Below are 55,815 nucleotides of genomic sequence, written 5' to 3' on the forward strand. Positions count from 1 at the left end.
GGTTTCACCGTCGATGCTGATCCACAACTCGGCCTTGCCGACATCGACCCCGATCCGATGCGTTGCCATCATCACACCTCCCGAGCTAGCTTGGAGTTGTCTGTCGGGGCCTCACCGAACGCTGGCTTGCCATCTATCGTCGGTCCCGTGCCGATCGATTCCTTATCGGCGTTTAAGGTGAGGGGTGGGACGAACTCTCCTACCGTCTGTGCCACAGGCCAGATGCCGGCCTCGTCCCTCCACCCCGACAGACCCTTTCTAGGCCTGCCGGGGTTAAACATACAAGCCTGCTTGCAGGCGAAGGGCCCCCGCCAAAGAGCTTCGATCCTGACCAGGCTCGGTAGAATCGCGCGGACACCCGCCTACTGGTTGTCGGGGTGGGTCGGGTCGAGGGCGGCCAGCAAGGCCTCGTGCTCCAGTCGCGCATCCTCGATCTCGTCGAGCACGCCATCCACGTCGGGGGTCTCTTCGCTGTGCACAAAGTGCCCGGTCAGGGGTGTTTCCGGCGTCAGGTCACCGTTGGCGAACAGGTCCCACATCTCGTGGGCGTACTGCGTCTCCAGCAGCGTGGGGTCCGCGCGGCCGAAGGTTGTGCGCATGTTGTTCACGTCCCGCTGCAGCATGCGGAATGCGCTGTTGTTGCCGGCGGCGTTGACGGCCTGGGGGAGGTCGATGATGACGGGTCCGTGCGCGTCCACCAGCACGTTGTACTCGGACAGGTCGCCATGGATCAGGCCGGCGCACAGCATGCGCTGGATCTGGCGGATCATGAATGCGAACCACTCGCGTGCTGTCTCGGGGTCCAGCTCGACTTCGTGCAGCTGGGGCGCGGTGTTGCCGTCGGCGTCCAGCACCAGTTCCATCAACAGGACGCGGTCGAATACGCCGTAGGGGACGGGCACTCGAACGCCCGCGTCGGCAAGGCGGTAGAGCGCCTCGACTTCCGCGTTCTTCCACTGCGTCTCCTCGACCTCGCGGCCGTGACGCCCACGTCGGGCCATGGCCCGCGCATCGCGGCTGCCGCGGACCTTGCGGCCTTCCTGATACTCGGCCAGTTTGTGGAAGCCGCGATGCTTGGCTTCCTTGTACGCCTTGGCACAGCGTGTCGCGCCCCCGCTGCGGACGAGGTAGATGTTCGCCTCCTTGCCGCTTTGCAGCTGCCCGAGGACGGTATCAATGACGCCGTCTTCGATCAGCGGCTGGAGGATCTTGGGGATTTTCATAAGCGCGTACGGGGTTGGCGAAACGAAAGACGCCGACCTGGGGGAACCCCGGAGGCCGGCGTCGTGCGTTCCAAAACGGTTGGGTCAGGGCAGAAAGATCTTGGGTTTGCGCTTCTCCGCCTTGGCGGTGCGTTTCTCCATCAGTGTCTTTTCGGCCTTCTTCTTGCTGTCGCGCTTACGATCCATGGTCTTCATGGGGTGGGTCCTCTGGGGCGCCGGACGGATCATCCGGCTGATTGCGTGCCCGTTTCTGCTGGCGTTTTTCTTCCTGCTTGGCGGCTTTTTTCAGCTCGCGCTGGCGCTTTTCGTATTGGTAGTTCGGTTTGGCCATAGGGCAGCAGGGTCTCCATTGGGGTGTCGCCAGCGAGGCGGGGTCACGAAGCGTTGTCTCTCCACAATAGCACCGAAACATCGCCGTGGGGGCGAGCGCCCGAAGAAGGGCAAGGAGGTGCCTGGCGTTTTCGTCCCCGTGCGGTTCAGGCGGGCGGGTGCAAGCCGGCTTGCAGGGCGCGGGCCAGGGCCTGGCCTTCGCGGATGGCCCGCTCCGGTGTGGAGTGGTGTGGTTTGAGGGTCGCGATCACGCGGTGTTCGAGCTCGGTCTCGGTCAGGATTGTGTTCGGGTCGATATAGCCGTTGTCGGTGAGCCATTCGGACAGCCGTTCGCGGGCACTGCTCTGGAAGCGCTTGACCGTACCGTTCTCCAGTTCCCGCAGGAGCTGTTCGCCGTTGCCGTTCAGCTGCTTCGCCAGGTCGGAGACGGCGTCGATGAAGGTCGCACTGACCGCCTCGGAGGCCTCCAGGGCCTCGCGGTCTACCGGACGGCCGCGACCCTGGCGCCAGGCGCGAGTCCAGGCGCGGGCGGCCTCACTACGGGCCTGCAGCGTCTGGCATTCCGGGGGTTCCAGCAGGGAGTCGGCGGGGCCTTGTAGCAGGGATTCCAGCGCGCCCAGGCGATCCACCCCCAGCTCCAGCAGACGCTGCAACAGTTCCAGACGGTCCCGCAGCAGGTGAAACAGATGGATACCGGCGGGATCCTGCCAGGGGTCGATCAGGGGAATGCCCCCAATCCGCTGCGCGTAGTCCTCGGGCGCGTCGCTGCCGGGGGCGGGTACCGCTTCGGGTTCCGGAAGGCCCAGCTGCTCGTGGCTACCCAGCGCTTGCTGTCCCCAGCGGCGTGCGGCCAGGTCGATGATCTCGACGCTGGACTCCTGTGCCTGCCAGTAACGCGCGTCTTCGGGCTGGGCGGTCAGGTAGAAGACCTGGCGGCCGGCCTCGTGGGCCAGTGCCTGCAGGCTTTCGGCCACTGCCCGGAAGCGGTCCGGGTCCGCCGTGCCCAGCGCCTCGTCGAGGATGAGCGGGAGCGCGCTGCGCCCGCGTTCGGCCTCCAGCGCAAAGGCGATGCGTACGGCGAGCAGAAGCTGCATCCGCGTCCCGCTGGAGAGTTCGCTGAGCGAGCGGGTGGCCCCGCTGGCGGTCTCGCGGGCGCTGAACCGGGCCGAGGCATGGGGCGAGAACTGAAGTTCGTAGTGATGCCGTGTGAAGCGCCGGAACCACTCGCGGGCCTGGCGCAGGGCGGCGGGCTGCACCGCCTGTTCGTGTTCCATCTCGACCTGGTCCAGCAGGAAGTTTCCGGCCGTGGCGAACAGGGCCTGGTCGAGTCGCTGGGTCAGGGCGTCGCGGGCGAGTTCGCGGCGGGCGCGGGCGGTTTCCAGCTGGCGTTCATGGCCGGCGCGGTCGATGGCCGCTTCGATGCGGGCGATCTCCTCGCTCAGCCGGTCGCGTTCCGCCGCCTGGTCACGCAGGGTCTGAAGCTGCGATTCCAGGGGTTCCGCGGCATCGGCCTCGACCGCCTCCAGCAAGTCCGGGCGGTCCTCGAGGTGGCGGCGGCGTTCGCGTTCGCGTTCGCGCACATTACCCAGTTGCTCGCTTAGCTCCTGCCAGTCGGGCCACAGGCGCAGCCTCTCGCGCAGGGTCGATTCATCGCCATTCTCCAGGCCGGTCGCCGCGTACAGGGCGGCGATCTGCTCCCGCGTTCGGTTCGCGTCGGCTTGCAGGCGTTCGAGTTCGCGCTGGGCGGCCTTTTCCTCCCGCTGCGCGGTGTCCCGGGTCTGCAGCCGGGCGGCGAGACGGTCCAGGTGCTGGGCCAGGGTATCCGCCGAAGGCTCGGAGTCCGGAGGGGCCACGGCATACTGAGCGAGAAAGGCCATGACGGGTGCCCGGGTCGCCTCCAGCTCGGCTGTCAGGCGTTCCTGCTCTGCCCGGGCCGTGTTCACGGCCTGGCGCGCCCGGTCATGGTTCGCGGTCAGGTGGATCCAGCGCTGCAGCGAGGCATCCATACAGCCGGGGTCGAAGCCGACCTGCCGGGCAATGTCCTTCAGGCGCCCCTCTTCCCGGTCGCGGGCGGCGCGCCGTTCTTGCAGTTCCCGTTCGAGTCGAGCGCGGCGCTCCGCCGTTCGCCGCGCGCCCTCCGCAGTTTCCAGTTCGCGCTCCAGGTGGGTCAGGCGCTCGCGGACCGCGTCGGCCTCCCATTCCGTGGGTAGCGCCAGACCGGTATCGCGGAAGCGTGCCTTCGCAGCCTCGCGGGGTATGCTGTCGGTCGCCGGGCGAGCGGCGATGTAGGTGCCCCAGGCGACCGGGAGCGCGAGTACGGCGAAGGCGGGGTGCACCAGCACCGCCGCGGTGCCGATGGCGCCGACCGCCGCGAGCAGGGCGATCCCGGCGGCGAACCGGCGCAGGCCGGTCCAGGGGGTGGGGCGCGGGGACATCAGCCAGTGCAGCAGCTCGTCGCGGCCGCGGCGCAGTGTGTCGGGGGTGGGCAGGGCGTCCTCTGTCGGAGGCAGGGAGGCGAGTTCGTCTTCCCGTTGCGCGATGCCGGCCTGCAGCCCACGCAGGGTCTCCAGGGACTGTTCCACCGAGTGGAGCGTGGCGGGGTCCAGGTCCGGAGCCGCCTCTGGCGTGCCCCCCAGTTCTTCGGTTGCCTGGCGCCGTGTCGCCTGGGCCGCGTGCAGCTCTTTTTTCGTCTGCTCCAGCCCCCTCTCCAGCTCCAGCAGCCTGCGGACCACGGGGCGTTGATCGTCCACGCAATCCGCATCCAGCTCGGGATCCGCCAGTCCGGCTTCCTCGCGGCGCTGGCGGGCGTCCTCCAGGCGTTCACGGGCCTGTTGTTGTTCGTGTTCCAGGCGCCGCAACTCGTCCTGGAGTGGGGCGAGGCGTTGCAGTTCGTCGCCGCGGAGCCTGTCCAGGCCGGCAGGCAAGGACGCCATCCGGGTCTCCAGCTCCCGGTGTTCGCGTCGGGCCCCCAGCAGGTCCAGGGCGCGTTCGTACTGATCGGCCTCGTGGGCAGCGCGCTGGGTCTGCTGGCGTTGCGCCTTCAGGTCGGTCAGGCGCTGTTCGTCGTGCTGCAGGCCGCGCTGCTGCTGACGGCGTTCGCGCAGTTCCTGTTCCGCGGCCGTCAGCGCCTGGGACTCGCTACGGGCGTGGGTCGTCTTCAGGGCCAACGCGGGATCGTCGCGCAGGGCGGGCAGGTCGTAGCCACCGGCCAGTTCGCGGGCCAGGCGCAGGCCGATCTCCTGCTCGGTGCCGTGGTCGGCGTTCAGCAGATCCTCGATGCGCAGGGTGTAGCAGTCGATGAAGCGATGATCCGGCAGTGGGGGCGATTCGACGCGTTCGCCATTGCGGGACCAGGACAAGTCGGTCCCCAGCCGATGGGCCTGTAACGGGCCCTGGGCATCGACGAAGGTCGCCTCGATGTGGACTCCGGTCTGGCGCAGTTCCTGGGTATACAGGGCGGCCCGCAAGGCGCGCACCAGGCTCGATTTTCCGGACGCGTTGGGCCCGATGGCCACGTTTACGCCCGGCCCCAGGGCATCCAGGCGGAACCCCGGATGGATGCCCGGCAGACGGACGATATCCAGTGAGTCCAGTCTCATGCGGCCCTCACGCTTCGCTCTCGCGCTGGAGCAGCAGCCGGTCAAGGGCGTGCAGGGCGGCCGCTTCCAGGTGGCGGGCGATCGCCTCGTCATCCGGGCCCTCCGGGGCGAGGGCGCGATAACGCGGGTCATGAATCACCTGGGCGAGCGGACCCCGGGCCTTCTCCAGGAGTTCGCGGCGGGCCGCGTTGTCCGGGCCTTGCAGCAACTGGAGCTTGCGAGCCAGCAATGCGGCGGGATCGCTGCCCGCGGCGAGTTCCGCCAGGTCCAGGGCGGGCAGGGCCTCCAGGCGCCAGTCATGGACGAAATACAAACGGCCGCCGAGGTCCTGCGGGGTGGCGCGCGGGTCGTCGGCGTACAGGCTGCGCTCCAGCGCATGGCGTTGATCGCTGCGTCCGGTCAAGCGCAGGCGGCAGCCGACGGCCGCAGGCCTGTGGCTCCAGGTCTCCAGCTCGGCATGGAGGGCTCCCAGTGCCTCGGTCACCCGGCGGTGGATATCGGCCGCTTGCTGCAGGCCATCCACGGCGATCTCGAGGGTATGCCAGGACAGCGGTGCCAATGGAATCTGTTCGATCGCGAGGTCGCCGCCCGGGGTGATTTCGAGACACCAGGGGCCATGGCGGCCGGGCTCGCCCGGATCCATGCCGCTCAGGGAGCCCAGATATCCCATCGGTCGGGGCGCGGCGAGCGGATCGGGGCGGTGGATGTGGCCCAGTAGCCAGGCCTCGACCGGGGCGGCCTCCAGGTCGCTGCTGCGCACGGGGGCGTGCGGGCTGCGGGACTGGTCACGATCGCAGTGCAGCAGCCCGACGGTGGGGCAGTCTGTGGGGGCGGGAAAATCGCCTTCCAGCGGACTGGTGGTTACGCGCGCTTCGGGGAACGACCAGCCCGCAATCCGTACACGCTGATCATCATGGCCGCGCAGCTCGCGGGTGTCCCACTGCCCGCCGGCCCCCAGCAGCTCGAAGGCCGGCAGGGATTCGGCCAGCCGCGGCAGGACCTGGACGTCATGGTTGCCGGCGACGCCGAGTACCCGGATGCCCGCCTGGGTCAGGCGCTCGACACCCGCCCTCAGGTCGCGGTAAGCCTCGTAGAAGTCGTCCTCCTGTTCGACCACGTCGCCGGCCAGCAGCACTGCGTCGATGCCTTGTTCCACGGCATAGTCGACGCTGCGGCGCCACGCAGCGGCCGGGCCGAGGTTTGCGATGCCGAGCGCCTCGTCCACCGCGGGCGGGATGCGCGACGGCTGTCGGCCCAGATGGATGTCGCCCACGCACAGGAGCTTCATGGACGCGGGGAGGCGGTCGGGATCATGGGCGCAGTTTGGAAGAATCGCGGACCAAAGCCAATCCCGGAGCATGGGATGGGCCCCTTCATCGGTTCTGCCCGCGTGGGAGCCTGCTGGCAGGCGAAGCCCCTGCCAGAGTCGGACGCGGGCAGGGGCTTCGCCTGCAAGCAGGCTCCCACGGGTGTGGTGGCGCGCAGGGTCAGGTGTCGATGCCGAGTTGCCGGGGCAGCTGGCCGAGGCGGCCGAGGGTCAGGCAGGGGCGGGGATGACCGTGTTCCCAGGGGAGGGATTGCGGGTTGAACCAGGCGGCGCGGAAGCCGGCCTGCAGCGCGCCCAGGACGTCCGCCGTGCTGTCGTCTCCGACGTGCAGGATGGCGTCGGGCTCCATCCCCGCATGCTTGCGGGCCTGATCGAAGATATGCGGATCGGGCTTGGCCGCACCCGCTTCGCCGGCGGCGACGGCGAAGCCGAAGTACTGCCCGAGGGGCGTGCGAAAGACATCCGCGTTACCGTTACTGATCGCGCCCAGGCGGAAGTGGCGTGCCAGGGTTGCCAGCACATTCTGGGCCTCGGGATAGGGCGTGACCTCGTTGCGCGCCTCCCAGAACACCTGGAAGCCTTCACCCGACAGACGCTCCGGGCAGCAGCCACAGGTTTCGGCCAGTTCGCGCAGCCAGCGCTTGCGCAGGCGGGTCAGGTCGTGGCGCTCGTGGTCGGGGGCCGCGCGCATGAAGGCCGTGCGCGCCTGGATCAGGGCATCGGGACCGAAGCGCTCGCACACCTCGGGCGCCTGCTCGCGAAGCCAGGCATAGAAGCGCGCCTCGGCGTGATGGATGACCGGCATCACCGGCCACAGCGTGTCGTCGAGGTCGAAGGTCAGACAGCGGATACGGCCGGGTTCGAACGCTCGAGGTCGAACAGGCTCGCGACGGGGTGCGTGGTTCATCCGTACAAGGGTAGCGTGGAACTGCGACGGCGCGACCATTCGGATAACACCTTTGGGGGTACTCACGGCGTTCGGCCGTCGGAGTGGACTGCTACGCTGGGAAGGAAGCGACGAGGAGGTCTTCGACATGCAAACAACCAACGATTCCGGTGTCTGGCCGCGTTACAGCCGGGGCCAGCGGGTGGTGCACTGGCTGGTGGCGGTATTGGTGCTGGGCGCGTTGAGTCTCGGCGGGACGATTGGCTGGTTCGGTTTCGAGGGGTTGCAGGCGCGCTTCGGCGAGGATGCGACCAACACCATTTACACCTGGCACAAGAGCTTCGGGGTGCTGATTCTGGCACTGATGCTGGTGCGCATCGGGCTGCGGCTGCGTCATGGCAAGCCGCCCTACGCGGTGGCACTCGCCCGTTGGCAGCGGATTGGCTCGGAGGTGGTGCACGGGCTGCTCTATGTCCTGCTGATCGTGATGCCGGTGATCGGGTGGTGGGCGACCGCGGCCGGGGGCTATCCGGTCCAGCTGGGGCCGTTGATCCTGCCGGGCTTGTTCCCGGAAAACGAAGCCCTTTCGGAGATCCTGTTCGGCTGGCACCAGGCCCTGGGGATGGCCATCCTGGTCTTGGCGCTCGGCCATATTGCGGTGGCGCTGTTCCACTGGCGCGTGCGTCGGGATGGCGTGATGCAGCGAATGACCTTCGGTTCGGCTCGGCGCTGATTCCGGGGCGCCGATGCTGCGATTGCTGCTGACCTTTGTTGCGCTGAATGCGGTGCTGCTGGGTCTGGAACTCCCGCGCTACGCGGGGCTTGCACCGTACTGGTTGGCCTGGGAGGCCGTGCTGCTGGTGGGCCTGTTCGCGCTTCTGCCGTCGGGCCGGCTGGCGCGGGGGTTGGCGTGGCTGGCGGGCGGGCTCCTGCTTGCGCTGGTGGTGTTGGCGTTGTTCGATGCCCTGACCCGGGCCAGTCTGAACCGGCCGCTCAACCTGATCCAGGACTGGATACTGCTGGATGCGGTGTACCAGTTGGTGACCGGGAATCTCGGCTGGGTGGCCACCGTGTTGCTGGGCATCGTCCTGATCGCCGGGCTGGTCGTGGTGATCTGGGGAGCGGCTCGGGGGCTGTATGCGCTGGGCAGCCGTGCCGCAGGCGCGCGGCGGGTGCCGCTGCCCCTTGCCGTTGGGCTGCTGCCCCTTGCCGTTGGGCTGCTGGCGCTTGGCCTGGTGGGTACGGCCGCCGGCATGCGCGACGTGGCGCCCGCCGGAACGGTCGCGCCGGCGGCTGGGATGGTGCAGCAGCAGATCGCGGCGGGGCAGGCCGCCATCGCGGAGAACCGGGCCTTTCGTGCGCGGCTGCAGCAAAGCCGTGAGCAGGCCGGGGCACAACCGCTGCCGGGACTTGCCGGGGTCGATGTGATTCTGGGCCTGGTGGAGTCCTATGGCGTATCCGCCGTTTTCGACGAGCGCTATGCGCCCGTGATCGTGCCGGGACTCGAGTCGATCGGCGACGATCTCGACGCCGCGGGCCTGCACGTGGTGACCGGCGTGCTGGAGGCGCCGATCGCCGGCGGGCAATCCTGGCTGGCGCAGGCCTCGCTGCTGTCGGGCCTGCAGGTGCGCTACGCCGGGCACTACGACGCGTTGCAGGCCGAGCCCCGCGATACCCTGGTGCAGGATTTCCAGACGACCGGCCACCGCACGGCCATGCTCGCGCCGGCGATCCAGCTTGACTGGCCGGAGGGCCGGTGGTTCGGCTGGGATCGGATCGTCGACAAGCACGACTTCGACTACGCCGGGCCGCCATTCTTCTGGGTAACGATGCCGGACCAGTACACCTGGTCGTTCTTCGAGCGCGAGGTGCGCGCGACGTCGGAAGACGCGGTGTTCGCGATGCTGGCGCTGGTCAGTTCGCATGCGCCCTGGACGCCGATCCTGCCGGTGCTGGAGGACTGGGATGCGATCGGGGATGGCGCGATCTTTGACCAGTGGGCCGACCAGGGGCCCGCGCCGGAGACGCTGTGGCGGGACTTTGGTCGCGTGCGCGAGTACTACGCGGAGTCGGTGCGCTACTCGCTGGAGGTGACCGGGGCCTACGCCGCCCGGTTTGCCGATGAGGAAACGCTGTTTTTCATGCTGGGCGATCACCCGGCGGCCGCGCTGATTACCGGTCAGGACGCCAGCTGGGCGGTACCGGTCCATGTGATCTCGGGCGATCCGGAATTACTGGAACCGTTCCGGGCGCGCGGCTTCGTGCCGGGGATGCTGCCGCCTTCGGAGCGGGCGGAGCATGGCTTTGATGCCCTGCGTGGCTGGCTGCGCGATGCATTTGGCGGGGCGCCCGGAAAGGACTGATCGAGTGGTGACTGTCGCGGTTTCTCGAGCCGAATGGCCGGGCCCGGTTAATCGTCTGGTGTTTACGGTGGCTTCTGTCCGGCCGCCTGCCAGGCGCTCTCTCGAGAGCGGCGCTGAATTCGCTGCGCCTTCGGCTCCGCTCAGACATCCAGCGCCCCGTGTCTATTTAGAATCGTCTCGCGAAAAGCCTCTCCACTCGGCGCGACGACAACGGGGAGGCAGGTCCAAACAACGGCTATCCCGGCGCTATGGCCAATGGATGATGGCTAGGTGTTCATACATCTTCGGCACGCTCGGCCTTTGGCCATGGCGTGCCGCACCCGCGAAGCGGGTGCCGGGGGGCGTAGGATGTGATGAGCGCAGCGAATCGCATCAGGGTTTCGCGCGGCGTGGGAAACGGTGCGTTTCGCTACGCTCAACCGCACCCTACGGGGTGCGGGCTGGTTGCTGGTGTCTGGATACCGCCTGTTTTGACCTTCTTCTCCCGTATGGAGCCCCTCGCGGAGGGCGTGATGGGCCGGGAGAAGGCGCTGGATGTCTGAGCGAAGCGCAGCGTAGCGAGTTCAGCGCCGCCGGCCCAGCGCGTCCGGAGCGAGGTTCCCGGGCGAAATCCGGGCGCCCTTCTTTGGGTGCTTTCTTGGGCAAGCAAGAAAGTACCTCGCGGTGCGCTCGCGAGAGAGCGCGTGGCAGGCGGCCGGACGAAGGCACGTAAACACCTAGCGCCGAACCATGGCCAGCCAGCAACCGGCAGGCGTCGGACCCGAGCCACCGTAAACACCAGCGACGAACCGGGGCCAGCCCGGGCCTGATGGCAGTAAGCAGGGGCCGGGTGCCGGTGGGGTTAGAAGTTTTCGGTGGAGGTGAACAGGCCGACGCGGAGGTCGTGGGCCTCGTAGATCGGGCGGCCGTCGACCTTGACGATGCCGTCGCCGATGCCGAGGACCAGCTTGCGCGAGATCACCCGTTTCATGTCGATGTGGTAGGTGACCTTCTTCGCGGTGGGCAGGACCTGGCCGGTGAACTTGACCTCGCCCACGCCCAGGGCGCGGCCGCGTCCCGGGTTGCCGAGCCAGGCCAGGTAGAAGCCGACCAGCTGCCACATCGCGTCGAGGCCGAGGCAGCCGGGCATGACCGGGTCACCCGGGAAGTGGCAGGCGAAGAACCAGAGGTCGGGGTTGATATCCAGTTCGGCGATCATCTCGCCCTTGCCGTACTGGCCGCCGTCGCTGTTGATCTCCAGGACGCGGTCCATCATCAGCATGTTGGGGACCGGCAACTGGGCGTTGCCGGGGCCGAACATGTCGCCGTAGCCGCAGGCCAGGAGTTCGTCGCGATCGTACTGATTCTTCTGCATGGGAGCGCCGCTCGGGGAAAAGGCCGGTATTGGACCGAAACCCGCGCGCAAAAGCAATTGCGGCGGACGTGGTGGCGCTGACGGGCCGGTCGTCAGGCGTCGGATGGATACCGTAGCAGGTCCGCGAGGGTGAAGAAGCGATCGCCGCGCAGGTAGCCGGCCTGGATATCGGCGGTCAGGGCCGTCGGGCGCCCCTTGCTGTCGCGTTCGGCGACCCAGGGCGCGGGCACGGTATCCAGGATGTGCGTGCAGGCCAGGCGCCCGTCATCCAGATGGCTGGCATGGACCGCGCCGGTGCGGCGGTCGCGGAAGGCCGGGAGCCAGCCGGCGGTGAACCCGGCATCCAGCCAGGCGGGGTTCTCGGTGCGGGCCGGGGCGGGTGCCGGCAGGAGGTCGAGGCTGAGCATCGCGAAGTCTCCGGGGATTTAATCCGGATATCGGCGCGGGCACCGCAAACTTGAGTACGGATCCTTCCGTGCGCCGGCAGGCGTGGAGGCGTTGCGACATAATCGGAGCGCGAAGGCGGAGGTCCGAGTTGCGCTGGAGGGTGCGGGCACCGACCATGCCGTAAAACAATAAGCAAGGGGTCGTCGTGGCGGTCACTGTAATGCTGTGGGTAGTGGGGGTTGTTGTCGCGATTATCGTGCTCGATCTGGCGCGGCGACCTCTGCGGCGATTGCTGGTGGGCCTGACTGGAGGGATTACGCGCCTGGTCTGTGCCCTGCGGCGCCAGGTGCTGCATCTGCGCGATGCGGCTCAGCGCTGGCACCAGGCGCATCTGGCGAGGCTGGAGGCGGAGCGCGTCCATGTCGCGGTGCATGCTCTGGAGCGACGTTACGCTCGGCTGGTGGGCCATGATCTGGCCGAGATCCCGGATCTGCGCCAGCAGGTCCACGAGACGCTGCGCCAGCTGGAAGACGCCTACGCCCGCGACGAGGGGCGCTTGTCCGCCGAGCCGGGCTGGGTCAGCCGGCTGGAGGCGCTGGTGAGCACGCCAGTCGGCGATAGCCCGCAGGGGCAGCGTCTGGGGCAGGACATGCAGGAGACGGTGCTGCGCATCGCTCGCCTGGGTATGGAGGAGCACCGCCAGGTGGCCCGTGGCCTGTTGTCGGCACGCCGCCGCATGGAGGCCCCGTTGCACGAGCTGACCGGGCGCCTGGAGCAAGTGCACCGCCGACTGGCGGACTTGCAGCGCCAGGGGGAGCGTCTCGACAACGGCCTGACTCGTTGCGAGAGCCGCGACCATCCGGCGCACCGACAGTGGCCGGCGTATGCTCAGGCGGGCAGCCAGTGGCTGCTGGGCGTTGCCGGACTGGCGCTGACGGGTGTCGCAGTGATCGTGTACCAGCGCCTGTTCGACCCGGCCCTGGGCTTGCAATTTCCGGCTTCCATGGAGGCCGGCGGAGTGGCCTTCCCGGATCTGGTGGTTGTGATCCTGTTGGGGGCGGCTGCGGTCTGTGGCTGGCTGCTGGCCGAGGCGCGCGGTGTCTCGCGGCTCCTGCCACAATCCCTGATGGACGGCAGCGAGGGCGTGCGCCGCGCCTTGGTGGCGGTGGCTGCGGTGGCACTGGCCGCGCTGGCGCTGGTCTCCGGATTCGGCGGTTTCCACCTGGAGTGGGTGGCTTACCGCCAGGAAATGGTCGATACCCTGCTGGCGGGGGGCGAGGCGCCACCGGTGACGCTGGATCTGTTCGAACAGTCGGTGGGGGCGATCCTGGGCCTGGTGATACCGCTGATCGTTGCGCTGGCACCGGTCTGGCTGGTGGGCGTCCTGCAGGCGACCCGAGTGATGCTGGGTGGACTTCTGAGCTTGCTGCTCGCCGTGCTGGCCGGGATCCTGTATCTGCTGGCGGTGATGGCGGCGCAGATCCGCCGACTGGTGCCGATGGCCTTTGACCTGCTCACGTTTCCGTCGCGGATCGTGCGCGAGCAGTTCTTGTAAGGCTTGCGGCAATTGTTATGTGAACTCGATCAACCCCTGGCGTGGCCTGGCACGCGCCGCGCCGATACCGCTGTAGAATGCGGCGCCGTTGATCCCTGACGAATCAAGAGATGGCAGAAGACATGACGACGAATGGGTGGCCGATGCGCGCGGTGGTGCTGGTTCTGGGTGGGTTGCTGATGGTGGCCTGGAGCGGCGCAGCCGCTCAGGAGACCCGGTACATCAGCGAGGAGCTGGAGGTTGGGGTGCGCGGCGGCCCGTCGAACCAGAACCGGATCGTCAGCTCGGTACGTGCCGGACAGCCCGTGGCCGTGATGGAGCAGTCGGGTGACGGGTGGAGCCGGGTGCGCCTGCCCAGCGGCAACGAGGCCTGGATCCTGACCCGCTACCTGCAGGACGAGCCGCATTCGCGTGAACGGTTGGAGGAGGTCGAGGCGGAACTGGCCGAGATCCGTTCCGGCGCGGATAGTCAGGAGGGCCGGATTGCGGAACTGCTGGACCGGCGCAATGCGTTGACCGCGGAACGTGACGAACTGGAGGCGCAGCTCGCGGACATGGAATCGGAGCTGGAAGAGCTGCGCGATATCGCCTCGCGGCCGCAGGAAATCCAGCGCGAGAATCGCCGTCTGGAAGAGAACCTGATCGAAGCCCGCGACTCCGGCGACGAGTATCGCCGTCAGGTCGAGGTGATGCAGGCGGACAGTCAGCGCAAGTGGTTCATGACCGGGGCGCTGGTCACGGTGGGCTCGGTGATCCTCGGGATCATCCTGACGCGCATCCCCTCGCGCCGCCGTCGCAGCGAATGGAGCTGATACCGGGGTTTTGATCGGCGCTTTCCTGAGACCGGTTCTTTTGGTTTGGCAGGGCCGGTGTCAGCGTGTCTTTCCGGGCTTGCGCGAGGAGCATCACGTTTCTTGCGCGACCCCGGCCGAGTCGGTAGGCTTCCGCGACCGATTTGACCCTGGGGTGCCTTGAGCGGCTCCACGAGTCAGGATTGGAAGGACCCCTCACATGCGCGGTCGCGGCCGCGTGCCTTGGCCCGGAACTGAAAGGACTGAGCTGACCGGATGCTGTACGCAATTCTGTCAACGTTCCTGGTGGCGGCGTTTGCGCCCACGATCCACCGCCTGACCGGCCGCGGAAGCGGCTGGGTGCTGGGCCTGTTGCCGGCCGGGCTGTTCGTCTATTTCCTGAGCTTCCTGCCGGCGGTTTCCAGCGGCGAATCCATCGTGCTGGCCTGGCCTTGGCTGCCGGGGCTGGATATCCAGCTCTCGTTCCTGGTGGACGGCCTGTCGCTGCTGTTCGCGCTGCTGATCTCGGGCATCGGCTTCTTCATCGTCACCTACGCCGGGCGCTATCTCGAGAAGGATCGCGACCTCGGGCGCTTCTACGTGATCCTGCTGGCCTTCATGGGCTCCATGCTCGGGCTGGTTCTGGCGGATAACCTGATCGCGATGTTCGTGTTCTGGGAGCTGACCAGCATCACGTCCTACCTGCTGATCGGCTACAACCACGAGAACGCGGATGCCCGCAAGTACGCGCTGCAGGGGCTGTTCGTAACCGTCGGCGGCGGCCTGGCAATGCTCGCCGGCATCATCATGCTGGCGATGGCCGGCGGCTCCTACGAGATCTCCGAGATCCTCTCCAACGGCGACGTGGTGCGCGAGCATGCGCTGTATCTGCCGCTGTTGTTCCTGATCCTGCTCGGGGCCTTCACGAAGTCGGCGCAGGTTCCGTTCCACTTCTGGCTACCGCGCGCGATGGCGGCGCCGACGCCAGTCTCCGCCTACCTGCACTCGGCCACCATGGTGAAGGCCGGCATCTACCTGCTGGCGCGCCTGAATCCCTCGCTGGGTGGCACGGATGTCTGGTTCACCACGCTGGTGTTGGTCGGCTCGGTGACCATGTTCACGGGTGTGTTCCTGGCCTACCGCTCCACGGGCGTGAAAAAGGTGCTGGCGTATTCCACGGTGATGGCGCTGGGCACCCTCACCATGTTGATCGGTATCGGCACCGAGACCGCGCTGATGGCGGCGATGGCCTTCCTGCTGGCACATTCCCTGTACAAGGGCGCGCTGTTCATGGTCGCGGGCATCCTGGATCACGAGGCCGGGGCCAAGGACTTCCTGCAGACCGGCGGGCTGCGCAGCGCACTGCCAGTGACGGCGGCATTCACGATCCTCGCGGCGTTGTCGCTGGGGGGCGTGATCCCGCTGTTCGGCTTCGTCGCCAAGGAGCTGATGCTGGAGTCGGTGCTTGGGGCTCCGGGGCTGGTCGGCATCCTGACCCTGCTGGCGGTGCTGACCGCGATCCTCGGGGTGGCGGTCGCCGCGATCGTCGGGATCCGGCCGTGGTTCGGGCCGAAGGTGGAAACACCCAAGACCCCGCAGCACGACGCCCCGGTGGCGATGCTGGCCGGTCCCGCGGTGCTCGCCAGCCTGGGCCTGATCTTTGGCCTGGGGCCGGGCCTGGCCGACGAGGGCCTGATCAACGCGGCCGCGGCCAGCGTGCAGGGCGCGCCGGTCGACGGCTATCTGTCACTGTGGCACGGCCTGAACTGGCCGCTGGCGATCTCCGCCTTCAGCCTGTTGGCCGGTGGGATTCTCTACTGGCGCTGGGAACAGGCCCGCCGCGCGCTGGCCTGGGTCGATCGCGCCGCCGAATACGGCCCGGAGAAGGGCTATTTCAAGATGATGGACGGCCTGGTGTGGCTGTCCGAGTGGCAGACCCGGGTGCTGCAGAACGGCTATCTGCGCTACTACGTGATCGTGATCGTCGTGGTGACCGCGGCTCTGGTCGGGGTCACCGCCCAGCTGTTCGAGGTCGGGGTCGGGTCGCTGAACTTCGAGGGCCTCCAGATCCACGAGATCGCCATCCTGGCGGTCCTGGTGGCCTCGGCGCTGTTCGCGGTTCTGACCCACTCGCGGCTGGGTGCGGTGGCCGCCCTGGGCTCGCTGGGCTTCACCGTGGCGCTGGTCTACGTGCTCTACAGTGCGGCGGACGTCGGCATCACCCAGGTGCTGGTCGAAACCCTGACCGTGATCCTGCTGGTGCTGGTGCTGTTCCGGCTGCCGGGTTTCCTGAACCTGTCGTCCACCGCGCTGCGCCTGCGTGACGCCGGGATCGCGCTGGTGATGGGCGGCATGATCACGCTGCTGATCCTGAGCACCGTGGATGCGCGGTTGTTCGACTCCATCTCGCAGTACTTCATCGACGAGTCGGTGCCGTCCGGTTACGGCCGCAACATCGTTAACGTGGTGCTGGTCGACTTCCGTGCACTGGATACCCTGGGCGAAATCTTCGTGCTGGCGCTGGCGGCGATCGGGGTGTACGCGATGCTTCGTTTCCGCGCGGAGGACCGCCGATGAACATGCATTCCCTGATTCTGCGCACCACGGGACATTTCCTGCTGCCGCTGCTGTTGCTGTTTTCCGTGTTCCTGCTGTTGCGCGGGCACGACGAGCCGGGCGGCGGTTTCATTGGTGGGCTGGTCGCGGCCGCCGCGATCCTGCTGTACCTGTTTTCGATGGATACCGAGTCGGCACGCAAGGTGCTGCGGGTGGACCCGCGTGATCTGCTGGGTGCCGGCATGGTGCTGGCGGTGATCAGCGCCATTCCCGGCGTATTTCGCGGGCAGGCCTTCTTTACCGCCCAGTGGTGGGAGTTCACTGCGCCGATCTTCGGCGAGATAAAGCTCTCGACCGTGCTGATCTTCGATATCGGGGTGTACCTGGTGGTCATTGGTTCGGTGCTGACCATCATGCTCAACCTCGCGGAGGCGGAGGACTAATGGAAGTCGTCATGGCCTTCGTGGTCGGCGGTCTCTATGCCGCGGCCATCTACATGATGCTGCGCCGCTCGATCGTGAAGCTGGTGATCGGGCTGGTGCTGCTGTCGAATGCCGCCAACCTGCTGATCTTTACTGTCGCCGGCATGACGTCGGGCGCGCCGCCACTGATCTCGCCCGGGGACACGGTGCCCGAGGGGGTTGCCGCCGACCCCCTGGCGCAGGCAGTGGTGCTGACTGCGATCGTGATCGGTTTCGGGGTGCTGGCGTTTGCCGTGGTGCTGATCCACCGCGCCTACGAGGTGGTGCAGGCCGATGATATGGACCAGATGAAGGACACCGATCGATGATGATGTCCGTGGCCCTCCCGATCATCGTGCCGCTGCTGGTCGGTGCGCTGTCGGTGATGCTGTGGCGTTCGCACTTCGCCCAGCGCGCCCTCGGCGTGCTTGGTACCGGATTGATGCTGGCCGTGAGCATCTGGCTGCTGGCGGATACCTGGGAACACGGGCACGTGGTGATGGAGATGGGCACCTGGCCCGCCCCGTTCGGCATCGTGCTGGTCTCCGACATGCTGGCGGCGATCATGGTCTTGCTGACCGGCATCATCGGCTTCGCCACGGCGATCTATTCCCTGTCCGGCATTGGCAAGATGTCGGAGAAGTTCGGTTACTACCCGCTGCTGCACTTGCTGCTGGCAGGGGTGAACGGCGCGTTCCTCACCGGCGACATCTTCAACCTCTACGTGTGGTTCGAGGTGATGCTGGTCGCCTCGTTCGCGCTGCTGATCCTGGGTGGCGAACGCGCGCAGATGGAAGGGGCGATCAAGTACGTCACCCTGAACCTGCTGTCGTCGATGATCTTCCTCACGGCGATCGGCCTGACCTACGGGCTGACCGGCACCCTGAACATGGCGGATATCGCCGACAAGCTGTCCACCGTCGAGGACACTGGTCTGGTGACCGTGATCGCGATGCTGTACCTGGTCGCGTTCGGGGTGAAGGCGGCGGCGTTCCCGTTCTTCTTCTGGTTGCCGGCGTCGTACCACACGCCGAAGGTGGCGGTCTCCGCGCTGTTCGCGGCGTTGCTGACCAAGGTCGGGGTGTACGCGCTGTACCGCGTGTTCACGCTGATCTTCAATCAGGAAGTCGATTACACCCACGAGATCCTGCTGTGGGTCGCGGCGGCGACCATGCTGACCGGCGTGCTCGGGGCGGCCGCGCATTACGAATTCCGGCGCATCCTGTCGTTCCACATCATCAGCCAGATCGGCTACATGATCATGGGTCTGGCGCTGTTCACGCCGCTGGCCCTGGTGGGCGGGGTGTTCTACATCATGCATCACATCATCGTGAAGGCGAATCTGTTCCTGATCAGCGGGATCACGTTCGTGATGAAGGGCACCCACGAGCTGAAGCTGATGGGCGGGATCTACCGCACGCATCCGATGCTGGGTGTGCTGTTCCTGATCCCGGCCTTGTCGCTGGCAGGGCTGCCGCCGCTGTCCGGTTTCTTTGCCAAGTTCATCATCATCCGTGCGGGTATCGAGGCCGAGGCTTACTGGGTGGTGGCGGTCGCGCTGGTGGTCGGGTTGCTGACGCTGTACTCGATGATCAAGATCTGGGCCGAGGTGTTCTGGAAGGCGCAGCCCGAAGGGGTCGAGGGCCAGACGCACGATGTCACCTCCGGCCCGATGATCTGGATGTGGATCCCGGTGATCATGCTGGCCCTGATGACCGTGGCCATCGGTCTCTACGGCGAGCCCATCTATCAGATGGCGGCCATGTCCGCCGAGCAGTTGCTGGATCCGTCGCGGTACATCGAGGCGGTACTTGGGGAGGCCCGCCAATGATCGCGCTGACCTGGAACATCGCGCTGGCCCTGATCTGGGTCTTCCTGACCGGGACGTTTACCACCGGTAATCTGTTGGTCGGGTTCTTCCTTGGCTACGTGCTGCTGGCATTTGCCCTGCGCGACAAGCCGGGGTTTTCCAGCTACGCGCGGCGGGTGCCGAAATTCATCGGGTTTATCGGCTTCTTCCTGTGGGAACTGTTCCTGTCGAACCTGAAGGTGGCCTACGATGTGATGACCCCGACCCACCACATGGTGCCGGGTGTGATTGCCTTCCCGCTGGATGCGAAGACCGATGGCGAGATCACCATCGTCGCCAATCTGATCTCGTTGACGCCGGGGACGCTAAGCCTGGACGTCTCCACCGACAAGAAGGTGCTGTATATCCACGTGATGTACCTGGAGGACCGGGATGCGGTGATCCGCTCGATCAAGTACCTGGAACACCGCGCCCTGGAGGTCCTGCGCTAGGCGCGGGGAGGTCCGATGTTCGATATCGCTATTATTGCTTCCAACGCATTGCTGAGCCTGGCCCTGGTGCTGGCGTTCTGGCGGCTGTACCTGGGGCCGACGCTACCGGATCGCGTGGTGGCACTGGAGCTGATTGCGTCGCTGACCATCGGCTTCATTGCGGTCTACGTGATCTCCAGTGGCCGCACCCCGTTCATCGACGTAGCCATGGTGCTGGCGCTGACCGCGTTCCTTGCCGCAGTGGGCTTTGCCCGTTACCTGGAAAAAGGGGGGCACCGGGACGATGACTGAGTTCTTTACGGGGTTGTTCCTGGTCGTCGGGGCCGCGTTCATGGTGGTCGCGGCACTGGGTCTGGTGCGCATGCCCGACCTGCCGATGCGCCTGCATGCCACCACCAAGGCCGGTGTGCTGGGGGCGGGCCTGATGATGGTCGGCGTGGCCGTCTACTTTGGTGATGGCGGGGTCACCACCCGCGCGGTGGCGGTGATCGGCTTCCTGCTGCTCACCGCACCGGTGGCTGCGCACGCGATCGGGCGGGCCGGCTACTTTGTCGGGGTGCCGCTGTGGGAGCACAGCAAGACCGACGAGCTGAAGGGCCGCTACGACGAGGAGAATCACACCCTGGCCTCGCCGCCGGAGATGCAGGACGCGAAGCAGGACGACGACGCCCCGCGTTCTTGACCCCGCCGGCGCCCGCGATCGGACGGCCGATCATCCGGGTAGGGGAGACATGACGGTACGCCAGACACGAAAAAGCCGGGGCGCAAGGCCCCGGCGATGGGTGCAGTCGTTGGAGTGACGATCGTTCCGGAATGACGGCCCTCAGGCCGCGTGGGTCTCCTTCGCCTCGCGGGCGGCCCTGGCCTGCTCCGGATCGTAGGCTGCGCCGGACCAGAGCATCTCGTAGGCGATCTCCTCGTTTCCGTTCTCGCACAGCTCCAGTACCTGCTGGAAAAGGGGCTGGAAGGTCTCGCTCTGGTGCGACGCCTCGTGTTCGTCGAAGCTCTTCCAGAAGGTGATGATCAGGGCCTCCTTGTCCTTCATCGGGCTCTCGACCGCCTGGCCGATGGTGGAGCCCTCATTGGAGACGGCACCGGAGTTCAGCGCGACAAAGCCGCCGACGAAGCCGGTATCCGAGTGATAGGTCTTTACGTTCTCGCAGAGGACTGCGACACGCTCCTGCAGGTCGTCGATGGTGTATTCCGACTTGAGGATCACGCGGTTGATGGTGACTACACCGTCGGCCGGGAAGTTATTGATCAGTTGGCTCATGACGTTCTCCTGTTGCAGGGGAAGTGTGCCCGAAGGCACGGGATGCTCGGTTAGTTAGTAAGCAACTTCTAATCGAAGTTCCCGACTAATCTACTCAGGAATTCGCGCGACCCCCAAATCACCCAAAAACTGGAGGGCCCGATCCGGCGGGCCCTAGGCGGCGGGAGGATTCCTTCGTTGCCAGATGCGGGTCATCACCGGTCTTGCGTCCGATGCCTGGGTCATTTATCGTTCATTCCAATGAATATTGGAATGAACGCCGTGTCCGGACGTGAACTCAAGGATTTGCTGTACGAACAAGTGGCCCGCATCGCCCGGGCCGCGGCCAGCCCGAAGCGCCTGGAGTTGATCGAGGTGCTGGTGCAGGGCGAAAAGAGCGTCGAGCAGCTGGCGGCCGATGCAGAACTCAGCGTGAAGCTGACCAGCGCCCACTTGAAGGAGCTGCGCCAGGCGCGGCTGGTCGAGGCCCGGCGCGAAGGGCGCCATATGTTCTATCGCCTGGTGGATCAGCATGTCGCCGATTTCTGGGTGATGCTGCGCACCCTGGCGGAGGAGCGCCTGCTCGAGTTGCAGGCCGCGACCCGCGAGATGGCCGAGGGCCCGGGCGAGCTGGCCCCGATGGCCGGGCCCGAACTGCTGGAGCAGGCGCGTCGGGGCGACCTGATCGTGCTCGATGTCCGTCCCGGCATGGAATACGCGAACGCCCATCTGCCGTATGCCCGATCCATCCCCATCAGCGAGCTGCGCAATCGGCTCGGCGAGCTGCCGACCGACCGACCGGTGGTGGCTTATTGCCGTGGTCCGTACTGCCTGATGGCCAGCGAGGCTGTAGAGATCCTGGCCGCGCACGGGTTCCAGGCGACCCGGTTCGAGGACGGCGTTGCCGAATGGCGCTATCAGGGTCTGCCCATTACCCAGGACTCGGAATCCAACTAACCCAAGGAGAGACCGGAAATCGGTCCAGGAGGCACGTCATGTTTTTCCATCAGCTGCCCACGCGGGAATCGTCGCTGTCCTATCTGTTCGGCTGTGGATCGCTGGGGAAGGCGATTGCCGTGGATGTGGTGGACGGGGACCAGGACTGGTTTCTGGAGCGGGCCCGCGAGGCGGGTGTCGCGATCACTCATGTGATCGACACGCATATCCATGCCGACCACTATTCGGGAGGCCGTGATCTGGCAAGGCGTGCCGGAGCCGAGTACTGCCTCCACGCGTCGGATCGCTCGGTGGTCGAGTTTGACTTCCATGCGTTGGAGGATGGCGAGCGTATCGCGGCCGGGAATGTCGAGGTCGAGGTGATCCACACCCCGGGGCATACCGAGGACAGCGTGTGTCTGCTGGTGACCGACAAGCGTCGCGGCGATCAGCCCTGGTTTGTGCTGACTGGCGATACGCTTTTTATCGGAAGCATCGGGCGGCCCGACCTGGCCGGGCGCGAGCGCGAGATGGCAGGGCGCATGTTCGACAGCCTGCATCAACGCCTGCTGGGTCTGCCGGACGAGCTGGAGATATACCCGGGCCATTATGCCGGGAGCGCCTGTGGCGCAGGCCTGTCCGGCAAGCCCTCGTCCACCCTGGGCTTCGAAAAGCGCTTCAACCCGGGGCTCGCGATCAGCGACCGCGAGGCGTTTGTCGAATTTCTGACCGGAGATATCCCGCCGCGTCCTTCGGGGATGGATGCCTACGTTGCCGCGAACATCGCGGCCTGATCCGCAACAAAAGGGACTCGTCATGACGGACCATCACAAGGCCGCGGAGGCCTATGCCCACCTGACCCATGGAATCCGGGAGAACCTCGGGCAGTTCGGTCAGCAGTTGATCCAGGTCTTTTTTGTCGGCCTGACGATCGGAATGATGCGTACGGTCGTGCCGGCCCTGGCGGAGAGCGAGTTCGGCGTGGCCGAGGGCTCGTTCATGATGCTGACCGCGTTCGTGGTCGCCTTCGGCGTGGTGAAGGGGGCGCTCAATTTTGTCGCGGGGCGCCTGTCCGAGCGGCTGGGCCGCAAGACCGTGCTGATGCTTGGCTGGGTGGCGGCGATTCCGATCCCGTTCATGATCCTCTACGCACCCTCCTGGAGCTGGATCGTGGCCGCGACCGTGCTGCTGGGCGTGAACCAGGGCCTGGCCTGGTCGATGACCCAGACAGCCAAGATGGACATCACCCGTGCCGACGAGCGCGGCTTCACCATGGGGATGAACGAGTTCTCCGGCTATGTCGGGGTTGCCGTGGCGGGGATCGTGACGGGCTACATGGCGGCCGCCTACGGCCCCCGCATGGGGCTGCTGATCTTTGGCCTGGTAGTGATCGCGCTGGCGATCGTGCTGACGGCGCTGTTTGTGCGCGAGACCCTCGACTGGGCGAAGGCCGAGGGCGCGCGGCATGCCGCCGGGCAGTCCACAGGGCCCATCCCGCGTTATTCGAAGAATATCTCCGATACGCCCAGCACCTGGGAGGTGTTCACGCTGATGTCCTGGCGCGACCGGCGCCTGGCCGCGTTCAGTCAGGCGGGGCTGGTCGAGAAGTTCGTGGATGCGCTGGTGTGGGTGTTCTATCCGGTATTCCTGTACCAGCAGGGGCTCAGCCTGGCGGCGATTGGCTGGGTGGTCGGGATCTATGGCTTCGTCTGGGGCGGTTCTCAGTTCATCACCGGCCGCCTGTCGGATCACGTCGGACGGCGGCAGCCGATCATCTGGGGCATGTGGATTTGCGGCGGCGGGGTGGCGCTGACGCTGCTGGGAGAGGGCGTGCTGTGGTGGTCGTTCGCGGCAGCGGTGACCGGTCTCGGCATGGCGCTGCTGTATCCCAACCTGAGCGCGGCAGTGGCGGACATCGCGCATCCGAACTGGCGCGGTTCGGCGATTGGGACTTACCGCTTCTGGCGCGATCTTGGCTATGGGGTAGGCGCCCTCGGGCTGGGCATCGTGGCCCATGTCGGCGGGTCGGTGGTCTGGGGCTTCTGGTTCGTGGTGATCGCGATGTTCGCCTCCGGTGCCGTGGTCTGGTGGTGGGGCGAGGAGACGCATCCGCGCCTGAACCCCGACGACGAATAGGCGTATGGCGCCTCGTACGTCGGGCGCAGCTACCAGCGGCGCTTGTCCCACATCTCCGGGTTGGCCCAGAAGCGGGCGTTCAGCCAGTCGGGGGTGAGCTTGTAGTCGTACAGGCTGGTGCGATAGACCGTGTGGTCCGGCGCGGCCGCCTCGGCCTCGGGGTCGTGACGAAAGCCGAGGGCGAGGAAATCGTTCAGGCCCCAGCGTTCGTCGTCGCGTCGGTGCAGGATGAGCACCTCGTCGGCCCAGCGGTCGCGCAGCCCGCCGAGCAGCTGTTGTCCCGTCGTGACGTCCAGAGCGCTCAGCGTATCCGGCAGCAGGACCAGCGGCACGCGCGGCCCGGGCGGGTGCTCGAGAAATGCCGCGACGCTCTCCTGCTCGACGCCCGGAGGGCTTTCCTGGCGATCCGGGTCAGCCACGAGCAGGACGGCCCGGCCGTCGCGCAGGCGCCGCGGCAGGTGGCGGCGCAGGGCATCGATGTCGATCAAGCGGTACCTCCCCGTTGGTCTTCGTCACCCCGTCCCGGGGTCGCGTTCGTTATACTCTAATGTACTCTCACTTCTACTGCGGACCCGTCAGAAGGAAGCCTCTCCATGTCCAAGGATTTGCTGACCGAATTCCTCTCCAAACACCCGATCTCGGCCTCGCTGACGCCGGCCGAGGTCGAGATCCTTCTCGAATACCTGGAGGTGCTGGAAACCCATCACAAGCAGGTGATCGCCGATATCGGCGAGGTCGGGGAGTCGTTGTTCTTCGTGGTCAGCGGGACCGCCGCGCTGTACCACGACGACGGCAATCAGGAGATCGAGGTCGGGCGCATGCAGACCGGCGAGCTGGCCGGGTCCATGTCGTTCTTCGACCGCGTGCCGCGCGGCGTGCGTATGCGCGCCCTGAGCGACAACACGCGCCTGCTGCGTCTGTCGCGGTCCATGTATGACCGCCTGCGCGTCGAACAGCCGTACATCGCGGTGAACCTGCTGGAGTTCGCCATCATCAGCCTGGATCACCTGATCCGCCGGGTTTCCGAGGACGTGGCCACCTACGCCCACTACCTCTACTCCCCAGGCAAGAAGTAAAGCGGGGCGCAGGCGGAGAGCGTCGTGCTCGCGTCCCTGCAGACGGCGGTCGAATACCTGCTGCTGCCCCCGGGGCTGGGGATTGCGCTGACCCTGGTCGGGGTCGCCTTCTGGCGCGCCGACTGGCGCGGGGGGCGGCCGTTATTGGCGCTGGGTCTGCTGGCGCTGGTGCTACCGAGCCTGAATGTCGTTGCCCAGCCGCTAGCACACAGTATCGAGCGCGATCTGCGCGATGCCGTGGTCGCGGTGGGACGGGCCGATGCCATCGTGGTGCTGGGCGGCGGGCGCTGGCCCGGACGCGCCGAGGACGGCGGCCGCGATGCCCTGAACCCCCAGACCCACGAGCGCCTGCGCCATGCCGCGCGGCTGCACCGCGATAGCGGGCTGCCGCTTCTGGTCTCGGGCGGGCGTCCGGGGGCGTTGCCCGGGCGGCGTTCCGAGGCCGAGTTGATGGCGGCTGCCCTGCAAACCGATCTGGGCGTGCCGGTGCGCTGGCTGGAGAGCACGTCGCGCAACACCTGCGAGAACGCCACGCATACCCGCCAGCGCCTGCAGCAAACCGACGTGCAGCGGGTGCTGGTGGTGACCCAGGCCCTGCACATGCCTCGGGCCCTGGCCTGCTTCGAACGTGCGGGCCTGGCGGCCGACCCGGCCCCGACCGGCTTTCGCGGCCCCACGAGCGATCCACGGCGGGTCGAGGACTTCCTGCCGACCCTCGATGCCCTGGAGACGTCGCGCTTTGCCCTGCGCGAATGGCTGGCCCGCCTGGTGCGGCCGCTGCGCGATCGTCTGCCGGAGCGGGGCGACCCGGCCTGATGCTCGCGCCGCGCCGTGCACCGGGATTGTATGGCGCGGCGGCCGGGCTGGTGCTCTTCCTGCTGGCGGGTGTGGCCGTGGCCACGGATGCGGAGGCTGAGTTCGATGGCGGCATCCAGCTGGATCTGCGGATCGAATCCCTGTTGCGCGAAGATCTCGACGCGCATGGCCTGAGCACCCGGGTGCAATGGACGAGCGCCGGCCTGTCCCTGGAGATCCGCGCGGATCGCGTCGAACTCCCCGAGCCAATCGGAACCCTGCAAGACCTGCGTGTGGAATGTGGTGATCTGCAGGTGAGTCGTGCCGAGGTCCGCTGCGATTCGGCGCAACTTTGGGGCGATGCCGGGGATCTGCACCTGCGAGGTGCCCGAGTGGGCCTGTATTGGGGGCGCGAGACGGGCGAGTTTGCGCTGGCGGGTGCGTGGCCCGGCTGGTTCGGGGCGCAGGGGGATTTCCACGTGCGGCTGGATCCCGCTCGCGGCTGGGATGTTCGGGCCGATCTGGCGGGGATCAATCTGGCGGCCCTGGCCGGCTCCGAGCGTCTGCCGGTGGAGTTGCCCGTGCATCTGGGGCAGGGCGCTGCGGATCTCGCGCTGCACTGGCGTGAACGCGGGCGTTCCGAAGCCACCCTGGCAGTACACGATCTCGCCTTTAGCGACGATCTGGGTCTGCAGGCCGGGGAAGAACTGGACGGTCGGCTGCGCCTCACGGGCGACGCCGACGGCTGGGATGTCGATCTGGCGCTGACAGCGGGTGTGGTGTTCGTCGACCCCTGGTTTGTCGATCTCGATGCCGAGGGCCCGGTGGAGCTGGAGGCCCGGGGGGTTGTGGGGGATGGCGAGGGCCTAACCGTGCGGGCGGATTCGCTGTCACTGGATTATGGCGACGCGGCCGCTCTGCAAGGACAGGGCCTCGCCTTTGCGCCCGAACACGGTCTGGATGGTCAGTTCCAGGGCGAAGTCGGGGCGTTGGGCGTGATCTACGACAGCCTGCTGTCGCCCTGGCTGGTGGGGACAGCCCTGGGCGAACTGGATGCCTCGGGTCGTCTGACCGGCGAGGTCGAAATGCACGCCTCCGCAGCGCGCTACGCCCGGATCGAATGGTCCGGGGTCGAGGCCCAGGACCGGCGCGGGCGCTTTGGCGTGAGCGGTGCGCAGGGCGAACTGGACTGGTCGGCCACCGTGTCGGGTGGCCCCGGGCGAATCGGCTTTGATGCCGCCCATCTGTACGGCCTGCCGTTCGATGCCTTCGCGGCCCGGGTGCGCACCCAGCCACAGGGGCTGGAGCTTCTGGAGGCGACCGAGATCCCGATCCTCGATGGGGGCTTGCGGGTCGGAGCCTTCAGCGTGCAGCAGACGGAGACGGGGCCGGACGTGCAGTTCCAGGGCGGGATTCGGGCGATCAGTCTTGAGCCGCTGACCGAGGTCCTGGGCTGGCCCCGCTTCTCCGGGCAGGTCGCCGGGATGATCCCGCGCGTGCGCCTGGAGGACGGTGATTTGAACGTGGATGGGCGGTTGCTGGTCCAGGTGTTCGATGGCGAGGTGGTGCTGCGCGATGTCTATATCCACGATCTGTTCGGCTATGCCCCGGAGCTCGGGCTGTCGACGCAGATCCAGCGCCTGGACCTGGAGCTGGTCACCCGGGCCTTCGATATCGGACGGATCCAGGGACGGCTGTCCGGGCACGTGAACGATCTGGTGATGGTGGACTGGTCGCCGGTGCACATGGATCTGGAGCTGATGACGCCACTGGACGATCCGGGACGGCGGCGTATCAGCCAGCGGGCGGTGGAGAACATCACCGAGCTGGGTGGCGGCCTGCAGGCGGCGGCCTCGTCGATCTTCCTGCGCGTTTTCGAGAACTTCAGCTATCGCCGCCTGGGCTTTCGCTGCGAACTGCGCGGGGACGTGTGCACGGCCTCCGGGGTGGCAGACCGCCCGGACGGCGGGTTCGTGCTGGTACAGGGCGGTGGCCTCCCGCAGATCGAGGTGATCGGCTACAACCGCCGGGTGGACTGGCCGGAGTTGATTGAGCGCCTGGCGACGATTCAGGGCGGCGAGGGCCCCGTGGTGCAATAGGGCCCCGTGAGGCAATTAAGGATCACGCGATGTTTGGTTACGGTTCAGGATGATGGTGTAGATTGGGCACATGCGGGGTTCACCCGCCCGAACAAGGGATGACAGGCATGAAGGCTTTGTGGAGTGTTCCGGGACTGGCTCTGATGTTCGCGCTGCTTGCGGGCTGCGTGACCATCAATATCTATTTCCCCACGGCGGCGGCGGAGGAGGCGGCCCGCGCCATCGTGCGGGATGCGCTGCAGGTGCCCGAGGCCGAGCCGGCACCGGAGTCCGAGCCCGGTGCGCAGCTGCCGACGTCGGAGCTGCGTCACGCGGGCACGGCGAGCGCCGCGCCGGTGTTGGTGTGGGTGCTGGAACGCCTGGTGAGCCCGGCTGCCGCACAAAGCCCGGACCTGCAGATCGAGACCCCGGCCATCAACCGCATCCGCGCCTCGCTGCGTGAGCGGGGGCCGCAGTTGTCGCCGCATTTCCGCAGCGGTGCAATTGGCTTCGGCAACAACGCAGATGTAGTGATCCGGGATCTCTCCGAAGTCCCGCTGCGCGATCGCAGCACCGTGCAGCGCCTGGTCAGCGAGGAGAACTCGGACCGCGATTCGCTCTACCGCGAGATCGCCCGGGCCAACGACCGTCCGGACTGGGAACGCCAGATCCGGGAGACCTTTGCCCGCGTCTGGGTGGAAGAGGCCCCCTCGGGCTACTGGTATCAGGACGGCAACGGCCAGTGGCAGCAGAAGTAACCTCGCGTGAAGGAAACCCACATCCACGGGAGTGAGGCGTGGCCGGCGTAGCCTGGGCCGAACGCCTGGATGCCCGGCGCCGCCACTTGACGGAGCTGGTCAATTACACGGACCTTTCGGCGCTGCCGCGCTGGAAGGCCGTCCCCCTCGGGATGGTGCGCGGCGTTTTCGCCCTGGTGCGCGAGGTCTCCGAGGGGCAGTTGACACTGCGCGCGATGAGCCTGGTCTTCACCACGCTGCTGTCGATGGTGCCGTTGCTGGCGCTGTCGTTCTCGGTACTCAAGGCCTTTGGTGCCCACAACGCGGTGGAGCCGTTCCTGCTGGGCGTGCTTGAGCCCCTGGGCGAACAGGGGGTGGAGATCGCCCACAACGTGCTCGAGTTTGTCGACAACATGCGCGTGGGCGTGCTTGGGTTCGTGGGTCTGCTGTTCCTGGTCTACACGGTCATCGCACTGGTGCAGAAGATCGAGCTGGCCTTCAACGCCATCTGGCGGGTGGAGAACAGCCGCAGCCTGGCCCAGCGTTTCTCCAACTACCTGTCGGTGATCCTGATCGGCCCGGTCCTGGTGGTCTCCGCCATGGGGGTCACCGCCACCGTGATGTCGTCGGCGGCCATGCAGACGATTGCCGGGATCGGGCCCGTCGGCATGCTGATCACCGAGATCTCGCGGCTGGTGCCCTACCTCCTGATCATCGCCGCCTTTGCCTTCATCTACGTGTTCGTGCCGAACACCCGGGTGAAGGTGATCCCGGCGCTGATCGGGGCCATCGTGGCGGGGCTGCTGTGGCAGAGCGTGGGCTGGGTGTTCGCCAACATGGTGGCGGGTTCGACCCGCTATGCGGCGATCTACTCCAGCTTCGCGATCATGATCATGCTGCTGATCTGGCTCTATCTCGCCTGGTTGATCCTGCTGATCGGCGCGAACGTCGCCTTCTTTGTGCAGCACCCGGAATACATGAACGTGCGCGGTATCCGCCTGCGCCTGTCCGGCGCGGGGCGCGAGCGCATGGGCCTGCACCTGATGCAGCAGGTCGGCCAGCGCTTCCATGACGGGCATCCGGCGCCGACGCTGGACGAGGTCGCCGCGGCGCTGGCCGTGCCGGGCAATGCCCTGGGGGGCTCCGCGCGCCGGCTGGAGGAGGCCGGGCTGCTGCTGAAGGCGGGCGAGGACGGGCAACAGCTGGTACCGGCGAGGGATCTCGCCGCCATCCGTGTGGACGAGATCCTGGAGGCCCTGCGCGCGGACACCGACGACCACGCCATCCGCCGCTTGCGTGGCAGTTCGGCGGTGGAGACGACTTTGAAGGAAGTCGATGTGGCGCGGCGGGAGCGTCTGGATGGACGCACCCTGCGCGATCTTTTGAATGAGACTGCCGGCCATTCCGGAGCGGTGGAAACCGCCTGACGGCTCGCCTGAAGGTCCGTCAGGAGCGCGGCGCCTCGGCGTCCAGGCGCTGTTGGGCGCGGGCCATCAGCTGCCCCGATACGCGTTCCACCAGCGACTGTGCCACGCGTCGCACGGCGGCATCCAGGATCGGATTCAGCTTGTACTCCAGTTCGAAGTCCACCCGCGTGTGGCCCTCGCCATCAGGGGTCAGCCGGTAACTGCCGCGATTGTGAACCCCGCGGATGGAGCGCCAGGCGAAGTGTTCGGGGGCGATGGCGCTGCAGACCTCGACGTCGAAGCCCATGCGCATGCCGGCGGCGCGAATGGTCCAGCGGTAGCAGTCATCGCCCAGCCGCTCGATATGTTCCACGTGGTCGCACAGGTCCACGAAATTGGGGACATGGCTCAGGAGCTCGAAGACCCGATCCGGCTCGGCGCGCAGGGAGGTGGAGTGGCTGATTGTACGCATGGAGGATTCATCTTCGTAGGCGGCTCTTTGGACTAAGAGCCTGGCGTGGGTTCGGGGTTCCACGCAAGTGCGGACCGGATCGGCTTCCACCGGCTTGTCGCACCCGGGGTGGGGGCCTACGATGTTCGCTTACGCTGGCGACCCCCGGATGCCCTTGATGTCCACCGCGCAACAACGTCCCGAACCTGACTTCCTGCAACGATTCGAGGCCGGTTCTACCGGCATTCTGTACTGGGAACAGCTGGACCACCTTTGGACCCGTCTGCGCGAGCACGCGGACGGGGGCTGGTACGTCTATGCGGTGGGGGAGGCGGTCCCGGACGAGCCGGTGCCGCAGGAGACCTTCCTGCGTTTTATCGACGAAGTCGACCCCCTGCTGCGGCGTGATCACGACGAGGATTACTGCGGGATCGTATACGTCGACGACCGCGAGCATCCGGAGTTCGTGAAGATCTTCGATCCCAACAACCTCGGCTCCAGCTGCGGCTCCTCCGGGCTCCGGGTCCTGCCGGGCTGGGTCGTGTCGCGGGTGCCGCCGGTGGACCTGGAGGTCGCGGTGCCGCCTACCGGCAGCCGCCGACGCTGGTGGCAGCGGCTGTTCGGCGGTGCACAGTGAGACCCGGGGCCGGGTTGGTGGTGCGGGCCACCCGGACCTGCCCGGAAGTGTAGCGATGAGCGGGTCTGTCTGGCAGCGCCTGCGCGCCCAGTCCCGGTTGTTTATCGCTCTGGGCATTCTGATCCTCGTGGTGGTCTGGATCGTCTCCGGGATGCTCGGGCGCGAGGCGGAGGAGCCGCCGCAGGCAAGCGACCCCCAGCCCATGGCGGTGGCGGTGACGGAACTCACGGCCGAGTCGGTAGAGCGTTTGTTGGTGCTGCAAGGGCGGGTGGAACCGGATCTGCGCGTGATGGTTCGCGCGGAGACTGCCGGCCAGGTCGCCGAATGGGCCGTGGCCCGCGGGGCGCGGGTGGATGTGGGGGATGAACTCGCGAACCTGCGCATGGATGATCGCGAGGCGCGGCGGCGGCAGGCGATTGCCCGGTTGCGCGGGGCGGAGAGCGAATACGAGGCGGCCCAGCGCCTGCACGACCAGGGCCATGTCTCGCGTACCCAACTGGAGGCCCGCGAGGCGGAGCGCGAGGCCGCACGGGCCGAGCTCGAGGCGATCGAGCTGGACATCCGCAACACGCGGATCGTCGCACCCGTCGCGGGCATCGTGAACCAGCGCCTGGCGGATCGCGGCGACTTCGTCAGTCGCGGCGACCCGGTTGCAGAGGTGGTCGACAACGACCCGCTCCTGGCGGTGGTGCATGTACCCCAGCACCAGATCGGGCGGGTCGAGCCGGGCCAGCCGGCGCGGATCCGTTTCCTTGATCGACGGCGTGCCGAGGGCGAGGTGCGGTTCGTTTCGCGCGTGGCCGAATCGGGCACGCAGACCTTTCGCGTCGAGATTGCCGTGCCGAACCCGGACGAGGCACTGCCGTCGGGTATCAGTGCCGGCGTCGAGATCCCGACCGCTGTGGTGCAGGCGCACAAGCTGTCCCCGGCCTGGATGGGGCTGGATGACGCCGGGCGTGTGGGCGTGAAGACGGTCGACGAGGCGGATCGGGTGGTGTTCCACGCCGTGGAGGTGATCCGGGCCGCGGCCGATGGCGTCTGGGTGACCGGCCTGCCCGAACAGGCACGGGTGATCACCATCGGCCACGGTTTCGTGACGGATGGCGAGCGGGTGCGCCCGCAAGCGGCGGAGGCGGACCCCGGGGCGTCGGTGCCGGAATCGGTGGACGGGGCGGCGCCGTGAGGTCCCTGATCGCCTGGGCGGTGGCACATGCCCGGACGGTACTGCTTTTTCTTCTGCTGATCCTGGTGCTGGGGGCGACCGCCTACAACATCGTGCCCAAGGAGGCGGCACCGGAGATCGATGTCCCGATCTTCTTTGTCTCGGTGCCGTATCCCGGGGTCAGCCCGGAAGACGCCGAGCGGTTGATGCTGCGCCCGCTGGAACGCGAGCTGCAGGCGCTGCCCGGGGTGGACGAGATGCAGTCCTGGGCGGGCGAGGGCTTTGCCCTGGTACGCCTGGACTTTGAGCCGGGCTGGGACAATCGCCAGGCATTGTCGGACCTGCGCGAGGAGGTGGACCAGGTCCGCCCCGAACTGCCGGCGGGTGCGGAGGAGCCGAGCGTCTCCGAGGTCGATCTGTCGCTGTTTCCGGTGCTGACGCTGAATCTCTCGGGGCCGCTGGACGAGCGGGCGCTGGTGCGCCTGGCGCGCGAGCTGCGCGACCGGGTCGAGGCGATCCCCGGGGTGCTGGAGGCGGATGTCGGCGGGGATCGCGAGGAGCAGATGGAGGTCCTGGTCGATCCGCTGGTGCTGGAGACCTATGAGCTGTCCTTCAGCGAACTGACCCGCGCGATCGAGCGCAATAACCGGCTGGTGGCGGCCGGCGCGCTGGATACCGGTACCGGACGTATTCCGCTGCGCGTGCCGGGCACGATCGATGATATCGACGACGTGCTGGATACCGCGATCCGCGTGGAGGGCGATGCGGTGGTGCGGGTTCGCGATGTCGCGGAGGTGCGCCAGACCTACCGGGATCCCGAGGGCTTCACCCGGATCGATGGCCAGCCGTCGGTTTCGCTGGAGATCCGCAAGGCCTCCGAGGCCAATATCCTCGAGGTCGTGGCCGCTGCCCGGGCGACCATCGAGGCCGCCCGGGCCGACTGGCCGGAAGCGGTGGAGGTGACCTACCTGCAGGACATGGCGCGGGATGTGGATGACCTGCTGGGGGACCTGGAGAACAGCGTGATCACCGCGGTGCTGATCGTGGCGCTGGTGATCCTGGCCATGATGGGTGCGCGGGCGGCGCTGCTGGTGGGAATGGCGATCCCCGGGGCCTTCCTTGGCGGCATCCTGGTGATCTATCTGATGGGCTTCACGCTGAACGTGGTGGTGCTGTTTGGCCTGATCCTGGTCGTGGGCATGTTGGTGGACGGCGCAGTCGTGGTCGTCGAGCTGGCGGATCGCTATGTCGCCGAGGGCATGGCCCGGGCGGATGCATTCCGCGCGGGCGCCCAGCGCATGGCCTGGCCGATTACCACGGCCATAGGTACCACCCTGGCGGTGTTCGCGCCCATGCTGCTGTGGCCCGGCATGGTCGGTGAGTTCATCGTCTACCTGCCGGCCACCGTGATCGTGACCCTGATCGCCTCGCTGGCGATGGCGCTGGTCTTTATCCCGGCGCTGGGTGCGGTGATCGGGCAGAGCCGGCCGATCAACGCCGCGCAGACGCGCTACGTGCGCGCGGCGGAGGAGGGACGCTACGACGAATTGCAGGGGATTACGCGGGCCTATATCCATCTGTTGCAATCCCTGGTGCGGCATCCCGTCTGGACGCTGGCCGGGACGGTCGCGGTGGTCGTGGTTGCCTACGCGCTGTATGCCACGCAGGGCCAAGGTGTGGAGTTCTTCCCGCAGGTCGAGCCCGACTTCGTGCAGGTCCAGGTGCAGGCGCGCGGGGATCTCTCCGTGTGGGAGGCGGACGCCCTGGTCCGGCAGGTGGAGGGTGCCGTGCGCGGCGTGCCCGAGATCCGCCACGTCTACGCGCGCACCATCGGGACCCAGCTGGGCCGTCTGCAGGGCGACTATGCCGAGGACGTGATCGGGGTCATCCAGCTGGAGCTGATTGGCTGGCGGCAGCGGCCACCGGCTTCGGCCATCATCGAAGACCTGCGCCGGCGCACCGCGGACCTGCCGGGGATTCGCCTGCAGTTCAGGTCCCAGGAACGTGGACCGAGCGAGGGTCGCCCGATCGTGGTCGAGGCCGCCAGTGCCGATCCCGACCGGATCCCACCCGTGATCCGGCAGCTGCGCGCCGAGGTGGACGCCCTCGGCGGGTTCGTGGACGTGACCGACGATCTGCCCCTGCCCGGGGTGGAGCTGGAGGTGCGCTTCGATCGTGAACAGGCGGCTCGTTTCGGGGTCGATGTCCCGTTGCTGGGCGAGGGGGTTCAACTGGTCACCAGCGGGATCCTGCTGGGCACCTACCGTCCCGACTACAGCGACGAGGAGGTCGATATTCGCCTGCGCTTGCCGGCCGCGCAGCGCCATCTTCAGCAGCTGGCGGGCCTGAACCTGCCGGGGGCGACCGGACTGGTGCCGCTGGCCCATTTCGCCGAGCTGGTGCCCGTGCCGGCGACCGGCCTGATCAAGCGCCGCGACGGTGATCGGGCCTACACCCTGGAGGCGGATGCGGGCCCCGGCTATCTGGTGGACGAGCGCCAGCGTGCGCTGCAGGCGCGGATGGCCGAGCTGGAGCTGGACCGCGAGGTACGTCTGCGCTTTCGCGGTCAGGCCGAGGAGCAGGCCGAGGCCACAAACTTCCTGCTGAGGGCATTCGGGCTGTCGCTGTTCCTGATGCTCGCGATGATGGTGACCCAGTTCAATCGTTTCTCCCAGGCGTTTCTGGTGCTCTCGGCCATCGTGTTTTCTACCGCCGGGGTGCTGCTGGCGTTGCTGCTACGCGGGGAGCCCTTCGGCATTGTGATGAGCGGGATCGGTGTGCTGGCGCTCGCGGGTATCGTGGTGAACAACAACATCGTGTTAATCGATACCTATAACGAGCAGCGCAGGCTTGGGCTGGATGCGACGGAGGCGGCCCTGCGCGCGGCCGCGCAGCGGATGCGCCCGGTGTTGCTGACGGCGATTACGACCATCCTGGGGCTGTTGCCGATGGTGCTGGCGTGGACGGTGGACTTTTCCGGCCGGGACTTCTACGTCGGCGCGCCGGTCACCGGGTTCTGGGTCCAGCTGGCCACGGCCATCGCCGGAGGGCTGTTGTTCGCGACCCCGCTGACCCTGCTGTTCACGCCCGCCATGCTGGTATTACTGGACCGGTGGGGGCTGGATCGACCGCCCACGTCCGCAAGCGCGGCGGGCTCCTCGGTCAGCGGGTCGCCAGGCGCTTGATGCACTCGAGGTAGGCGTTCTCGTCCGGCGCGGCGTTGCTGCGCTGGGCTTCCCACAGGATCTGGCCCAGGCACTCCATCATCCGGTGCTCGGCATCCATGACGCCGAAGCGGGCACACAGGCCCTGGTGCAGCTGTCGGGTGCCGGCCGGGCGGTCGGTGCGTGCCTGATCGCGCAGGCTCAGGTGCATCGCCATGTGCAGGAACGGGTTGGAGGTGCCGAGCTCCGGCGGGAATTCGCCGGTCAGCGCGGTCTCGCGGTCCTTCAGGTAGTCGTGGTACTCGGGGTGGTCCGAGATTACGTCCACCAGTTGCTGTTCCAGATCGGACAGGGCCTCGCCGGCCTGGGCCTTTTGCCAGGCGTCGACGAACTGGGTGCGGATCTGGTCGCGGTTGCCGTACATGGGGTGTCCTCGGGTAATGGTGGTGGTCAGGCGCCGTTGGTCGGGGGCGGCGTCTTGGCCTTGTATTCGCACAGATCCTCGATCGGGCAGCGCCAGCATTCCGGTTTGCGCGCCTTGCAGACGTAGCGCCCGTGCAGGATCAGCCAGTGGTGGGCGTCCTGCAAGTAGGCCTTCGGGGTCAGGCGCATCAGGCGCTTTTCCACCTCCAGCACGGTCTTGCCCGGGGCCAGTCCGATGCGGTTGGCGACGCGGAAGATGTGCGTGTCCACCGCGATGGTGGGGACGCCGAAGGCCGTGTTGAGGATGACGTTCGCGGTCTTGCGCCCGACGCCGGGCAGGGCCTCCAGCGATTCGCGGTCACGGGGGACCTCGCCGCCGTGGCGCTCGACCAGCATGCGGCAGGTCTTCATTACGTTCTCGGCCTTGGCGTTGTACAGGCCGATGGTCTTGATGTGTTCCTTGAGGCCGTCGAGGCCCAGCTCGAGGATCGCCTCGGGTGTGTTGGCGACCGGGTAGAGGCGGCGCGTGGCCTTGTTGACGCCGACATCCGTGGCCTGGGCGGACAGGATGACCGCGATCAGCAGTTCAAACGGGGTGGCGTAGTCGAGCTCGGTGGTCGGCTCGGGGTTCGCCGCCTTCAGGCGCTCGAAGATGGCTTCACGCTTCGCGGCATTCATGGATGCGGGGGCTCCAAACAAACCGGCCCCGCTTCGCGGGGCCGGCAACTCGCGTAGTGACGTTGCTCAGACGTGGCGGAAGAGGCCGACATCCGGCGCGGCGTCGCGCGGGTTGGACTCGGCTTCCTTCTCCAGGTCCTTGATCAGCTTGGCGTGCTTCTCTTCGATGTCGTGCATCGCCTTTTCGTCCATCTTCGGGAAGATGACGTCACGGATGAACGAACCCAGCTCGTCCAGGCAGCTCGGCCAGTACTTGTCGTTCAAGTGGAACGCATGGTGGGCATGGGTGCCCATCGGGTAGCTGTCGAACTTGCGGATCATGGTGTAGGACAGGTCGCTGTCCTTCTCGACAAAGTCCTTGGCGAAGTCGTACCACCACTTGTAGTACTTCTCCTGGAGCTCGTCGTTGAACCCGTGGTTCTCGAAAAAGGCGGCGATCGTGCCGCGCGGGGCGAGGCCGTAGCGCGTGCCGCGCTTGCCAGCAAACGGGAAGTGTCCAGCCATGCCAATCTCCTGGGACGTTTGAATGTCCGGGGCGGTGGCCCCGGTAGAACGGATTCGTGGCGCCGGAAGTTTACCGGCTGACAGCCAGGAATCAAGGCCGGAGCCGATCAGGCGTTGTCGGGGCTCGCCTCGGTTGCGGTCGCGGTCTCGTCGCCGGTGGGGCTCGGTTCCGCTTCAAACTGGCTGTCGATCCAGTTCTTGGCGGCGATCAGCAGGCCCATGGCCATGAAGGCGCCGGGGGGCAGCAGGGCCAGCAGGAAGCCGTGCTCGGACGGGTAGAGCTGCAGGGTCATGCCGTGGCCCCAGTCGCCGAACAGCAGGTGGGCGTTGGCCATTAGCGTGCCCTGGCCGAGGACCTCGCGCAGGGCACCCAGGGCAATCAGCACGCCGGTGAAGCCCAGCCCCATCATCAGCCCGTCCAGCGCGGCGCGCGGGACCGAGTTGCGCGAGGCGAAGGCCTCGGCGCGGCCGATGATGGCGCAGTTGGTCACGATCAGCGGGATGAAGATGCCGAGGATCAGGTACAGCCCGTGAAACCAGGCGTTCATCGCCAGTTCGATCGCGGTGACGATGGAGGCAATGATCAGCACGTACACCGGGATGCGGATCTCCGGGCGCGCATGGTCACGGATCAGCGAGACCAGCACGTTCGACAACAGCAGGGTCAGGGTGGTCGCGATGCCGAGGCCAATCGCGTTGACCATGGTGCCGGAGATCGCCAGCAGCGGACACAGTCCCAGCAGCTGCACCAGCCCGGGGTTGTTGTGCCACAGGCCGTCGCGAATGATGTCGGTCAGGGTCGGGTTCATCGGCTTGCCTCGTCGTCCCCGTTGGTCTCGCTGGTCGGGAGCGGTTCCGTGACGGAGCCGGTTTCCTCGGGCCGGGTCGCCAGCAATTCGTCACGGTGATGGTCGAAGTATTCCAGCGTGCGATAGACGGCGCGAACCACCGCACGCGGGGTAATGGTGGCCCCGGTGAACTGGTCGAAGACCCCGCCGTCCTTGCGCACGTGCCAGCCCTCGGCCGGTGGGTTGCCCAGCGAGCGCCCGTCAAAGCCGCGGATCCAGTCGGAGCGCTCGGCCTCGATGGCATCGCCCAGGCCCGGGGTCTCGCGGTGCGCGGAGACCCGCACGCCCTGGAGTTCGCCGTCGCGGTCGACGCCGATCAGCAGGTGGATATTGCCACTGTAGCCGTCCGGGGCGATCGCGGAGAAGACGATGCCGACCACCTCGTCCTCGGCATCGCGGGCGAACCAGACCGGCAGGGGACCTCCACCCAGCAGATCGTGGTTCAGATCGATGGTGTCGTGGACGGGGTCGTTGCGGTAGTCGAGTTCCCCGGTCAGCTCCGCGATGCGGTTGCGATTGACCGCCATGCGGTTCTCCGCGATGCGCGCCTCGGTGGAGTCCTGTACCAGGGCGACGATGCCGGCCCCGGCGGCGGCAAACCCAGCGAGCAGGGCGGTCGCCAGCAGGATGTCCCGTGGCTTCAGGTTACCCATGGCCGTCCCCCGGTGGCGGTCCGCGGCGCTCGCGCCCGAAGATGCGCGGGCGCGTCAGGTGGTCCAGGGTCGGGGCGACCATGTTCATCAACAGTACGGCGAAGGCGACCGCATCCGGGTAGCCGCCCCAGGTGCGGATGACGAAGATCAGCACGCCGATGCCGGCCCCGTAGAGGATGCGCCCCAGCGGAGTGGTGGAGGCGGACACCGGGTCGGTGGCGATGAAGAAGGCGCCAATGATCACCGCGCCGCTGAATACATGGAAGGCCGGCGAGGCGAAGGAGTCCGGGTCCAGCATCCAGAAGAAGCCGGCCGGGATCGCCACGCCCAGGATCACCGCCACCGGGATGTGCCAGTGGATGATCCGCCGGAACAACAGGTACAGCCCGCCGAGCAGGAAGAAATTGCCGATCCACTCCCAGCTGGTTTCGCTGAAGGTGCCGAACAGCGGGCTGGTGGTGATCTCGTTGACCGTGCGCCCGGCGCCCAGGCCCTCGCGCATCGCATCCAGCGGTGTGGCGCGGGTGATGGCATCCCAGTCCATGGCGGCCGGGAGGCTGCCGGTGAGGACCGTCTGCAGCGTCTGGCCGAGGCCCAGCGACATCTCGGACAGGGTGTCCGGGGCCGGCCACAGGGCCATTTCGCGCGGGAACGAGACCAGTACCACCACGTAGCCGACCATCGCCGGGTTGAACGGGTTGTAGCCCAGCCCGCCATACAGGTGCTTGGCGACGATGATGGCGAAGGCGATGCCGATCAGGGTGACCCAGACGGGTGTGAGCGGCGGTACCGCCAGCGCGAACAGCCAGCCGGTGACGATCGCCGAGTTGTCGCCCAGCGTGGCCATCACCGGGCGCTTGCGGGCGGCGACGATCGCGGCCTCGAAGGCCACCGCGAACAGCACCGCCAGGACCACATTGACCAGTACGCCCCAGCCGAAGAACCAGGCCATGGCGAGGGTGCCGGGCACCAGCGCCATCAGGACCTGCTGCATGACCCCGCCCACCGAGTGGGCCGGGATCATGTGCGGCGAGGATTCGGTGCGAAAGCGCATCAGCGGTTGCCCGTGTCCGTGGAATCGCGTTCGCCGGATTGGGCGGGTTCGGTGTGCGTCTCGGGGGTGGCGGCCGCCTTGTCCGCTTGCTCGGTCGCCGCGCCCTCGACGGCGTCCCCGGCCTTGGCGGCCTTGCGCGCTCGGGCGCGCTCGAGCGCGGCCTGAATGGCGGCCTGTTTGTCACTGTTTTCGTTACTGTCGCCGTCGGCGCTGCTGTCTTTCTTCTTGAGCGCGGCCTTCTTCTTGGCCATGCGTTCGGCCTTTTCGCGTTCCTCGCGCTCGATGCGTTCCTGGCGAAACTCGTAGCGTTCGCGCGCGATATCCGACTTCTGTCGCTCCTTCTCGCGCGCCCAGATCTCGTTCTTGGCATAGCGGTAGTACTGCACCAGCGGGATGTTGCTGGGGCAGACATGCGCGCAGCAGCCACATTCGATGCAGTCGAACAGGCCGTAGTCCTGGGTCGCGTCGAAGTCCTTGGCCCTGGCCTGCCAGTACAGCTGCTGCGGCAGCAGTTGCGCCGGGCAGACGGCCGCGCACTCGCCGCAGCGGATGCAGGGCATCATCGGGCCGGGTGCGGGCGTGTCCTGCGGACGGGTGGCCAGCAGGCAGTTGGTCCCCTTGATGACCGGGATGGCGTCGTCGTGGACCGCGAAGCCCATCATCGGGCCGCCCATCACCAGGCGGTCTACGCCCTCGGCATAGCCACCGGCGGCGGCGATCACATCGGCGAACGGGGTCCCTAGCAGGGCCTCGACATTGCGCGGATGCTGCACGCCCGGCCCGGTGACGGTGACGATGCGTGACAGCAGCGGGCGACCCTGGATCACCGCATCGCAGACGGCCTTGAAGGTGCCGGGGTTGTTGCAGATTATCCCGATATCCGCCGGCAGGCCGCCGCTGGGGACCTCCTGGCCGGTGAGGACCTTGATCAGCTGGCGCTCGCCGCCAGTGGGATAGATGGATGGCACCGAGACCAACTGGAGCCGCTCGCGCAGTTCGCCGGGAAGGGTCTCGGTCAGTGCCCGCATGGCCTCCGGCATGTTGTCTTCCACCGCGAACAGTACGCGCTCCACACCCAGCAGGTGGGCGACGATGCGGATGCCCTCGAATACCGCCTCGGGGGCGCTGCGCAGCAGCGAGTCGTCGGCGCTGATGTAGGGTTCGCACTCGGCCCCGTTCACGATCAGCGTGTGGATGCTCTGGCCGGCGCGCGGATTGAGCTTGACCGCGGTAGGAAAGGCCGCCCCGCCCAGTCCGACGATCCCGGCATCGCGAATGCGTTGGCGCAGCTTGCGCGGGTCGCGGGTGTCCCAGTCCAGCCAGGGCTCCATGCGGGTTTCGCCCCAGTCGTCGCGGCCATCGCTTTGGATGGTCATGCAGGGGGCGCTGAGGCCCGAAGGGTGGGGTACGGCGTGGTCGGCGATCTCTACCACCTCGCCGGAGGTGGGGGCATGCACGTGGGCTGCGATATAGCCCTTGGACTGGCCAATCCGCTGGCCCTTGGTCACACGGTCCCCGACTGCCACGCAGGGCTCCGCCGCCTCGCCGATATGCTGGCCCAGGGGGACGATCAGCCGGGACGGCACGCCCATCACCAGCACCGGGTCGCGGGTGCTGGCGTCGGTCTCTTCGGCCAGTTTCAGGCCCCCATGGAAGCGATGCAGCTGCATAAGCGTATTCTAACGGTTCGCGGGCATCCGGCTCAGCCGGACTGCCGCGAACCGTCCGCGATGACGTGGATGGGCCGTTCGATAGGCGAAGGGTTCGGCTCCGACCAGCGCCATTCGGTGATGTCGGTGCCGACCGGGACCATGGTGATGCAGTCCACCGGGCAGGGCTCGATGCACAGCTCGCAGCCGGTGCATTCTTCCTCGATCACGGTGTGCATCTGCTTGGCAGCCCCGAGGATCGCGTCCACCGGGCAGGCCTGGATGCACAGGGTGCAGCCGATGCAGATGTTCTCGTCGATGATGGCGACGGCCTTCTCCTGCTCTTCTTCCTCCAGCGGTGTGGGCTCGCGGTCGAGCAGGTCCGCGAGGGCACGCACGGTCGCCTGACCGCCGGGCGGACAGCGGTTGATGTCCGCTTCGCCCGCGGCGATGGCCTCGGCGTACGGGCGGCAGCCGGGATACGAGCACTGGCCGCACTGGGTCTGCGGCAGCAGGGCATCGATCTGATCGACGACTGGATCCGCCTCCACGCGAAAGCGCTGTGCGGCGAAGCCCAGAATCACCCCGAACACGGCGGCCAGGCCGCCGATCGCGAGGATGGCGTACAGCACGCTCACAGCCGTACCAGCCCGGAGAAGCCCATGAACCCCAGCGACATCAGCCCGGCGGTGATCATGGCGATCGCGCTGCCGCGGAACATCACCGGTACGTCGGCCACCGCGATCCGCTCGCGGATGGCGGAGAACAGGATCAGGACCAGCGAGAAACCGACCGCGGCGCCGAAGCCGTACAGGGCCGACTCGACGAAGTTGTGCGCCTCCTGGACGTTCAGCAGGGCGACGCCCAGCACCGCGCAATTGGTGGTGATCAGAGGCAGGAAGATGCCCAGCACGTTGTACAGCAGGGGCGAGGTCTTGCGCACCACCAGCTCGGTGAACTGCACCACGGCGGCGATCACCAGGATGAAGGCAATGGTGCGCAGGTACTCCAGCCCGAGCGGGAGCAGCAGGTATTCGTTGATCACGTAGGAGCTGACCGCGGACAACGTCAGCACGAAGGTCGTGGCCAGGCCCATGCCGGTGGCCGTCTCGACCTTGCGTGAGACCCCCATGAACGGGCACAGGCCCAGAAACTTCACCAGTACGAAGTTGTTCACGAGGATCGTACTGATGAGTATCAGGACGTATTCCACGTTAAATCCGAGTCGTCAGGTCAACAATACAGTATCCGGGAGTGGTACAGCGTACTCAACCCCGAGGGCTTCGTGGGTACCCGCTTTCTGCGGAGTGACCCCGTCTTTGGGCGGCTTCCAGGTGTGCGGCGGACAGCCTTCTTGTCAGCGGTCCTGAGTAAGAGACTAGCTGCCCTGCGCGCCCGCGGGCATGAGCGAGGTTAAGGGCCGTACCGGATGCGCGTCCTGCGCATTCGGGTCGGCCTCGGGCCGGGCGGTCATTAGCCAGGCCTGGTGCGCGCAATCGAGCTCGTCGCCACGCGCGGACAGGACCAGCACCGTCTCGGGCGTGCGGCCGATCTCTTCCGCCAGACGGCGGTAACTGCCGGCATCCCGCCGGCCCCCGATCCGGGTATCGAACAGCCCGTCCAGGCACTCTTCCACTTCCGGGTGCGGGCTGTGGCGCAGCCAGTCGCGCTGCACCGGGGCCGGGGTTGCGCCGAAACTGTAGAGGGCGACGCCGGCCGCGTGCAGGCGCACCAGGGCTTCGGCTGTGGCCGCGTCCAGTTGCGGCTGCAGCGCGCCGGCCTCCAGCGCGTCCGCCCAGACCATGCCCTGCAGTTGGCGCACCGGGGTAATGTCCTGGCCGCCGCGAATCCAGGCGCGGATCTGGGCGAGCAGGCCATCCGCGTCCAGCTCGCGCCCGGAGTAGGCGAGGATATCCGCCAGGGTGCGCTGTACCGCGGTGGACTCCGCGTGACGCTCGAGGAAGCCGGGCAGCGCCTCTTGGGCATGTGGCTCCAGCGTCTCGCGCAGCACGCCGGATGGGGCAAGGATCCCTTCGAAGGCCAGGATGATGGCCTGAGGCGCCGAATGCGCGGCAGAGGTGGCCATTACACGACGAGCTGGCGGGCCAGCGTCTCGCATTCGAACATGAACTCGAAGGCTTCGGTTCGCTGCATCGCCAGTTCTACGGTCTGACCCCAGGTGTAGAGGCCGTGCCCGTTGATCAGATACCCGGCGAGCTCCGGATTGCGCGTCATGGCGGCGTCGACCTGGGCGGCCAGCTGCTGCATGTCCGGGTGATTGGCAAACACCGGGATCTGGAGGCCGCGCGAGGGGTGTTCGCAACCCGGGAGTTCGCGCAGGGCCTCGTAGTCGCGCAGCAGCAGCGTCCCGGCGACCTGGCGCGAAAGCACCGTGCCGTGGACGCTGTGCGTGTGCAGCACGGCCCCCAGCTTGGGGTCGTGGCGGTACATGATGATGTGCAGGAAGGTCTCGGGGCCGGGGTCTCCGCTGCCGGAGATCAGGTGGCCTTCCAGATCGACGACCATGAAGTCGTGCGCATCCAGCAGATCCTTGCCGCGCCCGGGAGCGGTAATGACAATGTGCTGATCATCCAGGCGCGCGGAGAAGTGCCCGGTGCGCGCGGGGAGCCAACCGCGTTCCGCGAGCTCGCGTCCGGCGTCGGCCAGCAGGCGGACCTGTGCTTTGAATTCGGGGCTTTGTTCCATGCGTCCGGGGACCGAGAAAAGAGCGGCAGCTTACGCGAGCAACGGGCGCAAATCCATGGGCCGCGGGTGTTCTGCGTAAATCGCGCCGCCGGGGGCGAGCACTACTTGACGCGCATCCCGGGCCGGGCGCCGTCATCCGGATTCAGGATGTACAGCTCCGAGCCGCCCGGGCCGGCGGCCAGCACCATGCCCTCGGAGACGCCGAAGCGCATCTTGCGCGGGGCCAGGTTGGCGACCATCACGGTATGCCGACCGATCAAGGCCTCCGGCGCGTAGGCGGACTTGATGCCGGCGAATACCTGGCGCGTCTCGTCGCCGATGTCCAGGGTCAGCTTCAGCAGCTTGTCCGCGCCCTCGACGTGTTCGGCGTTGGCGATGCGCGCGATGCGCAGATCCACCTGGGCGAAGGTGTCGAAGTCGATGGTCGCGGCGATCGGGTCCACGGTCGCCTCCGGGGCGGCGTTGTCGGTGGCGCTGGAGGCCTCGGTCGCGGCCAGGGTGGCCTTCGACGCCTCCAGCAGCTTGTCGATGGTCTCCGCTTCGATGCGGGTCATCAGCGGCTTGAACTTCTGGATGCTGCGTCCGACCAGCGGCTCGCGGCTGGCCCAGCGGGTGTCTTCCAGATTCAGGAACTCGGCGGCATCGGCGGCCAGTTTCGGCAGCACCGGGGCGAGATAGACGATCAGGATCCGGAACAGGTCCAGCCCCTGGGTGTTGATCGCCTGGACCTCGGCCTCGCGGCCCTCCTGCTTCGCCAGGACCCAGGGCTGGGCCTCGTCGATGTACTGGTTGGCCTGGTCGGCCAGGGCCATGATGCGGCGCATCGCCTGGGCGAATTCGCGCTTCTCGAACGCCTCGGCGATCGCCTCGCCCTCGGCAACGAAGGCCTCGTGCAGGTCCGGGCGCGGGAGTTCCGCGGCCAGTTCGCCGTTGGAGCGCTTGTTGATGAAGCCGGCGCAACGGCTGGCGATGTTGACCACCTTGCCGACCAGGTCCGAGTTCACGCGCTGTACGAAGTCTTCGAAATTCAGGTCCAGGTCGTCGACGCTGTCGCCCAGCTTGGCGGCCAGGTAGTAGCGCAGGGATTCCGGGTTCAGGTGCTCCAGGTAGTCGCGCGCGCGAATGAAGGTGCCGCGCGACTTGGACATCTTCTGCCCGTTGACGGTCAGGAAGCCGTGGCAGAACACCGCCGAGGGGGTGCGATAGCCCGCACCGTGCAGCATGGCCGGCCAGAACAGGGTGTGGAAGTAGGCGATGTCCTTGCCGATGAAGTGATACAGCTCGGCGTCGGAGTCCGCCCCCCACCAGGCGTCGAAGTCCAGGCCCTGCTGCGCGGCGTAGGCGCGGAAGCTCGCCATGTAGCCGATCGGGGCGTCGAGCCAGACGTAGAAGTACTTGCCCGGCGCATCGGGGATCTCGAAGCCGAAGTAGGGTTTGTCGCGGGAGATGTCCCAGTCACTGAGACCGGTGTCGAACCACTCGTCCAGTTTGTTGCGGATCGCGTCCTGCAGGCGTCCGGAGCGGGTCCATTCGCGCAGGAAGGCCTCGAAGTCGCCGAGCTTGAAGAAGTAGTGCTCGGAGGCGCGCGACTCCGGGCGCGCACCGCTGATCGCGGAGACCGGGTCCTTCAGGTCCAGCGGGCTGTAGGTCGCGCCGCAGGCCTCGCAGGAGTCGCCGTACTGTTCCGCGGCGCCGCATTTGGGGCAGGTGCCCTTGATGAACCGATCGGGCAGGAACATCCCGGCCTCGGGGTCATAGGCCTGGTCGATGGTGCGGGTCTCGATATGTCCGGCATCGCGCAGCGCGGTGTAGATCTGCCCGGCCAGCTCGCGGTTCTCGTCCGAATGGGTGGAGTGGTAGTGGTCGAACCCGATGCGGAATTCGGCGAAGTCGGCCTCGTGCTCCTGGCGCACGCGGGCGATCAGTTCTTCCGGCTCGATGCCCTCGGCGCGTGCCTTGAGCATGATCGGCGTGCCGTGGGCGTCGTCCGCGCAGACATAGATGACCTCGTGGCCGCGCGCGCGCTGGAAGCGCACCCAGATATCGGTCTGGATGTACTCCACCAGGTGGCCCAGGTGGATCGGGCCGTTGGCGTAGGGCAGGGCGCTGGTGACGAGGATCTTGCGCGGGGTATCGGTCATTGCTTGGCTCGTTTGGGTGGCACCGGGCGCGGGTGCAGGGGCGCTATTGTCGGGTTTGGATCGCGGGTTGTCGAGGCGTGCCAAGGGCTCCGGCATGTTGTCCACAGAAGTTGTGGATAACTCTGTGGGCAACCCGGTGGAATCGGTCGCCAGGCCTTGCCACACAAGGCCGCATGACAAATTGGTTAAAAAACGACCAACACATAAGAAGTCAGGGAAAACAGTATCTTGAAGAACAATGGTGCAGCGACTTAGATGCTTGTTCGCCTATCTTGGCCGATGTTCCCTATCTTCAGGCCCTTTGTGCATAAAACCGTTGCAAGGGCCTTGACACCTGCCTTGATTCGCGCCTGCGGGGCTTCGGAAAGGACGGGTGGCTCGTGGTGCCATTGGCGTGGTGCACCGAGGCCAGTAGAATCGCGCGATCACTCCCAACATCGGATGCCACGTACCCATGGCCGAACTCGCGCGAGAGCAGATCGAAAACGCCCTGAAGACCGTTCAGGACAAGTACCTCGAGCAGGACCTGGTCGCCGCCGGCGAGGTCCGGGACATCCGCGTGGACGGTGCCCGTGCCGCGATCGATATCCAGATGGGGTATTCCGCTGCTGGGTACCACGACGAGCTGCGCGCCGCCATCCAGGGCGCACTGGCGGGTGTGGCCGGGCTCGAGTCCTCCGAGGTCACCATCAGCACGAAGGTCACGACCCACGCGGTGCAGAAGAGCCTGAAGCCGATGGCGGGGATCAAGAACATCATCGCCGTGGCTTCCGGCAAGGGCGGGGTGGGCAAGTCCACGACCGCGGTCAACCTGGCGCTGGCCCTGGTCGCCGAGGGCGCGCAGGTCGGTATCCTGGATGCCGACATCTATGGCCCCAGCCAGCCGCGCATGCTGGGGATCAAGGACAAGCCGGAATCCAAGGACGGCAAGAGCATGGAGCCGCTGGAGCGCCACGGCGTGCAGGCGATGTCCATTGGTTTCCTGATCGACGAGGACACGCCAATGATCTGGCGTGGCCCGATGGTTACCCAGGCGCTGGAGCAGCTCCTGAACGAGACCAACTGGAAGGAGCTGGACTACCTGATCATCGACCTGCCGCCGGGTACCGGTGACATCCAGCTCACCCTGTCGCAGAAGATCCCGGTCTCCGGTTCGGTGATCGTGACCACGCCGCAGGACATCGCGTTGCTGGATGCGCGCAAGGGCCTGCGCATGTTCGAGAAGGTCGAGGTGCCGGTGCTCGGCATCATCGAGAACATGAGCATCCACATCTGCTCGAAGTGCGGCCACGAGGAATACATCTTCGGCCAGGGCGGCGCCGAGGGCATGGCGGAGGAATACGGCGTGGATCTGCTGGGTGCCCTGCCGCTGGACATCCGCATCCGCGAGCAGGCGGACGGTGGCGAACCCACCGTGGTCGCCGACCCGGAGGGCCGCATCACGGAGATCTACCGCGAGATCGCACGGCGCACGGGTGCCAAGCTGGCTGAGCAGTCCAAGGACTACAGCAGCAAATTCCCCAACATCGTGATCCAGGACAACTGATCCGGTGCGCCACCAGGGACAGGGCCAATGAGCATCAAGGCGGACCGCTGGATTCGGGAGATGGCCGAGACGAAGGGCATGATCGAGCCCTTCGAGCCCGGCCAGATCCGCTACCGCGACGAGCAGCGGATCGTGTCCTACGGGACCTCGAGCTACGGCTATGACGTGCGGTGCTCCGATCACTTCAAGATCTTCACCAACATCAACTCCAGCATTGTCGACCCCAAGGGCTTCGACGAGGGCAGTTTCGTGGACGTGCAGTCGGACTGCTGCATTATCCCGCCGAACTCCTTTGCCCTGGCGCATACGGTCGAGTACTTCCGCATCCCGCGCGATGTGCTGACCATCTGTCTGGGCAAGTCGACCTACGCGCGCTGCGGCATCATCGTGAACGTGACCCCGCTGGAGCCCGAGTGGGAGGGCCACGTGACGCTGGAGTTCTCCAACACCACGCCGCTGCCCGCCAAGATCTACGCCAACGAGGGCGTGGCGCAGATGCTGTTCCTGCAGTCCGACGAGGTCTGCGAGACCTCCTACAAGGACCGCGGTGGCAAATACCAGGGCCAGCGCGGCGTCACTCTCCCGCGCACCTGACCCAACCCTTCAAGTACGGAGTAGGCCCGCCATGCGTATCGTGATCGCGCTGGGCGGTAACGCCCTGCTGCAACGCGGCGAGACCCCCTCGGCCGAGGCCCAGCAGCACAACGCCCAGCGTGCGGCGGCAGCCATCGCGGCCGTGGCGCGCGAGCACGAGGTGGTCGTCACCCACGGCAACGGGCCGCAGGTGGGGTTGCTCGCCAATCAGGCGGAATGCGATCGCATCGCCTGGCCGCTGGATGTGGTCGGGGCCGAGAGCCACGGCATGATCGGCTACATCCTGGCGCGGGAGCTGCATAACGCGCTGGGCCATGACCGGGTGGCAAGCTTGCTCACCCAGACCGAGGTCGACCCGAACGACCCCGCCTTCGACCACCCGGAAAAGTTCATTGGCCCGACCTGGGGTGCGGCCCGCGCCCGCGCGCTGGCCGACGAGCGCGGCTGGGACGTGGCACCAGACGGCGAGGGCTGGCGGCGGGTGGTGGCGTCGCCGGAGCCGCAACGCCTGCTGGGTATGGAGGCCGTCCGCAGTCTCGTGGATGGCGGGTCGGTGGCGATCTGTGCCGGGGGCGGCGGCGTACCGGTCGCGCGTGATGGCGACGGGCGTCTATACGGCATCGAGGCCGTGGTGGACAAGGACCTGACGGCCGCGCGCCTGGCCGCGCATGTCGGGGCGGACTGGCTGTTGATGATGACCGATGTCGACGGCGTCTACATGGACTGGGGCACGCCGGACGCCCGGCGCCTGAAGGCGCTTCTGGTTACGGCCGTGGAGCCGGCAGCGTACCCGGGCGGTTCCATGGGGCCCAAGATGGAGGCTGCACGGCGCGCTGCCCAGGGCGGCATTCGGGTCGGGATCGGTTCGCTGGAGGACGCCGCGGCTATCCTGGCCGGGCAGGCGGGGACCCGGATCCTGCCGGTGGGCGCCGCCTGAAGCCCTTGCCGGAACCCCCGCCTGTTACACTCGATGTTGCACGCTCGCCGCAGAGTTTGCAGGCTTCGAGTACATATGGATCAAGAGTGAAGATGATGCGAGAGATTCAGCGAGCCGCCCCCCTGGTGATCGGTCTGACGGCCGTGGGTCTGCTGGCGCTAGGCTGCGGCAGCGGCGAGCCGGAGGAGTCGGCCGGCCCCGCCCAGGGCCTGGAGCAGGGCGGCATCACGCCGCAGGACATGTCCAGTGACGAGGCGCGGCGCCCGCAGCAAAGTGGCATGCCCGCCGCGGACGTGAAGCGCGCAACCGACTGATTGGATCGCTGTCCTGCGGGGATTCCCCTGCGGGTCACCACATGAGGTCGTCGGGTACCACGTAGTCCTTGTATGGGTCGTCCGGGGCAGGTTCCGATCCGGTTTCGTCCTCGGCGGGGATGACCAGTGGCCATTCCGGATCGCGCTCGCGGATGCGGTCGGCGGTCTCGCGCGGGATGACCCGGAACCCCTTTTCCGGGCGCACATCCAGGCCGGCAAGCGCGGCGCGGCCGTCGGCCAGGCGCTTTTGCAGGTCGGCGGTCACCGGGAGGTGGCGGATCTGCCCGCCCTGCTGGAAGTGATAATCCAGCGCGGCATCGCCGGTGGGAATCGGCGCCAGGTGGGTGCTGACCAGTTCGCGGATTTGCGCGTGGCGGGCCCGGCGTTCGGCACGTTCCTGCTGTTCGCGGTTCTTCTGTCGCGAACGCTCGGCCTGCTCGGCCTTGCGCGCTTCGGCCACGCCCGGGTCTGGACCCGTGTTGCGGTCCTTCTTCTTCTTCGCGTTCCCCTTCTGGGCCTTGTGCTTTTGCGACTTGGCCTGGCGAACCTGTTTTTCGTCGACCAGCCCCGTTTTCAGGAGCTGGCTGCGCAGATCATCCGACATGAATCCTGCCGTGTTCGGTCAATGTGCGGGGAGGATAGCCGGAATGCGGCCTTGCGTGCACCACGTGCTGTTCAGGCGGCCGTGAACTCGCGCAATCCGTCGCGGATCTCGGCGTCCGGCAGGTCGGGGAACAGGGTGTGCAATCGGCGCTGGCGGTCGATGGCGAATGCGGGGGTGGTCTGCGGCGCCAGGCGCCGGGCCTCCGCGAGCAGTTGCAGGCCGGCGAGCCGCTCGCTTTGAAGCTCCAGTGCCAGCACCGCGCGATAGAGCGCGTTGCGCTCGGGGGTGTGGAGCCGCCGGCGCAGTGCGCGGAGGCGTTCGGTGGAGGATGACTGCCAGCGCCGGGCCGTTTGCCGCAGTACGCGCCATTGCGAGGGTCCGAGGGGCTGCGGGTACCACAGGGCAAACAACGCCAGCATCACGTCCACGCCAAATTCGTCCTGCCAGCGCATCAGACGTTCGCGAACGGTGGGATCGACCCACAGTGCGTCGGCGAATGCCCAGAAGGCGTCGAAGTCCGTGGCCGGCTCCGGGGTGTCCCCGGCTTCAGGCACTGCTCGCGGCGGAGGTGAAGGTGACCCCGGCCGTGTTGCGCAGGCCCTCGGGCTGGAGGATCTCCAGGTCCCGGGTGTGCAGGTTGATTACGCCCTGGTTGCGCAGCTGAGTAAACAGCCGGCTGATGGTTTCCTGGGTCAGGCCCAGGTGGTTGGCGATGTCTGCCCGGGACATGGGCAGGTAGAACCGTTCGGGGGACAGGCCGCGGGCGCGATGACGCTCCGACAGGGCGATCAGGAAGGTCGCCAGACGCTGCTCCGCGGTACGTTGGCCGAGCAGGGCGTGCAGGCTTTCGTCCTGGGCCAGTTCCTGGCTCATCACGCTCATCATGTGCTGGCGGAAGGTCGGCAGGCGGCCGGCGAGGTCGTCGACATGCCCGTAGGGCACGGCGCAGACGCTGGTGGACTCCAGCGCAATGGCACTGACCGGATGCTTGCCGGAGTGGATCGCGTCCAGCCCCAGGAGGTCGCCGGCCAGCGCGAAGCCGGTGATCTGTTCGGTCCCGTCATCGGAGATCAGCACCGTTTTCAGTGCCCCGGTGCGGACCGCGTACAGCGCTTCGAACTTGGTCCCCATGGTGAACAGGGGCGCACCCTTGGCGATCGGCCGGCGTTGCTGGACGATTTGGTCGAGTTGCCAGAGTTCATCCTGGGGCAGGCCCATAGGCAGGCAGAGCTGGCGGAGGGTGCAGTGCTGGCAGGCTTGAGTGGGTCGTAGCGTCATGGGTGCAGGGTAGCCGTTTTTTCGACGTTGGGGAAAGCGATTTTCGGGGTATGCCATCGGGGGCGGGAATGCGGTACTGTCCCCAAGAGTTGTAGGCGATTACAGAAGGTTTTGCCGTCGGTCAGGGGGTCGCGCCCCGAGATGACTCGGGGTCCCCTCCCTCCGACGGCTGCGTGGACAATGCGGGCCATCGGTAATTAGACTGAGTCTAAAAGCTTCGGCATGGTGAGGGTCGGCATTACGCGTGGGGGCTGAGAGACCCGACTGCCAGAACAAGGACAGGGGTAGCGATGATCGAGCGGTTACTGGAGCAATACATACGCTACGGGACCTTCGTGCTGCGGCATCCGGATGGCCGTGAGCAGCGTTTCGGGAACGGCGCGCCGGAAGTCACCATGCAGGTGCATGACAAGGCGGCGTTGCGCAAGATTGGGCGCGACCCGGGCTTCCAGCTGGGCGAGACCTACATGGACGGCCTGTGGTCGCCCGGCCCCGAGGGCCTGCAGGTGTTCCTCGACGTGGCCATGCGCAACTTCGCGCCGATGTTCAAGCAGCGGGTCAACCCTGCAGTGCGCATGCTGCGGGCCCTGATCGAGCAGGGCAACAAGGTGGCGCGCTGCTACCAGAACATCGCCCATCACTACGACGTCGATGAGTGGCTTTATCGTCAGTTCCTGGACGAGGGCATGTTCTACAGCTGCGCCTATTTCGAGCGCCCGGATATGACGCTGGAAGAGGCGCAGCAGGCCAAGTGCGCAATGCTGCGCAAGAAGCTGATGCTGGAGCCGGGGATGCGCGTGCTCGACATCGGTTGCGGCTGGGGCGGTCTGGCCTTCCATCTCGCCGAGCATGCCGACGTGCAGGTAGACGGCGTGACGCTGTCGAAGGAGCAGCTGCGGGTTGCCCGTGACGAGGCCAAGCGTCGGGGGCTCGAGGATCGAGTGCGGTTTCTCTATCAGGACTACCGCGAACACGAAGACCAGTACGACCGCATCGTGAGCGTCGGCATGTTCGAGCATGTGGGCACGCCCAACTACGAGACGTTCTTCCGGCGCGTGCATGATCTGCTGAAGCCGGAAGGCATCGCGGTGCTGCACACCATCGGGCGGCAGGAACCACCGGGGACCTCCAACCCCTGGCTGAGCAAGTACATCTTTCCGGGCGGGTATACGCCGGCCCTGTCCGAGGTGATGGGCGCGCTGGAGCCCACGCCGCTGTGCACCACCGATATCGAGTTCTGGCGCCTGCATTACGCCGAGACGCTGGCCGAGTGGTATCGCCGCTTCCAGACGGTACGGGCCGAGGCCGTCGAACGCTTCGATGAGCGTTTCTGCCGCATGTGGGAGTTCTACCTGGCCAGTTGCGAGGGCACCTTCCGCTGGTGGGATCAGGTGGTGTTCCACGTGCAGATGGCCAAGCAGCAGGATGCGGTGCCGCTGACCCGCGATTACCTCTATCGGGACGATGCCCCCGAAGTGATCTCCACACCGCCCGGGAAGGCCCGGGCACAGCGCAGCGACGCCGCCTGAGGGCGCATCGGACGCGCCGGGCCGCTCGCGCGAGTATCGCCCGGCGCGCGCGAACCGAACACGGTTTCCCTACACTAAGGGGAGCGTTGCGGCCATGCCGGCGGTAACCACCCATTCCGGAGCAGGTGCGCGTGTTCGGTCGCTTTCGTAAACGCAGGGAGGCACAGGGCCAGGAAAGCCCGCAGGCCGGCGGACCGTCACAGGAGCACGTCCTGATCGAGGCGGCCGGGCGCAGCCGCATTACAGAGGTGGCTGCCACCGCACGGCGCGTACCCTGGTCGCTGAACTTTCTCCAGTTGCTGTGGGCCGCCGGGCCGGTCACGTTCCTGGCGATGCAGGGCGGCTACTTCCTCGGTTTCGGCCACGCCGCCCCGGCACAGAACTTCATCTTCTTTGCCGTTTACACCCTGCTGTTCGGGGTCATCGGCCTGGTCGCGCGCTTCGTCGCGGATGCCACACGGGGCAAGCGCCAGGAGCGCTCGCGCGATCAGCTGCGCAACACCATCGACTTGCTGCCGGATCTGCTGTTCGTTACCCGCGACCTGGCGATGGGCGAGATGACCCCGGACATGCGCCGGCGCAAGGCAGCCCAAGTCCTGCTGCACGAAGTGGATATCGCCCCCGAGGCCGTGGCGGTCGCGGTGCGCGAGATGACCGGCGATGCCAGCCTGGCGGCCGCCGCGGAGCAGATCGAGATTTATCGTCGCCTGGGGCTGCGCTCGCGCGTCGCGGATCTGGTGGATGCGACCGAGGACTCCCGGCTCGCGGCCCTGGAGAAGCTGCACCACGAGGCGCCGGAGGTTGCGGATCTCCTGCGCGATCGCCTGCGGGGCGTGGCGCCAACCCAGGAGGACGGTGTCCGCCGGGTGGATCAGTTCCTGGATCGACTGTTCTCCGCCGCGGACGCCGATGACCTGGCGCGTTGCACCCTCGACGATGTGCAAGCGATCTTCGTGTTGGCCTTCGAGCTGGTGAACGGACGCCAGATCAAGCGGCTGAGCTTCGAATGGTCGGGGGGCTGGCAGCTCGGGGCGGCCCTGGACCGCCTCGAATCCCAGGGCAACCGCTTCCGTGTGGCTCAGGCCGGGGTGGTCAGCCGCCTGCGCTCGCTCGGCATCCTGCTGTCCCAGCACGAGGCGTCGGGCCTGGATCCACAGGCGCTGCGCGAGCCGGTCGTCAGCCTGGGTCGTCAGGTGCTGGAGGCGGTGCAGCGTCTGGAGGATCTCGAACCTTCGGAGAATTCGCCGGATGGGCAGATGCTGGGGCTCGCCCTGCGTCGGGTCGAGGACCTGCGCGAGGCGCGCGATCAGCTGATGCAGGCGCAAAGCCGCTACACCAACGCCGTGGAACGCTGGGAGGCCCTGCGCCGGGCGCAGGTCGAGAAGCGCGGCGAGAAGCGCTGGTTCAAGCGCAGCGTGCGCGGCATCCGGGTGAGCGAGGAGCTGATCGAGCTGACCGACGACCAGAAGCTGAAACTGGCCAGCCACTTCTGCTCTTTCCTCAAGGAACTCAAGATCGAGCGCGAGGGTGACCTGTTTTACTTTGGCGGCTCGGCACTGGATGCGGAGACTGCCAAGCGGATCGGGATCCAGCTCGCCTTGATCATGGAGCCGCTGGTGGATCTTACGAATCCCAGTATCCAGCGCGCGATCTATGCCAACCCCGCGGCCTATCTGGGCGGGCTCTACGTGGGCATGAGCGCGGATGCCAAGGCAGGCCTGGGCTCGGCCATGGTGCGCAAGGTCCGGCAGGATCTCGGGCGCATGGCCGAGTGGCTGGCGCTGCGCCTCACACGCATTTATCACCTGCCATTGAGCGATCCCATGCGTGACTTCCTGGTCGATCACTACGGCGCCAATCGCGAGCGCCTGGACATGCTGGCCACCCACCCCGGGGACGAGTCGCATCCGGTGGCTTTACGCGCCGAGCGCTCCCCCGAGTTCGACGCCATGTTGCAGGACAAGACCTGGGGTCTGCTGCTCAAGCGCGGGACCCGCTACCTGTACGCGGAGGAACGGCGCCGCCGCTGATCGGCATCGATATGCGAGCCTGCTAGCGTCACTCGGGATCGCGTGGGGGGGGGGCTCGGCTGGTAATTTTGCGCCCAACTGTGTAGGGTTCGCTGCGTTCCTCGGTGCCCGACCAAGCACGGCTTGGCGGGTTAAACGGGAAGATCGGTGAGTCTCCGACGGGCCGCAAGGCCCTGGGATGAATCCGACGCTGCCCCCGCAACGGTGATCGAGCGAGAGACCGCCAGTCGGTTTCTGATGGTCGCGGCCAGTGCCACTGAACATGATGTTCGGGAAGGCGCCGCACCGGACGCTCGTCAGCCCGGAGACCGGCCAGGGAATGATCGCGCGGCATGCGGCGGGCATGCGAGGCGGATGATCGTGCCGGGCCGTTCGCCGGTCCTGGCCGATCCCCCTCGTGTCTGTCTCCCCCTGTCTGCGCGATCCCGACGAATCAACGGCGTGCGGGCGGCTCGCCGGGAGACACGGACGACATGAAACGCACAGCACTTTCCTCGGCCATCCTGCTGGCCATGACCCCCGCCCTGGCACACGCCCAGGACGCACCCGAAACCGAAGCCCAGACCCTCGACACCGTCCAGGTGACGGCGACGCGCGTCGCCCAGACCGTCGACGAGACGCTCGCATCGGTCACCATAATCGACCGTGAAGAGATCGAGCGGCTGCAGCCCAAGCAGTTCACCGATCTGCTCGAAGGCCGCGCGGGGATGGAAACCTCCCAAAACAGCGCTTTTGGCAAGACAACGTCCGTCTATACCCGCGGGACGAATTCCGATCACACCTTGTTGCTGGTCGATGGAGTCCGTATGGGTTCCGCCACCACAGGTGGCGCGAGCTGGCAGTTCCTACCGTTGGAGGAGATCGAGCGGGTCGAGATCGTGCGCGGGCCCCGAACCAGTGTCTACGGTTCCGACGCCATCGGCGGGGGGGTGCAGGGGTTTACTCGTGAAGGCCGCAAGGGACCGCCGAAGGTCAACGCGTTTGTCGGCGGGGGTAGCTTCAACACCTGGGAAGCAGGTGTCGGCGTGGCCGGAGGCACTGATAGCACTAGCTACAGTTTCTCGATCAGCCACTTTGATACTGACGGCATCAATGTCCAGGACGACTTTGGGGATGATGACCCTAATGGATATGACAATACCTCGCTTTCGACTAAGGTCTCGCACCGGCTGGAAAATGGGATCGAGGTCTTCGGCAGTATTCTTTACTCCGAAGGTGAGTCGGAATTTGATAGTACAGAGGGGCGCGATTACACCGATTATGTCCATGCTGCGGTCCGTGGCGGTGTTCGTTTGGCCATCACGGATCGTTGGGAAACGGAGGTCAGTTTAACGCACAGCAGGGATGAGAACGATCGTTATAAT

At 66.9% G+C, this 55,815-nt stretch carries 54 protein-coding genes, 1 pseudogene and 1 riboswitch (1 of these 56 only partly in view); of the genes and pseudogenes, 30 read left to right on the forward strand and 25 right to left on the reverse strand.

The genetic code is table 11. From position 1 onward, the window contains the following. Positions 1-362 precede the first annotated feature (362 nt). The 5 genes from F618_RS0107500 to F618_RS0107520 all read right to left on the reverse strand — a co-directional run bounded on the left by F618_RS0107500 (position 363) and on the right by F618_RS0107520 (position 7,386). Entirely contained in the window at positions 363-1,223 is an 861-nt protein-coding gene (locus tag F618_RS0107500; RefSeq protein WP_018938482.1) for a PA4780 family RIO1-like protein kinase, read from the reverse strand. A gap of 175 nt (positions 1,224-1,398) precedes the next feature. Continuing rightward, on the reverse strand, positions 1,399-1,554 hold the full coding sequence (locus tag F618_RS16160) for a hypothetical protein (RefSeq protein ID WP_018176369.1): 156 nt from the start codon (positions 1,552-1,554) through the stop codon (positions 1,399-1,401). A gap of 145 nt (positions 1,555-1,699) precedes the next feature. Continuing rightward, positions 1,700-5,152 (reverse strand): ATP-binding protein, encoded by a 3,453-nt coding sequence (locus tag F618_RS0107510; protein ID WP_019568202.1) that lies wholly within the window; start codon positions 5,150-5,152, stop codon positions 1,700-1,702. Between the two features lie 7 nt (positions 5,153-5,159). Continuing rightward, a complete protein-coding gene (locus tag F618_RS0107515) occupies positions 5,160-6,440 on the reverse strand; it encodes a DNA repair exonuclease (protein ID WP_019568203.1) in 1,281 nt (426 codons plus the stop codon). Positions 6,441-6,639: 199 nt separating this feature from the next. Then, entirely contained in the window at positions 6,640-7,386 is a 747-nt protein-coding gene (locus F618_RS0107520) for an HAD family hydrolase (RefSeq protein WP_019568204.1), read from the reverse strand. Between the two features lie 127 nt (positions 7,387-7,513). Here F618_RS0107520 and F618_RS0107525 point away from each other — a divergent pair, with 127 nt between their 5' ends. From F618_RS0107525 to F618_RS16585, 3 genes and pseudogenes are all read left to right on the forward strand, one after another. Beyond that, entirely contained in the window at positions 7,514-8,098 is a 585-nt protein-coding gene (locus F618_RS0107525; RefSeq protein ID WP_019568205.1) for a cytochrome b, read from the forward strand. Positions 8,099-8,111: 13 nt separating this feature from the next. Continuing rightward, a complete protein-coding gene (locus F618_RS0107530; RefSeq protein WP_019568206.1) occupies positions 8,112-9,728 on the forward strand; it encodes a hypothetical protein in 1,617 nt (538 codons plus the stop codon). Between the two features lie 259 nt (positions 9,729-9,987). Beyond that, a pseudogene (locus tag F618_RS16585) lies at positions 9,988-10,270 on the forward strand (hypothetical protein). Positions 10,271-10,569: 299 nt separating this feature from the next. Here F618_RS16585 and fabA read toward each other — a convergent pair. After that, the gene (gene fabA, locus F618_RS0107535) at positions 10,570-11,082 is read right to left on the reverse strand and encodes a 3-hydroxyacyl-[acyl-carrier-protein] dehydratase FabA (protein WP_018146069.1); all 513 of its coding nucleotides are present in this window, start codon (positions 11,080-11,082) and stop codon (positions 10,570-10,572) included. Between the two features lie 92 nt (positions 11,083-11,174). Then, positions 11,175-11,489, reverse strand: coding sequence for a hypothetical protein (locus F618_RS0107540; RefSeq protein ID WP_018938677.1), 315 nt, complete (start codon positions 11,487-11,489; stop codon positions 11,175-11,177). Positions 11,490-11,689: 200 nt separating this feature from the next. On the opposite strand from F618_RS0107540, the gene F618_RS0107545 reads away from it, so the two are divergent. The 9 genes from F618_RS0107545 (at position 11,690) to mnhG (ending at position 19,815) form a co-directional block, all read left to right on the forward strand. Continuing rightward, the gene (locus F618_RS0107545; protein ID WP_018948594.1) at positions 11,690-13,024 is read left to right on the forward strand and encodes a hypothetical protein; all 1,335 of its coding nucleotides are present in this window, start codon (positions 11,690-11,692) and stop codon (positions 13,022-13,024) included. A 110-nt stretch (positions 13,025-13,134) separates the two neighbouring features. Further along, positions 13,135-13,836: a TIGR04211 family SH3 domain-containing protein gene (locus tag F618_RS0107550; protein ID WP_019568207.1), complete on the forward strand. Its 702-nt coding sequence runs from the start codon at positions 13,135-13,137 to the stop codon at positions 13,834-13,836. A 255-nt stretch (positions 13,837-14,091) separates the two neighbouring features. Further along, positions 14,092-16,392 (forward strand): putative monovalent cation/H+ antiporter subunit A, encoded by a 2,301-nt coding sequence (locus F618_RS0107555; protein WP_019568208.1) that lies wholly within the window; start codon positions 14,092-14,094, stop codon positions 16,390-16,392. Further along, positions 16,389-16,814, forward strand: a complete 426-nt coding sequence (locus F618_RS0107560; protein ID WP_019568209.1) for a Na+/H+ antiporter subunit B — start codon at positions 16,389-16,391, stop codon at positions 16,812-16,814. The genes F618_RS0107555 and F618_RS0107560 overlap by 4 nt, the downstream gene beginning before the upstream one ends. After that, entirely contained in the window at positions 16,814-17,161 is a 348-nt protein-coding gene (locus F618_RS0107565) for a Na+/H+ antiporter subunit C (protein WP_018146063.1), read from the forward strand. Before F618_RS0107560 ends, F618_RS0107565 begins: the two co-directional genes overlap by 1 nt. After that, positions 17,158-18,663, forward strand: a complete 1,506-nt coding sequence (locus F618_RS0107570; RefSeq protein WP_018948590.1) for a Na+/H+ antiporter subunit D — start codon at positions 17,158-17,160, stop codon at positions 18,661-18,663. Before F618_RS0107565 ends, F618_RS0107570 begins: the two co-directional genes overlap by 4 nt. Further along, positions 18,660-19,133, forward strand: a complete 474-nt coding sequence (locus F618_RS0107575) for a Na+/H+ antiporter subunit E (RefSeq protein WP_018948589.1) — start codon at positions 18,660-18,662, stop codon at positions 19,131-19,133. The genes F618_RS0107570 and F618_RS0107575 overlap by 4 nt, the downstream gene beginning before the upstream one ends. Before the next feature lie 15 nt (positions 19,134-19,148). Then, a complete protein-coding gene (locus tag F618_RS0107580) occupies positions 19,149-19,424 on the forward strand; it encodes a cation:proton antiporter (protein WP_018948588.1) in 276 nt (91 codons plus the stop codon). Beyond that, on the forward strand, positions 19,417-19,815 hold the full coding sequence (gene mnhG / locus F618_RS0107585) for a monovalent cation/H(+) antiporter subunit G (RefSeq protein WP_019568210.1): 399 nt from the start codon (positions 19,417-19,419) through the stop codon (positions 19,813-19,815). The genes F618_RS0107580 and mnhG overlap by 8 nt, the downstream gene beginning before the upstream one ends. 141 nt (positions 19,816-19,956) lie before the next feature. Here mnhG and F618_RS0107590 read toward each other — a convergent pair whose 3' ends face one another. Further along, positions 19,957-20,406 (reverse strand): hypothetical protein, encoded by a 450-nt coding sequence (locus F618_RS0107590; protein WP_018948586.1) that lies wholly within the window; start codon positions 20,404-20,406, stop codon positions 19,957-19,959. A 252-nt stretch (positions 20,407-20,658) separates the two neighbouring features. Here F618_RS0107590 and F618_RS0107595 point away from each other — a divergent pair, with 252 nt between their 5' ends. The 3 genes from F618_RS0107595 to F618_RS0107605 are packed head-to-tail and all read left to right on the forward strand — an operon-like array spanning position 20,659 to position 23,457. Then, positions 20,659-21,342, forward strand: a complete 684-nt coding sequence (locus F618_RS0107595) for a metalloregulator ArsR/SmtB family transcription factor (RefSeq protein WP_018948585.1) — start codon at positions 20,659-20,661, stop codon at positions 21,340-21,342. Between the two features lie 38 nt (positions 21,343-21,380). Next, positions 21,381-22,115 (forward strand): MBL fold metallo-hydrolase, encoded by a 735-nt coding sequence (locus F618_RS0107600; protein ID WP_019568211.1) that lies wholly within the window; start codon positions 21,381-21,383, stop codon positions 22,113-22,115. A gap of 22 nt (positions 22,116-22,137) precedes the next feature. Next, positions 22,138-23,457 (forward strand): MFS transporter, encoded by a 1,320-nt coding sequence (locus F618_RS0107605; RefSeq protein ID WP_019568212.1) that lies wholly within the window; start codon positions 22,138-22,140, stop codon positions 23,455-23,457. Between the two features lie 29 nt (positions 23,458-23,486). Here F618_RS0107605 and F618_RS0107610 read toward each other — a convergent pair whose 3' ends face one another. Next, complete coding sequence (locus tag F618_RS0107610) at positions 23,487-23,945, reverse strand: DUF6231 family protein (RefSeq protein ID WP_018948582.1); 459 nt, start codon at positions 23,943-23,945, stop codon at positions 23,487-23,489. Between the two features lie 105 nt (positions 23,946-24,050). Between F618_RS0107610 and F618_RS0107615 the strand changes: the two genes are divergently transcribed. The 5 genes from F618_RS0107615 (at position 24,051) to F618_RS0107635 (ending at position 29,570) form a co-directional block, all read left to right on the forward strand. After that, positions 24,051-24,533, forward strand: coding sequence for a Crp/Fnr family transcriptional regulator (locus F618_RS0107615; protein WP_018948581.1), 483 nt, complete (start codon positions 24,051-24,053; stop codon positions 24,531-24,533). Between the two features lie 24 nt (positions 24,534-24,557). Continuing rightward, positions 24,558-25,349, forward strand: a complete 792-nt coding sequence (locus F618_RS0107620) for a YdcF family protein (protein ID WP_019568213.1) — start codon at positions 24,558-24,560, stop codon at positions 25,347-25,349. Beyond that, positions 25,349-27,427 (forward strand): hypothetical protein, encoded by a 2,079-nt coding sequence (locus F618_RS0107625; RefSeq protein ID WP_019568214.1) that lies wholly within the window; start codon positions 25,349-25,351, stop codon positions 27,425-27,427. The genes F618_RS0107620 and F618_RS0107625 overlap by 1 nt, the downstream gene beginning before the upstream one ends. A 107-nt stretch (positions 27,428-27,534) precedes the next feature. Next, positions 27,535-28,164, forward strand: coding sequence for a YdbL family protein (locus tag F618_RS0107630; RefSeq protein WP_038071408.1), 630 nt, complete (start codon positions 27,535-27,537; stop codon positions 28,162-28,164). A gap of 38 nt (positions 28,165-28,202) precedes the next feature. Continuing rightward, positions 28,203-29,570 carry a YihY/virulence factor BrkB family protein gene (locus F618_RS0107635; RefSeq protein WP_019568216.1) on the forward strand — a complete coding sequence of 456 codons (1,368 nt, stop codon included), beginning with the start codon at positions 28,203-28,205 and terminating at the stop codon, positions 29,568-29,570. Between the two features lie 19 nt (positions 29,571-29,589). Here F618_RS0107635 and F618_RS0107640 read toward each other — a convergent pair whose 3' ends face one another. Then, positions 29,590-30,021 carry an SRPBCC family protein gene (locus tag F618_RS0107640; protein WP_019568217.1) on the reverse strand — a complete coding sequence of 144 codons (432 nt, stop codon included), beginning with the start codon at positions 30,019-30,021 and terminating at the stop codon, positions 29,590-29,592. A gap of 157 nt (positions 30,022-30,178) precedes the next feature. Here F618_RS0107640 and F618_RS0107645 point away from each other — a divergent pair, with 157 nt between their 5' ends. The 3 genes from F618_RS0107645 to F618_RS0107655 are packed head-to-tail and all read left to right on the forward strand — an operon-like array spanning position 30,179 to position 34,984. Beyond that, positions 30,179-30,637, forward strand: a complete 459-nt coding sequence (locus F618_RS0107645) for a hypothetical protein (RefSeq protein ID WP_018948575.1) — start codon at positions 30,179-30,181, stop codon at positions 30,635-30,637. A gap of 55 nt (positions 30,638-30,692) precedes the next feature. After that, the gene (locus F618_RS0107650; RefSeq protein ID WP_019568218.1) at positions 30,693-31,820 is read left to right on the forward strand and encodes an efflux RND transporter periplasmic adaptor subunit; all 1,128 of its coding nucleotides are present in this window, start codon (positions 30,693-30,695) and stop codon (positions 31,818-31,820) included. After that, positions 31,817-34,984, forward strand: coding sequence for an efflux RND transporter permease subunit (locus F618_RS0107655; protein ID WP_019568219.1), 3,168 nt, complete (start codon positions 31,817-31,819; stop codon positions 34,982-34,984). Before F618_RS0107650 ends, F618_RS0107655 begins: the two co-directional genes overlap by 4 nt. Here the strand turns inward: F618_RS0107655 and F618_RS0107660 are convergent. From F618_RS0107660 to metG, 12 genes are all read right to left on the reverse strand, one after another. Continuing rightward, the gene (locus F618_RS0107660) at positions 34,962-35,387 is read right to left on the reverse strand and encodes a DUF1841 family protein (RefSeq protein WP_019568220.1); all 426 of its coding nucleotides are present in this window, start codon (positions 35,385-35,387) and stop codon (positions 34,962-34,964) included. The two genes, F618_RS0107655 and F618_RS0107660, sit on opposite strands and share 23 nt — an antisense overlap. A gap of 26 nt (positions 35,388-35,413) precedes the next feature. Continuing rightward, positions 35,414-36,064, reverse strand: a complete 651-nt coding sequence (gene nth / locus F618_RS0107665; protein ID WP_019568221.1) for an endonuclease III — start codon at positions 36,062-36,064, stop codon at positions 35,414-35,416. A gap of 66 nt (positions 36,065-36,130) precedes the next feature. Further along, positions 36,131-36,568, reverse strand: coding sequence for a hypothetical protein (locus tag F618_RS0107670; protein ID WP_018146042.1), 438 nt, complete (start codon positions 36,566-36,568; stop codon positions 36,131-36,133). 107 nt (positions 36,569-36,675) lie between these two features. After that, positions 36,676-37,377, reverse strand: a complete 702-nt coding sequence (locus F618_RS0107675; RefSeq protein ID WP_018146041.1) for an electron transport complex subunit E — start codon at positions 37,375-37,377, stop codon at positions 36,676-36,678. Further along, positions 37,374-38,069: an electron transport complex subunit RsxG gene (gene rsxG / locus F618_RS0107680; protein ID WP_018938695.1), complete on the reverse strand. Its 696-nt coding sequence runs from the start codon at positions 38,067-38,069 to the stop codon at positions 37,374-37,376. Before rsxG ends, F618_RS0107675 begins: the two co-directional genes overlap by 4 nt. Continuing rightward, a complete protein-coding gene (gene rsxD / locus F618_RS0107685; protein WP_018938696.1) occupies positions 38,062-39,123 on the reverse strand; it encodes an electron transport complex subunit RsxD in 1,062 nt (353 codons plus the stop codon). The genes rsxG and rsxD overlap by 8 nt, the downstream gene beginning before the upstream one ends. Continuing rightward, a complete protein-coding gene (gene rsxC / locus F618_RS0107690; RefSeq protein ID WP_019568222.1) occupies positions 39,123-40,793 on the reverse strand; it encodes an electron transport complex subunit RsxC in 1,671 nt (556 codons plus the stop codon). The genes rsxD and rsxC overlap by 1 nt, the downstream gene beginning before the upstream one ends. A gap of 32 nt (positions 40,794-40,825) precedes the next feature. Further along, the gene (gene rsxB, locus F618_RS0107695; RefSeq protein WP_018146037.1) at positions 40,826-41,410 is read right to left on the reverse strand and encodes an electron transport complex subunit RsxB; all 585 of its coding nucleotides are present in this window, start codon (positions 41,408-41,410) and stop codon (positions 40,826-40,828) included. Then, entirely contained in the window at positions 41,407-41,985 is a 579-nt protein-coding gene (rsxA, locus tag F618_RS0107700; RefSeq protein WP_018146036.1) for an electron transport complex subunit RsxA, read from the reverse strand. Before rsxA ends, rsxB begins: the two co-directional genes overlap by 4 nt. A 165-nt stretch (positions 41,986-42,150) precedes the next feature. Further along, positions 42,151-42,858 carry a hypothetical protein gene (locus tag F618_RS0107705; RefSeq protein ID WP_019568223.1) on the reverse strand — a complete coding sequence of 236 codons (708 nt, stop codon included), beginning with the start codon at positions 42,856-42,858 and terminating at the stop codon, positions 42,151-42,153. Continuing rightward, positions 42,858-43,478, reverse strand: coding sequence for a methylthioribulose 1-phosphate dehydratase (gene mtnB / locus F618_RS0107710; RefSeq protein ID WP_018938699.1), 621 nt, complete (start codon positions 43,476-43,478; stop codon positions 42,858-42,860). Before mtnB ends, F618_RS0107705 begins: the two co-directional genes overlap by 1 nt. Before the next feature lie 101 nt (positions 43,479-43,579). After that, positions 43,580-45,619, reverse strand: a complete 2,040-nt coding sequence (metG, locus tag F618_RS0107715) for a methionine--tRNA ligase (protein WP_019568224.1) — start codon at positions 45,617-45,619, stop codon at positions 43,580-43,582. Positions 45,620-46,073: 454 nt separating this feature from the next. Here metG and apbC point away from each other — a divergent pair, with 454 nt between their 5' ends. The 4 genes from apbC to F618_RS0107735 all read left to right on the forward strand — a co-directional run bounded on the left by apbC (position 46,074) and on the right by F618_RS0107735 (position 49,010). After that, positions 46,074-47,165, forward strand: coding sequence for an iron-sulfur cluster carrier protein ApbC (gene apbC, locus F618_RS0107720; protein WP_018146032.1), 1,092 nt, complete (start codon positions 46,074-46,076; stop codon positions 47,163-47,165). 27 nt (positions 47,166-47,192) lie between these two features. Then, positions 47,193-47,759: a dCTP deaminase gene (dcd, locus tag F618_RS0107725; protein ID WP_018146031.1), complete on the forward strand. Its 567-nt coding sequence runs from the start codon at positions 47,193-47,195 to the stop codon at positions 47,757-47,759. A gap of 31 nt (positions 47,760-47,790) precedes the next feature. Next, positions 47,791-48,696 carry a carbamate kinase gene (locus tag F618_RS0107730; protein ID WP_019568225.1) on the forward strand — a complete coding sequence of 302 codons (906 nt, stop codon included), beginning with the start codon at positions 47,791-47,793 and terminating at the stop codon, positions 48,694-48,696. 95 nt (positions 48,697-48,791) lie between these two features. Further along, entirely contained in the window at positions 48,792-49,010 is a 219-nt protein-coding gene (locus tag F618_RS0107735; protein WP_026287977.1) for a hypothetical protein, read from the forward strand. A 34-nt stretch (positions 49,011-49,044) separates the two neighbouring features. Here F618_RS0107735 and F618_RS0107740 read toward each other — a convergent pair whose 3' ends face one another. The 3 genes from F618_RS0107740 to fnr all read right to left on the reverse strand — a co-directional run bounded on the left by F618_RS0107740 (position 49,045) and on the right by fnr (position 50,892). Next, entirely contained in the window at positions 49,045-49,614 is a 570-nt protein-coding gene (locus tag F618_RS0107740) for a DUF2058 domain-containing protein (RefSeq protein ID WP_018146028.1), read from the reverse strand. A gap of 71 nt (positions 49,615-49,685) precedes the next feature. After that, on the reverse strand, positions 49,686-50,168 hold the full coding sequence (locus F618_RS0107745) for a DUF2390 domain-containing protein (RefSeq protein ID WP_019568226.1): 483 nt from the start codon (positions 50,166-50,168) through the stop codon (positions 49,686-49,688). Beyond that, complete coding sequence (gene fnr, locus F618_RS0107750; protein WP_038071415.1) at positions 50,161-50,892, reverse strand: fumarate/nitrate reduction transcriptional regulator Fnr; 732 nt, start codon at positions 50,890-50,892, stop codon at positions 50,161-50,163. The genes F618_RS0107745 and fnr overlap by 8 nt, the downstream gene beginning before the upstream one ends. 290 nt (positions 50,893-51,182) lie before the next feature. Here fnr and F618_RS0107755 point away from each other — a divergent pair, with 290 nt between their 5' ends. The 3 genes from F618_RS0107755 to F618_RS0107765 form a co-directional block, all read left to right on the forward strand. Next, on the forward strand, positions 51,183-52,421 hold the full coding sequence (locus tag F618_RS0107755) for a cyclopropane-fatty-acyl-phospholipid synthase family protein (protein ID WP_019563166.1): 1,239 nt from the start codon (positions 51,183-51,185) through the stop codon (positions 52,419-52,421). Between the two features lie 131 nt (positions 52,422-52,552). Further along, positions 52,553-54,451: a hypothetical protein gene (locus F618_RS0107760; protein WP_019568228.1), complete on the forward strand. Its 1,899-nt coding sequence runs from the start codon at positions 52,553-52,555 to the stop codon at positions 54,449-54,451. A gap of 85 nt (positions 54,452-54,536) precedes the next feature. After that, positions 54,537-54,783, forward strand: a riboswitch (cobalamin riboswitch). 141 nt (positions 54,784-54,924) lie between these two features. Continuing rightward, on the forward strand, positions 54,925-55,815 hold the beginning of the coding sequence (locus F618_RS0107765) for a TonB-dependent receptor domain-containing protein (RefSeq protein ID WP_019568229.1). Its footprint extends 990 nt past the window's final position; 891 of the gene's 1,881 nt are visible here — the first part of the coding sequence; the start codon lies at positions 54,925-54,927; its stop codon lies off the right edge, out of view.

The organism is Thioalkalivibrio sp. ALMg13-2 (assembly GCF_000381185.1).
In the GTDB taxonomy this organism is placed as follows: domain Bacteria; phylum Pseudomonadota; class Gammaproteobacteria; order Ectothiorhodospirales; family Ectothiorhodospiraceae; genus Thioalkalivibrio; species Thioalkalivibrio versutus.

Bases quoted from the DNA above. Each gene is read 5' to 3' on its own strand.
- F618_RS0107560 (WP_019568209.1), top strand. From the start codon at position 16,389: ATGAACATGCATTCCCTGATTCTGCGCACCACGGGACATTTCCTGCTG.
- F618_RS0107660 (WP_019568220.1), bottom strand. From the start codon at position 35,387: ATGTACGGCAACCGCGACCAGATCCGCACCCAGTTCGTCGACGCCTGG.
- rsxD (WP_018938696.1), bottom strand. From the start codon at position 39,123: ATGCGCTTTCGCACCGAATCCTCGCCGCACATGATCCCGGCCCACTCG.
- metG (WP_019568224.1), bottom strand. From the start codon at position 45,619: ATGACCGATACCCCGCGCAAGATCCTCGTCACCAGCGCCCTGCCCTAC.
- F618_RS0107515 (WP_019568203.1), bottom strand. From the start codon at position 6,440: ATGAAGCTCCTGTGCGTGGGCGACATCCATCTGGGCCGACAGCCGTCG.
- F618_RS16160 (WP_018176369.1), bottom strand. From the start codon at position 1,554: ATGGCCAAACCGAACTACCAATACGAAAAGCGCCAGCGCGAGCTGAAA.
- F618_RS0107640 (WP_019568217.1), bottom strand. From the start codon at position 30,021: ATGCGTACAATCAGCCACTCCACCTCCCTGCGCGCCGAGCCGGATCGG.
- F618_RS0107565 (WP_018146063.1), top strand. From the start codon at position 16,814: ATGGAAGTCGTCATGGCCTTCGTGGTCGGCGGTCTCTATGCCGCGGCC.
- rsxC (WP_019568222.1), bottom strand. From the start codon at position 40,793: ATGCAGCTGCATCGCTTCCATGGGGGCCTGAAACTGGCCGAAGAGACC.
- mtnB (WP_018938699.1), bottom strand. From the start codon at position 43,478: ATGGAACAAAGCCCCGAATTCAAAGCACAGGTCCGCCTGCTGGCCGAC.
- F618_RS0107675 (WP_018146041.1), bottom strand. From the start codon at position 37,377: ATGAACCCGACCCTGACCGACATCATTCGCGACGGCCTGTGGCACAAC.
- F618_RS0107545 (WP_018948594.1), top strand. From the start codon at position 11,690: ATGCTGTGGGTAGTGGGGGTTGTTGTCGCGATTATCGTGCTCGATCTG.
- F618_RS0107740 (WP_018146028.1), bottom strand. From the start codon at position 49,614: ATGTCGGATGATCTGCGCAGCCAGCTCCTGAAAACGGGGCTGGTCGAC.
- F618_RS0107595 (WP_018948585.1), top strand. From the start codon at position 20,659: ATGAACGCCGTGTCCGGACGTGAACTCAAGGATTTGCTGTACGAACAA.
- F618_RS0107605 (WP_019568212.1), top strand. From the start codon at position 22,138: ATGACGGACCATCACAAGGCCGCGGAGGCCTATGCCCACCTGACCCAT.
- F618_RS0107600 (WP_019568211.1), top strand. From the start codon at position 21,381: ATGTTTTTCCATCAGCTGCCCACGCGGGAATCGTCGCTGTCCTATCTG.
- F618_RS0107525 (WP_019568205.1), top strand. From the start codon at position 7,514: ATGCAAACAACCAACGATTCCGGTGTCTGGCCGCGTTACAGCCGGGGC.
- F618_RS0107575 (WP_018948589.1), top strand. From the start codon at position 18,660: ATGATCGCGCTGACCTGGAACATCGCGCTGGCCCTGATCTGGGTCTTC.
- F618_RS0107625 (WP_019568214.1), top strand. From the start codon at position 25,349: ATGCTCGCGCCGCGCCGTGCACCGGGATTGTATGGCGCGGCGGCCGGG.
- F618_RS0107730 (WP_019568225.1), top strand. From the start codon at position 47,791: ATGCGTATCGTGATCGCGCTGGGCGGTAACGCCCTGCTGCAACGCGGC.
- F618_RS0107500 (WP_018938482.1), bottom strand. From the start codon at position 1,223: ATGAAAATCCCCAAGATCCTCCAGCCGCTGATCGAAGACGGCGTCATT.
- F618_RS0107580 (WP_018948588.1), top strand. From the start codon at position 19,149: ATGTTCGATATCGCTATTATTGCTTCCAACGCATTGCTGAGCCTGGCC.
- mnhG (WP_019568210.1), top strand. From the start codon at position 19,417: ATGACTGAGTTCTTTACGGGGTTGTTCCTGGTCGTCGGGGCCGCGTTC.
- F618_RS0107670 (WP_018146042.1), bottom strand. From the start codon at position 36,568: ATGGCTGGACACTTCCCGTTTGCTGGCAAGCGCGGCACGCGCTACGGC.
- F618_RS0107530 (WP_019568206.1), top strand. From the start codon at position 8,112: ATGCTGCGATTGCTGCTGACCTTTGTTGCGCTGAATGCGGTGCTGCTG.
- F618_RS0107555 (WP_019568208.1), top strand. From the start codon at position 14,092: ATGCTGTACGCAATTCTGTCAACGTTCCTGGTGGCGGCGTTTGCGCCC.
- F618_RS0107735 (WP_026287977.1), top strand. From the start codon at position 48,792: ATGCGAGAGATTCAGCGAGCCGCCCCCCTGGTGATCGGTCTGACGGCC.
- F618_RS0107570 (WP_018948590.1), top strand. From the start codon at position 17,158: ATGATGATGTCCGTGGCCCTCCCGATCATCGTGCCGCTGCTGGTCGGT.
- F618_RS0107645 (WP_018948575.1), top strand. From the start codon at position 30,179: ATGTCCACCGCGCAACAACGTCCCGAACCTGACTTCCTGCAACGATTC.
- F618_RS0107755 (WP_019563166.1), top strand. From the start codon at position 51,183: ATGATCGAGCGGTTACTGGAGCAATACATACGCTACGGGACCTTCGTG.
- F618_RS0107590 (WP_018948586.1), bottom strand. From the start codon at position 20,406: ATGAGCCAACTGATCAATAACTTCCCGGCCGACGGTGTAGTCACCATC.
- F618_RS0107520 (WP_019568204.1), bottom strand. From the start codon at position 7,386: ATGAACCACGCACCCCGTCGCGAGCCTGTTCGACCTCGAGCGTTCGAA.
- fabA (WP_018146069.1), bottom strand. From the start codon at position 11,082: ATGCAGAAGAATCAGTACGATCGCGACGAACTCCTGGCCTGCGGCTAC.
- rsxG (WP_018938695.1), bottom strand. From the start codon at position 38,069: ATGGGTAACCTGAAGCCACGGGACATCCTGCTGGCGACCGCCCTGCTC.
- F618_RS0107650 (WP_019568218.1), top strand. From the start codon at position 30,693: ATGAGCGGGTCTGTCTGGCAGCGCCTGCGCGCCCAGTCCCGGTTGTTT.
- apbC (WP_018146032.1), top strand. From the start codon at position 46,074: ATGGCCGAACTCGCGCGAGAGCAGATCGAAAACGCCCTGAAGACCGTT.
- F618_RS0107510 (WP_019568202.1), bottom strand. From the start codon at position 5,152: ATGAGACTGGACTCACTGGATATCGTCCGTCTGCCGGGCATCCATCCG.
- fnr (WP_038071415.1), bottom strand. From the start codon at position 50,892: ATGACGCTACGACCCACTCAAGCCTGCCAGCACTGCACCCTCCGCCAG.
- nth (WP_019568221.1), bottom strand. From the start codon at position 36,064: ATGAATGCCGCGAAGCGTGAAGCCATCTTCGAGCGCCTGAAGGCGGCG.
- F618_RS0107540 (WP_018938677.1), bottom strand. From the start codon at position 11,489: ATGCTCAGCCTCGACCTCCTGCCGGCACCCGCCCCGGCCCGCACCGAG.
- F618_RS0107705 (WP_019568223.1), bottom strand. From the start codon at position 42,858: ATGGCCACCTCTGCCGCGCATTCGGCGCCTCAGGCCATCATCCTGGCC.
- F618_RS0107630 (WP_038071408.1), top strand. From the start codon at position 27,535: ATGAAGGCTTTGTGGAGTGTTCCGGGACTGGCTCTGATGTTCGCGCTG.
- F618_RS0107615 (WP_018948581.1), top strand. From the start codon at position 24,051: ATGTCCAAGGATTTGCTGACCGAATTCCTCTCCAAACACCCGATCTCG.
- F618_RS0107550 (WP_019568207.1), top strand. From the start codon at position 13,135: ATGGCAGAAGACATGACGACGAATGGGTGGCCGATGCGCGCGGTGGTG.
- dcd (WP_018146031.1), top strand. From the start codon at position 47,193: ATGAGCATCAAGGCGGACCGCTGGATTCGGGAGATGGCCGAGACGAAG.